56 protein-coding genes and 1 pseudogene (2 of these 57 running past the window's edge) are annotated in these 55,433 nt (G+C 75.1%); 19 read left to right on the forward strand and 38 right to left on the reverse strand.

The annotated features are described in order from the left end of the window. Positions 1 to 353, forward strand: the 3' portion of a protein-coding gene (locus ACWPWV_RS09085; protein WP_454042599.1) for a collagen-binding domain-containing protein. 1,333 nt of this gene lie to the left of the window's left edge; the window shows 353 of its 1,686 coding nt (coding positions 1,334-1,686); the start codon falls outside the window, past its left edge; the stop codon is at positions 351 to 353. A 224-nt stretch (positions 354 to 577) separates the two neighbouring features. Next, the gene (locus ACWPWV_RS09090; RefSeq protein ID WP_454042600.1) at positions 578 to 2,746 is read left to right on the forward strand and encodes a fibronectin type III domain-containing protein; all 2,169 of its coding nucleotides are present in this window, start codon (positions 578 to 580) and stop codon (positions 2,744 to 2,746) included. A gap of 87 nt (positions 2,747 to 2,833) precedes the next feature. Here the strand turns inward: ACWPWV_RS09090 and ACWPWV_RS09095 are convergent, their stop codons facing one another. Together ACWPWV_RS09095 and ACWPWV_RS09100 are read right to left on the reverse strand one after the other, a co-directional pair. Further along, a complete protein-coding gene (locus ACWPWV_RS09095; protein ID WP_454042601.1) occupies positions 2,834 to 3,064 on the reverse strand; it encodes a hypothetical protein in 231 nt (76 codons plus the stop codon). Positions 3,065 to 3,813: 749 nt separating this feature from the next. After that, positions 3,814 to 4,776, reverse strand: a complete 963-nt coding sequence (locus ACWPWV_RS09100; RefSeq protein WP_454042602.1) for a WXG100 family type VII secretion target — start codon at positions 4,774 to 4,776, stop codon at positions 3,814 to 3,816. 153 nt (positions 4,777 to 4,929) lie between these two features. Here ACWPWV_RS09100 and ACWPWV_RS09105 point away from each other — a divergent pair, with 153 nt between their 5' ends. Beyond that, complete coding sequence (locus ACWPWV_RS09105; protein ID WP_454042603.1) at positions 4,930 to 5,409, forward strand: heme-degrading domain-containing protein; 480 nt, start codon at positions 4,930 to 4,932, stop codon at positions 5,407 to 5,409. A gap of 134 nt (positions 5,410 to 5,543) precedes the next feature. On the opposite strand, the gene ACWPWV_RS09110 is transcribed toward ACWPWV_RS09105, so the two are convergent. Beyond that, complete coding sequence (locus ACWPWV_RS09110; protein WP_454042604.1) at positions 5,544 to 6,053, reverse strand: Hsp20/alpha crystallin family protein; 510 nt, start codon at positions 6,051 to 6,053, stop codon at positions 5,544 to 5,546. 206 nt (positions 6,054 to 6,259) lie between these two features. Between ACWPWV_RS09110 and ACWPWV_RS09115 the strand changes: the two genes are divergently transcribed. Further along, positions 6,260 to 6,583, forward strand: coding sequence for a hypothetical protein (locus ACWPWV_RS09115; protein WP_454042605.1), 324 nt, complete (start codon positions 6,260 to 6,262; stop codon positions 6,581 to 6,583). Positions 6,584 to 6,586: 3 nt separating this feature from the next. On the opposite strand, the gene ACWPWV_RS09120 is transcribed toward ACWPWV_RS09115, so the two are convergent. Both ACWPWV_RS09120 and ACWPWV_RS09125 read right to left on the reverse strand, forming a co-directional pair. Continuing rightward, complete coding sequence (locus ACWPWV_RS09120) at positions 6,587 to 7,555, reverse strand: hypothetical protein (protein WP_454042606.1); 969 nt, start codon at positions 7,553 to 7,555, stop codon at positions 6,587 to 6,589. 56 nt (positions 7,556 to 7,611) lie between these two features. Then, positions 7,612 to 8,919: an exonuclease domain-containing protein gene (locus ACWPWV_RS09125; RefSeq protein ID WP_454042607.1), complete on the reverse strand. Its 1,308-nt coding sequence runs from the start codon at positions 8,917 to 8,919 to the stop codon at positions 7,612 to 7,614. Between the two features lie 112 nt (positions 8,920 to 9,031). Between ACWPWV_RS09125 and ACWPWV_RS09130 the strand changes: the two genes are divergently transcribed. Both ACWPWV_RS09130 and ACWPWV_RS09135 read left to right on the forward strand, forming a co-directional pair. Then, positions 9,032 to 10,714: an acyltransferase gene (locus ACWPWV_RS09130; RefSeq protein WP_454042608.1), complete on the forward strand. Its 1,683-nt coding sequence runs from the start codon at positions 9,032 to 9,034 to the stop codon at positions 10,712 to 10,714. A 77-nt stretch (positions 10,715 to 10,791) separates the two neighbouring features. After that, positions 10,792 to 11,475 carry an SDR family oxidoreductase gene (locus ACWPWV_RS09135; RefSeq protein WP_454042609.1) on the forward strand — a complete coding sequence of 228 codons (684 nt, stop codon included), beginning with the start codon at positions 10,792 to 10,794 and terminating at the stop codon, positions 11,473 to 11,475. Between the two features lie 75 nt (positions 11,476 to 11,550). On the opposite strand, the gene ACWPWV_RS09140 is transcribed toward ACWPWV_RS09135, so the two are convergent. From ACWPWV_RS09140 to ACWPWV_RS09165, 6 genes are all read right to left on the reverse strand, one after another. Next, positions 11,551 to 13,314 (reverse strand): M20/M25/M40 family metallo-hydrolase, encoded by a 1,764-nt coding sequence (locus ACWPWV_RS09140; RefSeq protein WP_454042610.1) that lies wholly within the window; start codon positions 13,312 to 13,314, stop codon positions 11,551 to 11,553. A gap of 223 nt (positions 13,315 to 13,537) precedes the next feature. Then, positions 13,538 to 13,987: a hypothetical protein gene (locus ACWPWV_RS09145; RefSeq protein WP_454042611.1), complete on the reverse strand. Its 450-nt coding sequence runs from the start codon at positions 13,985 to 13,987 to the stop codon at positions 13,538 to 13,540. A 121-nt stretch (positions 13,988 to 14,108) separates the two neighbouring features. After that, a complete protein-coding gene (locus tag ACWPWV_RS09150) occupies positions 14,109 to 15,428 on the reverse strand; it encodes an NAD(P)/FAD-dependent oxidoreductase (RefSeq protein WP_454042612.1) in 1,320 nt (439 codons plus the stop codon). A gap of 127 nt (positions 15,429 to 15,555) precedes the next feature. Then, entirely contained in the window at positions 15,556 to 17,388 is a 1,833-nt protein-coding gene (locus ACWPWV_RS09155; RefSeq protein WP_454042842.1) for an AMP-binding protein, read from the reverse strand. A gap of 109 nt (positions 17,389 to 17,497) precedes the next feature. Further along, on the reverse strand, positions 17,498 to 17,785 hold the full coding sequence (locus ACWPWV_RS09160; protein ID WP_454042613.1) for a hypothetical protein: 288 nt from the start codon (positions 17,783 to 17,785) through the stop codon (positions 17,498 to 17,500). Between the two features lie 2 nt (positions 17,786 to 17,787). Further along, positions 17,788 to 18,420, reverse strand: coding sequence for a class I SAM-dependent methyltransferase (locus ACWPWV_RS09165; RefSeq protein WP_454042614.1), 633 nt, complete (start codon positions 18,418 to 18,420; stop codon positions 17,788 to 17,790). A 34-nt stretch (positions 18,421 to 18,454) separates the two neighbouring features. Between ACWPWV_RS09165 and ACWPWV_RS09170 the strand changes: the two genes are divergently transcribed. Continuing rightward, positions 18,455 to 19,180, forward strand: a complete 726-nt coding sequence (locus ACWPWV_RS09170) for an MOSC domain-containing protein (RefSeq protein WP_454042615.1) — start codon at positions 18,455 to 18,457, stop codon at positions 19,178 to 19,180. An 18-nt stretch (positions 19,181 to 19,198) separates the two neighbouring features. On the opposite strand, the gene ACWPWV_RS09175 is transcribed toward ACWPWV_RS09170, so the two are convergent. Continuing rightward, positions 19,199 to 19,768 carry a PH domain-containing protein gene (locus tag ACWPWV_RS09175; protein ID WP_454042616.1) on the reverse strand — a complete coding sequence of 190 codons (570 nt, stop codon included), beginning with the start codon at positions 19,766 to 19,768 and terminating at the stop codon, positions 19,199 to 19,201. A gap of 18 nt (positions 19,769 to 19,786) precedes the next feature. Next, on the reverse strand, positions 19,787 to 20,431 hold the full coding sequence (locus ACWPWV_RS09180) for a histidine phosphatase family protein (RefSeq protein ID WP_454042617.1): 645 nt from the start codon (positions 20,429 to 20,431) through the stop codon (positions 19,787 to 19,789). Between the two features lie 332 nt (positions 20,432 to 20,763). Here ACWPWV_RS09180 and ACWPWV_RS09185 point away from each other — a divergent pair, with 332 nt between their 5' ends. From ACWPWV_RS09185 to ACWPWV_RS09195, 3 genes are all read left to right on the forward strand, one after another. Beyond that, on the forward strand, positions 20,764 to 21,432 hold the full coding sequence (locus ACWPWV_RS09185; RefSeq protein ID WP_454042618.1) for a DinB family protein: 669 nt from the start codon (positions 20,764 to 20,766) through the stop codon (positions 21,430 to 21,432). A gap of 25 nt (positions 21,433 to 21,457) precedes the next feature. Continuing rightward, on the forward strand, positions 21,458 to 22,132 hold the full coding sequence (locus ACWPWV_RS09190) for a DsbA family oxidoreductase (RefSeq protein WP_454042619.1): 675 nt from the start codon (positions 21,458 to 21,460) through the stop codon (positions 22,130 to 22,132). A gap of 147 nt (positions 22,133 to 22,279) precedes the next feature. Continuing rightward, a complete protein-coding gene (locus ACWPWV_RS09195) occupies positions 22,280 to 22,453 on the forward strand; it encodes a hypothetical protein (RefSeq protein ID WP_454042620.1) in 174 nt (57 codons plus the stop codon). 78 nt (positions 22,454 to 22,531) lie between these two features. Here the strand turns inward: ACWPWV_RS09195 and ACWPWV_RS09200 are convergent, their stop codons facing one another. Beyond that, positions 22,532 to 23,554, reverse strand: a complete 1,023-nt coding sequence (locus ACWPWV_RS09200; protein ID WP_454042621.1) for a DNA-3-methyladenine glycosylase family protein — start codon at positions 23,552 to 23,554, stop codon at positions 22,532 to 22,534. 178 nt (positions 23,555 to 23,732) lie between these two features. Then, positions 23,733 to 24,308, reverse strand: a complete 576-nt coding sequence (locus ACWPWV_RS09205; RefSeq protein ID WP_454042622.1) for a ribonuclease H family protein — start codon at positions 24,306 to 24,308, stop codon at positions 23,733 to 23,735. Positions 24,309 to 24,520: 212 nt separating this feature from the next. Between ACWPWV_RS09205 and ACWPWV_RS09210 the strand changes: the two genes are divergently transcribed. After that, entirely contained in the window at positions 24,521 to 25,216 is a 696-nt protein-coding gene (locus tag ACWPWV_RS09210; protein ID WP_454042623.1) for a DedA family protein, read from the forward strand. A gap of 35 nt (positions 25,217 to 25,251) precedes the next feature. Here the strand turns inward: ACWPWV_RS09210 and ACWPWV_RS09215 are convergent, their stop codons facing one another. Next, positions 25,252 to 25,623 (reverse strand): FKBP-type peptidyl-prolyl cis-trans isomerase, encoded by a 372-nt coding sequence (locus ACWPWV_RS09215; RefSeq protein ID WP_251149833.1) that lies wholly within the window; start codon positions 25,621 to 25,623, stop codon positions 25,252 to 25,254. Between the two features lie 98 nt (positions 25,624 to 25,721). Between ACWPWV_RS09215 and ACWPWV_RS09220 the strand changes: the two genes are divergently transcribed. The 3 genes from ACWPWV_RS09220 to ACWPWV_RS09230 all read left to right on the forward strand — a co-directional run bounded on the left by ACWPWV_RS09220 (position 25,722) and on the right by ACWPWV_RS09230 (position 30,169). Then, complete coding sequence (locus ACWPWV_RS09220) at positions 25,722 to 26,840, forward strand: VIT1/CCC1 transporter family protein (protein ID WP_454042624.1); 1,119 nt, start codon at positions 25,722 to 25,724, stop codon at positions 26,838 to 26,840. 102 nt (positions 26,841 to 26,942) lie between these two features. Next, a complete protein-coding gene (locus ACWPWV_RS09225) occupies positions 26,943 to 28,169 on the forward strand; it encodes a hypothetical protein (protein ID WP_454042625.1) in 1,227 nt (408 codons plus the stop codon). Positions 28,170 to 28,249: 80 nt separating this feature from the next. Next, positions 28,250 to 30,169 (forward strand): hypothetical protein, encoded by a 1,920-nt coding sequence (locus ACWPWV_RS09230; protein WP_454042626.1) that lies wholly within the window; start codon positions 28,250 to 28,252, stop codon positions 30,167 to 30,169. Between the two features lie 123 nt (positions 30,170 to 30,292). Here the strand turns inward: ACWPWV_RS09230 and ACWPWV_RS09235 are convergent, their stop codons facing one another. From ACWPWV_RS09235 to ACWPWV_RS09255, 5 genes are all read right to left on the reverse strand, one after another. Further along, on the reverse strand, positions 30,293 to 30,973 hold the full coding sequence (locus ACWPWV_RS09235; protein WP_454042627.1) for a hypothetical protein: 681 nt from the start codon (positions 30,971 to 30,973) through the stop codon (positions 30,293 to 30,295). Further along, a complete protein-coding gene (locus ACWPWV_RS09240) occupies positions 30,973 to 31,803 on the reverse strand; it encodes an ATP-binding cassette domain-containing protein (RefSeq protein ID WP_454042628.1) in 831 nt (276 codons plus the stop codon). Before ACWPWV_RS09240 ends, ACWPWV_RS09235 begins: the two co-directional genes overlap by 1 nt. Next, a complete protein-coding gene (locus tag ACWPWV_RS09245) occupies positions 31,800 to 32,162 on the reverse strand; it encodes a PadR family transcriptional regulator (RefSeq protein ID WP_454042629.1) in 363 nt (120 codons plus the stop codon). The genes ACWPWV_RS09240 and ACWPWV_RS09245 overlap by 4 nt, the downstream gene beginning before the upstream one ends. A gap of 63 nt (positions 32,163 to 32,225) precedes the next feature. Then, entirely contained in the window at positions 32,226 to 33,608 is a 1,383-nt protein-coding gene (locus ACWPWV_RS09250; protein WP_454042630.1) for a GntP family permease, read from the reverse strand. Between the two features lie 119 nt (positions 33,609 to 33,727). Further along, positions 33,728 to 34,315, reverse strand: a complete 588-nt coding sequence (locus ACWPWV_RS09255; RefSeq protein WP_454042631.1) for a gluconokinase — start codon at positions 34,313 to 34,315, stop codon at positions 33,728 to 33,730. A gap of 151 nt (positions 34,316 to 34,466) precedes the next feature. Between ACWPWV_RS09255 and ACWPWV_RS09260 the strand changes: the two genes are divergently transcribed. After that, positions 34,467 to 35,174: a FadR/GntR family transcriptional regulator gene (locus ACWPWV_RS09260; RefSeq protein ID WP_454042632.1), complete on the forward strand. Its 708-nt coding sequence runs from the start codon at positions 34,467 to 34,469 to the stop codon at positions 35,172 to 35,174. A gap of 6 nt (positions 35,175 to 35,180) precedes the next feature. Here ACWPWV_RS09260 and ACWPWV_RS09265 read toward each other — a convergent pair whose 3' ends face one another. The 5 genes and pseudogenes from ACWPWV_RS09265 to ACWPWV_RS09285 all read right to left on the reverse strand — a co-directional run bounded on the left by ACWPWV_RS09265 (position 35,181) and on the right by ACWPWV_RS09285 (position 39,439). Beyond that, a complete protein-coding gene (locus tag ACWPWV_RS09265) occupies positions 35,181 to 36,557 on the reverse strand; it encodes a sulfate/molybdate ABC transporter ATP-binding protein (RefSeq protein ID WP_454042843.1) in 1,377 nt (458 codons plus the stop codon). A gap of 24 nt (positions 36,558 to 36,581) precedes the next feature. Continuing rightward, positions 36,582 to 37,370 (reverse strand): annotated as a pseudogene (locus tag ACWPWV_RS09270) (ABC transporter permease); the annotation flags it as partial. Between the two features lie 61 nt (positions 37,371 to 37,431). After that, positions 37,432 to 38,217, reverse strand: a complete 786-nt coding sequence (gene modA / locus ACWPWV_RS09275; RefSeq protein WP_454042633.1) for a molybdate ABC transporter substrate-binding protein — start codon at positions 38,215 to 38,217, stop codon at positions 37,432 to 37,434. Continuing rightward, positions 38,214 to 38,618, reverse strand: a complete 405-nt coding sequence (locus ACWPWV_RS09280; RefSeq protein ID WP_454042634.1) for a TOBE domain-containing protein — start codon at positions 38,616 to 38,618, stop codon at positions 38,214 to 38,216. Before ACWPWV_RS09280 ends, modA begins: the two co-directional genes overlap by 4 nt. Positions 38,619 to 38,866: 248 nt before the next feature. Then, positions 38,867 to 39,439, reverse strand: coding sequence for a TetR/AcrR family transcriptional regulator (locus ACWPWV_RS09285; RefSeq protein ID WP_454042635.1), 573 nt, complete (start codon positions 39,437 to 39,439; stop codon positions 38,867 to 38,869). Between the two features lie 72 nt (positions 39,440 to 39,511). On the opposite strand from ACWPWV_RS09285, the gene ACWPWV_RS09290 reads away from it, so the two are divergent. Further along, complete coding sequence (locus ACWPWV_RS09290) at positions 39,512 to 40,090, forward strand: dihydrofolate reductase family protein (protein WP_454042636.1); 579 nt, start codon at positions 39,512 to 39,514, stop codon at positions 40,088 to 40,090. A gap of 79 nt (positions 40,091 to 40,169) precedes the next feature. Beyond that, the gene (locus ACWPWV_RS09295) at positions 40,170 to 40,664 is read left to right on the forward strand and encodes a GNAT family N-acetyltransferase (RefSeq protein ID WP_454042637.1); all 495 of its coding nucleotides are present in this window, start codon (positions 40,170 to 40,172) and stop codon (positions 40,662 to 40,664) included. 148 nt (positions 40,665 to 40,812) lie between these two features. Here the strand turns inward: ACWPWV_RS09295 and ACWPWV_RS09300 are convergent, their stop codons facing one another. The 6 genes from ACWPWV_RS09300 to ACWPWV_RS09325 all read right to left on the reverse strand — a co-directional run bounded on the left by ACWPWV_RS09300 (position 40,813) and on the right by ACWPWV_RS09325 (position 50,166). Beyond that, positions 40,813 to 41,397 (reverse strand): DoxX family protein, encoded by a 585-nt coding sequence (locus ACWPWV_RS09300; protein ID WP_454042638.1) that lies wholly within the window; start codon positions 41,395 to 41,397, stop codon positions 40,813 to 40,815. Positions 41,398 to 41,515: 118 nt separating this feature from the next. Beyond that, positions 41,516 to 42,274, reverse strand: a complete 759-nt coding sequence (gene narI, locus ACWPWV_RS09305) for a respiratory nitrate reductase subunit gamma (RefSeq protein ID WP_454042639.1) — start codon at positions 42,272 to 42,274, stop codon at positions 41,516 to 41,518. After that, entirely contained in the window at positions 42,271 to 43,059 is a 789-nt protein-coding gene (gene narJ / locus ACWPWV_RS09310) for a nitrate reductase molybdenum cofactor assembly chaperone (protein WP_454042640.1), read from the reverse strand. Before narJ ends, narI begins: the two co-directional genes overlap by 4 nt. Continuing rightward, complete coding sequence (gene narH / locus ACWPWV_RS09315; protein WP_454042641.1) at positions 43,056 to 44,888, reverse strand: nitrate reductase subunit beta; 1,833 nt, start codon at positions 44,886 to 44,888, stop codon at positions 43,056 to 43,058. The genes narJ and narH overlap by 4 nt, the downstream gene beginning before the upstream one ends. 93 nt (positions 44,889 to 44,981) lie before the next feature. Next, positions 44,982 to 48,956 carry a nitrate reductase subunit alpha gene (locus ACWPWV_RS09320; RefSeq protein ID WP_454042642.1) on the reverse strand — a complete coding sequence of 1,325 codons (3,975 nt, stop codon included), beginning with the start codon at positions 48,954 to 48,956 and terminating at the stop codon, positions 44,982 to 44,984. 106 nt (positions 48,957 to 49,062) lie between these two features. Then, positions 49,063 to 50,166 carry a 3-keto-disaccharide hydrolase gene (locus tag ACWPWV_RS09325; RefSeq protein WP_454042643.1) on the reverse strand — a complete coding sequence of 368 codons (1,104 nt, stop codon included), beginning with the start codon at positions 50,164 to 50,166 and terminating at the stop codon, positions 49,063 to 49,065. A 125-nt stretch (positions 50,167 to 50,291) separates the two neighbouring features. Here ACWPWV_RS09325 and ACWPWV_RS09330 point away from each other — a divergent pair, with 125 nt between their 5' ends. Next, complete coding sequence (locus tag ACWPWV_RS09330; protein WP_454042644.1) at positions 50,292 to 50,804, forward strand: MogA/MoaB family molybdenum cofactor biosynthesis protein; 513 nt, start codon at positions 50,292 to 50,294, stop codon at positions 50,802 to 50,804. Between the two features lie 65 nt (positions 50,805 to 50,869). Here ACWPWV_RS09330 and ACWPWV_RS09335 read toward each other — a convergent pair whose 3' ends face one another. The 5 genes from ACWPWV_RS09335 to moaC are packed head-to-tail and all read right to left on the reverse strand — an operon-like array spanning position 50,870 to position 53,443. After that, the gene (locus ACWPWV_RS09335) at positions 50,870 to 51,577 is read right to left on the reverse strand and encodes a VOC family protein (RefSeq protein WP_454042645.1); all 708 of its coding nucleotides are present in this window, start codon (positions 51,575 to 51,577) and stop codon (positions 50,870 to 50,872) included. A 39-nt stretch (positions 51,578 to 51,616) separates the two neighbouring features. Continuing rightward, complete coding sequence (locus ACWPWV_RS09340; protein ID WP_454042646.1) at positions 51,617 to 51,853, reverse strand: MoaD/ThiS family protein; 237 nt, start codon at positions 51,851 to 51,853, stop codon at positions 51,617 to 51,619. A 2-nt stretch (positions 51,854 to 51,855) separates the two neighbouring features. Further along, positions 51,856 to 52,158 (reverse strand): DUF6457 domain-containing protein, encoded by a 303-nt coding sequence (locus tag ACWPWV_RS09345; RefSeq protein WP_454042647.1) that lies wholly within the window; start codon positions 52,156 to 52,158, stop codon positions 51,856 to 51,858. Further along, positions 52,155 to 52,976: a molybdenum cofactor guanylyltransferase gene (gene mobA / locus ACWPWV_RS09350; RefSeq protein WP_454042648.1), complete on the reverse strand. Its 822-nt coding sequence runs from the start codon at positions 52,974 to 52,976 to the stop codon at positions 52,155 to 52,157. Before mobA ends, ACWPWV_RS09345 begins: the two co-directional genes overlap by 4 nt. Next, positions 52,973 to 53,443 carry a cyclic pyranopterin monophosphate synthase MoaC gene (moaC, locus tag ACWPWV_RS09355; RefSeq protein WP_454042649.1) on the reverse strand — a complete coding sequence of 157 codons (471 nt, stop codon included), beginning with the start codon at positions 53,441 to 53,443 and terminating at the stop codon, positions 52,973 to 52,975. Before moaC ends, mobA begins: the two co-directional genes overlap by 4 nt. Before the next feature lie 111 nt (positions 53,444 to 53,554). On the opposite strand from moaC, the gene ACWPWV_RS09360 reads away from it, so the two are divergent. Next, positions 53,555 to 54,226, forward strand: coding sequence for an AIM24 family protein (locus tag ACWPWV_RS09360; RefSeq protein ID WP_454042650.1), 672 nt, complete (start codon positions 53,555 to 53,557; stop codon positions 54,224 to 54,226). A gap of 120 nt (positions 54,227 to 54,346) precedes the next feature. Here the strand turns inward: ACWPWV_RS09360 and ACWPWV_RS09365 are convergent, their stop codons facing one another. Next, positions 54,347 to 55,433, reverse strand: the 3' portion of a protein-coding gene (locus ACWPWV_RS09365) for a molybdopterin molybdotransferase MoeA (protein WP_454042651.1). Its footprint extends 257 nt past the window's final position; 1,087 of the gene's 1,344 nt are visible here — the last part of the coding sequence; the start codon falls outside the window, past its right edge; it ends in the stop codon at positions 54,347 to 54,349.

Raw genomic sequence — 55,433 nt, forward strand, 5'->3', positions numbered from 1 at the left:
AGGTTGACGGCGAGCTCGTCGAGCCCGGCGCGGACGGTGTGGTGAGCGTCGAGGTGAGCGGTACCGACGGCGTCGAGCTGGTCCTGACGAACACGGCGGGCAGCGAGCCCGCGCCGGACCCGACCCCGGACCCGACCACGGACCCCTCCCCGAGCCCGACGCCGGACCCGACACCGACCACCCCGAACGCGACCGTCACGCCGACGGAGACCCCGACGGAGACCCCGACGGACACGCCGACGGACGAGGGTCTCGCGACGACCGGTGCGCAGACCGTGGGGATCGCCGTGGCCGCCCTCGTGCTCGTCGCGCTCGGCGCGGTGCTCGTCGCGCGCCCTCGCCGGGGCGTCTGACCGGCGACCCGCAACCACCACGAGCCGACGCCGCGTCCCCGCCCGGGGCGCGGCGTCGCGCGTCTCCCGGGGCGGCTACCTGATCGCCGCACGGCGTTCACGGTGAGGACGACTTCGGGACACCGGCCCTTCGTACCGTGACAGCGCTTCCCTCCCCGGGTCCTGCGCTGCCACGGTGGTCCGACGGCCGTCGCTGCCGGGACCCCTGACCTGCGAAGGAACCCATGACCCTGCATGCCTCCCGGCAGCCCGGCGCGCTCACGCGCGCGGCCGCGGCGACGCTCGTCGCGTCGCTCGTCGGCGCCGCCCTCGTCACGAGCAGCATCGCGACGGCCTCGTCAGCGGTCGCGGACGACGAGTCGCTCCTCAGCACGAGCGGCACCACGTGGCGCTACCTCGACGACAACACGAACCCCGCGGGCACCGACGCGGACCAGCGCGTCTGGACGACGACCGCGTTCGACGACTCGGCCTGGACGTCCGGAACCGGCGCGTTCGGTGCCAAGCGCGGGCAGCCCACGGGCATCGGGGCGGCGTTCCCGATCGCGACCCTGCTGACCCAGTACGTCCCCGGCACGACGACGGACGTCCCGACGTTCTTCTTCCGCACCGACGTCGACCTCACCGCGGCCGACCTCGACGGCGTCCCGGCGTTCGAGGGCGAGATCGTCTACGACGACGCCGCGATCGTCTACGTCAACGGCGAGGAGGTCGCGCGCCTCGGCGACGACGCCCGCGAGATCACCGAGAACCTGCAGTACCACGGCAACGGCCGCACGGACCCGGTGACGAGCACGTTCGTCGTCCCGGCGGACGCGTTCGCGGTGGGGGAGAACACGATCTCCGTCGCGCTCTACCAGGACGCCCCGACGAGCTCGGACATCTACCTCGACGTCCGCTCGCTCGTGCCGACGCACGGCGAGGTCCGCGACGTCGCGCTCAACGTCGGCGCGGACGAGACGCAGGCGAACGTCGCGTGGTTCTCGACCCTGCCCGGCGCGGGCGAGGTCCAGTGGGCGCGCGCCGACGAGGCGACCGACGCCGCGGGCGACGTCTCGTGGGAGGGCGCCCGGACGTCGTCGTCCACGGGCGGTGCGTCCGCCGACGGCGCGACGTACCACCACGCCACGATGACCGGTCTGGCGGAGGACTCCTCCTACGTGTACCGCGTGGGCAGCGCGACCTCCGGATGGTCGGAGCCCAGCACGTTCGACACCGGGACCTTCGGGGACGAGTTCTCGTTCCTGTTCGTCGGGGACGCGCAGATCGGCGCGAGCGGCAGCGCGACGAACGACGCCGCGCGCTGGGCCGAGAACCTCGGCACGATGACCGCTCGTCACCCGGACGCGTCGTTCCTCGTCTCCGCGGGGGACCAGGTCGAGCACGCCGGCAGCGCGCAGCAGTACACCGGCTTCCTCGCCCCGCAGCAGATGCGCGAGCTGCGGTTCGCGACGCAGGACGGCAACCACGACACGGCGAGCGCGCTGTACGACCAGCACTTCGCGATGCCGAACCTCTCCGCCGAGCAGCGCCGCGACTACTGGTACGGCTACAACGACGTGCTCGTCGTCGGCATCGACTCGAACGACTGGAGCGACGGCGACCTCGCCGGGCACGAGGCCTTCCTGCGCGACGTGGTCGGCACGCACGGCGACTCCTACGACTGGGTCCTCGTGACGTTCCACCACTCGCTGTACAGCCAGGCGTTCCACTCGCGCGACCGCGACGTCGTCGCGATGCGCGACGCGCTGTCGCCCGTCTTCAGCGAGCTCGGCGTGGACCTGGTGCTCGCCGGTCACGACCACATCTACACCCGGAGCCACCTCATGGAGGGCACGACGCCGGTCGAGCCGGCGACCGGTCCTGCCGTCGGCGACGTGCTCGTCCCCGAGGACGACCAGGTCCTCTACGTGACCGGCAACTCCGCGAGCGGCTCGAAGTACTACGGCTTCGACGGCGAGAAGCCGTGGACCGCGCGCTGGGAGCAGGAGCGCACGCCGAGCTACTCCGACGTCGACGTCACGCCCGAGGCGCTGACGATCACGACGTACGAGACCGCGTCCGAGCGCGTCATGGACCAGGTCACGCTGCAGCGCGCCCCGCAGGGTCCCCGCCTCGTCGAGATCACCGCCCAGTCCCGCTGCCTCGCGGGCACGGCCTACGTCGCGGTCCGCGCGACGAACGGCGAGGACGTGCCGGTCGACGTCACGCTCGCGACGCCGTACGGCACCCGTTCCTCCGCGGGCGTCGCACCCGGCCGGGCGGCGTACCAGTCCTTCTCGACGCGCGCCACGTCGGTCGACGCGGGCACGGTCACGGTCACGGGGGCGCTGCCCGACGGCGGAGCCTCCCGCGCGTACGACGTCCCGGTCGACGCCCTGACCTGCTCCTGACAGCAGCGCCGAACCCGGGGTTGCCCGTCAGAGACCTGCTGACGGGCAACCCCGGGTTTGGCGTCTCCGCGCGCCGGCGCAGAACGGTCAGCGGCGGTCCGGCGGCGGGTACTCGCCGCTGCGGATCTTGCGCATCGCGAGGACGCGGACCCAGATCGCGAACACGCCCAGAGCCGTCGCGGTGACCGCGCCGAACCAGCGCGCGACGTTCTTGCTCTCCCCGACCCAGGCGCCGGTGAGCAGCCCGCCGAGGAGCGAGACCGCGACCAGCAGCGCGACGACCGCGATGACGGGCAGCCAGTAGCGCACGAACCGCACGGCGCCCTCCGGCGTGCGGCCCCCGCGACGGGGGGCCGGCGGAGGGGGCGGTCCGGGGGGACCGGCGGGAGGCTGCCAGGCCATCGCAGGGCAGCCCGGAGCGCGGCGAGCGCCGCGTCCGCGTCCGCGGGGGCGTCGTCCCGGATCGTCAGGGCGCCGTCGGCGTCCGTCGGCTCGGTCGCGACGCGCCACGTCCCCGCGTCGTCCCGGTGCACGGCCGCCGCGACCGAGCCGGCGGGTGTCGTGACCTTGACGCTCACGCTGACGGCCTGCTCCCCGGCGTCCTCGACGCCCTGGCGCGCGAGGTCGACGCCGGCGTCCACGAGGTCCGCACCCGGGCGGACCGGGAGGGCGTCCCACGTGTCGAGGCCGCGCGGGCTGACGAGCAGCCCGCTGCCGCCGACCCCGGCGAGCACGGCGGCGTCCGTCCGGTCGCGGCGGACGACACCGACCTCGACCCACCGGTCCGCCCGGGTGAGCACGCCGCTCACGCCGCCCGCGTTCCCGACGGGTGCGACCTGACCGTCGGTCGCGACGGCGAGACCGCGGACGAGGAGGGACGACAGGCCCGCCCGGCGGGCGTCGGCGGACGACTGCAGGTCGGCGAGCCGGAGGCTCTGCGCGGACTGCGTCGCCGCCGCGCCGGGCTGGAACGTCAGCAGGGCGACGAGCTCGAACGACGTGAAGGGCATCGCGGGGTTGCTCAAGGGGTTCTCCGGCTGGTGTCGGGTGCTCGGTCAGGCCGGTGCTCAGCCGAACCCGAACAGTGTACGGACGGGTGACGTCACGTCGTCGACGAAGTCGCTCGCCGCGTCGACCGCGTGCGACGCGCCCTCGGCGATGTTCGACCCGACGTCGCCCACGAACGACGAGGTGGCGTTCCAGGCGTCGCTCGCCATGCCGCCGAGCCACTCGGTGGTCTCCATGCCGTCGGGCGTGAGGAGGTTGAGTCCGCCCCAGACCAGACCGGCGACGCCGATCCCTGCCGCGACGCCCCACCCGACGGGGTTGGACGCGAGCGCCGCGATCGCGACCGCGGTCCCGGCGCCCCCGATGGCGGTGCTGATCACGCCGTCCGCGACCGACCAGCCGTCGCCGTCGACGATGCCGCCGATGCCTTCCGCGATGCCGTCGGCCATGGTGAGGAAGGAGAAGACCCCTCCGGCCGCGGTCAGGCCCGTGCCCAGGGCGCTGAGGCCCTTGCCCGCGTTGGTGAGGAAGCCGAACTCGTCGAGCGTCGAGAAGACGAGGTCGCCGGCGCCTGCGAGGACCCCGCCCCAGGTGACGGCGTCGGACGTCCACCCCGGGAGGCCGAACCACCACGTGTCCGGGTCGTCGGTGACGCCGCCCGACGTGCCGCCCCCGCCGCCACCGCCGGAGCTGCCGCCACCGCCGGAGCTGCCGCCACCGCCGGGGCCGCCCGGCCCACCCGGGCCGCCGCCGTCCGTGCTCGCCTGCTCCTGCTGGTCGGCGTCCGCCTGCAACGACTCCGCACGGTCGGCGAGCATGTCCGCCACGGACGTGAGCTGCGGCGCCAGCGCCGCGTCCCACGTGCCGATGAACTCCGAGCGGTCCGGCCCGGACCAGGGGCTCTGCACCACCTGCGGCCCGACGGTCGACGCCACCGAGCGCAGCGTGTCGCTCGCGGTCCCCATCTGCTGCGCGAGAGCGCGCAGGGCGGCGATGTCGGCGCCCCACATCCCTGAGCTCACGCGTCCCCCTCGTCGTCTCGTGGATGCTGCGCGGGCCGTGCCCGCGACGTGTCGTGCGCCGGTGCGTGCCGCGCTCCGAGGACCCTAGTCGACGACGGTGCGCGGCCCCCATGGGGAGAAGTACCCAGGCCCTGCTCGTGCCACGATGGCGCCATGACCACCACGACCGACGACCTCGCCGCGACCATCGCCTCCGTCGAGGCGCAGGAGCACGAGCTCGTGCTCGGCTCGTTCACCCACGACGACGCGTGGCGCCTCGGCTGCCTCCTCGTCGAGCTCGCCGCGGAGCGCGACCTCGCGGTGACGATCGATGTTCGCAAGGGGACGCAGCAGGTGTTCCACGCCGCGCGCGAGGGCACGACGCCCGACAACGACACGTGGGTCGAGCGCAAGGTGCGGGTCGTGCAGCGGTTCGGGGCGTCGTCGTACCTCGTGGGGCTGCGCGCCCGGGCCAAGGGCACGACGTTCACCGAGCAGCACCAGCTCCCGCTGCAGGAGTACGCGGCCCACGGCGGCGCGTTCCCGGTGCGCGTCGAGGGCGTCGGGCCCGTCGGGGTGGTCACGGTCTCGGGCCTCCCGCAGGCGGACGACCACGCGCTCGTCGTCGAGGCGCTGCGCGCCTTCCGCGGCTGACAGCCCGACGCCCGACCCGGGTTCGGCACCTCGCTCCGGTCGGACGACGACGGGCCGGTACCTCGGGAGGTACCGGCCCGTCGGGGTTCCGGCCGCGCCAGGGGCGGGGCACGGCCGGAGCAGGTGGCGCGGCGTCAGGCCGCGCGCGTGACCTCGATGCGCTGCGGCGCACGGCCGGCGAACACGCCGGCGACGGTCACGGTGAGCACGCCCGCGTCGTAGGACGCGCGGACGGCCTCGGCGTCCGCGGCCTTCGGCAGCGTGACGGTCCGGCGGAACTCGCCGAACCGCACCTCGCGGACGCGGCGGCCGGTCGGCTTCTCGGCCGTGGGCTCCGCGGGCGCCTCGGTCTCCGCGCCCTCGGCGGGCTCGTCGGTGGCCTCGGGCACCTCGACGACGCGCTGGTCGCGACGCTCGCCGCGCACGACGAGCCGGCGACCCTCGAGCTCGACGGTCACGTCGCGCTCCGGGTCGACGCCCGGCAGGTCGAAGCGGGCGACGAGGTCGTCGCCGTCACGGTAGACGTCGGCGGCCGGTGCGTAGCCGTCCCGCTGCGCGGGGGCGGCGGGACGGGCCCACAGGTCGCGGACGAGACGGTCCGCGGCGAGGGCGCCGAACGGGATCGGGGTGAGGGTGGTGGTCATGGTGACTCCTCCGGGTCTGGTGCCGCGGTGAGCCCGCGGCGTCTGACGGGATCAACCTTGAGCGGATCTCGCTCAATCCCGCGTTCGCGCACGACGAACGGCGACGGCACGGGTCGGCCCGTGCAAGGGCGCGCGGGGTCGGCACACGAACAGGGCGAGGGGAGGACGTGATGACCCGAGATCCGCGTACGCGAGGAGGCGCGGCGGTGCTGGTCGTCCTGACGGCGTGCCTCGCGGCGTGCGGGGCGGTGGCCCGCGGGCCGGGCGGTGGGGCGCCGGACGAGGCCTGGACGATCGGCGTCGCGCACGGCGAGGGGGAGTGGATGTCGTGCGTCGAGGAGTCGGGGCTGGCGGTCGCCGAGACCCTCTCCACGGCCGACATGCCGGCGTCGTCGGTCGGCGTGCGGTTCGACCCGGGGGTGTCCCGGTCGGACGCGGCCGACGTCGTGCGGTGCATCGAGGACCGGCTCACCGCAGGGGAGGTGTCGCTGGAGCTGTCTGGCCCGCTCGCGCGGCCCGGCGTGGGGTGAGGCTCAGCGGCCGCGGGCGGCGCGCCGAGCCTTGCGGGCCTCGGCGGCGCGCTCCTCCGCGGCCTCGAGGGCGTCGTCGGCGGACTCGAGCGCGGCCTGCGCCTCGTCCTGCGCGGCGCGCGCCGTCTCCAGCCGGGCGCGCGCCTCGTCGCGCTCGTCGGCGAGGCGGGCCAGCTCGTCCTCGATGCGACCGAGGTCGTCCTCGACCTGCGTGACGACGTCGCCCGCCTCCCGCGCGCGGCCGTCGGCCTCGTCGCGGGCCGCCTCCAGCCGGTCGACCTCGGCGGCGGTCTCCTCGACCGCGCGCTCGGCCTCCGCGAGAGGGTCCGGCTCCTCCGCGTCCGCCGGCTCGGCCTCGGCGCCCGGGCCGCCGGCCTTCCTGCCGGCCGCGCCGCGTCGACCCTTCCGCACCGGGGCGGGCTCGCCGTCGTCCCGCACCACGCGCAGCGTGACCACGTCCGCGGGCTCCCCGCCCTCGTCGACGACGCCGAAGCCCACGTGCTGCAACGCCTGGCTCAGCCGCCCGGCCTGCACGACGGCGCCCGCGTCGGGGTCCATGACGGCCGCCGTGAGCGTCTCGGCGAGGCGGTCGACGGCGCTCGCGGAGACCGCCCGCCCGGCCACCTCGCCGGCCTTCCGGACGGTCCCGACCAGCGCCTCGGCACGTTCGCGCCGCAGGCGGTCGAGCGCGGTGATCCGGGCGCGGTCGCGGTCCTCGGTCGCCGCCCGCAGCTCGTCGCCGAGCGTGACGAGAGCCGCGACCTCGTCGGGGTGCTCGCGCGCGACCTGGTTGACGACCCACGCCGCGACCGTCGGCTTGGGGAGCCGCCCGACGCGCTCGGCCCCGACGGCGTCGCCCGACGCCTTGATGCGCTTCGACGCCGCCGTGCGCGCGACGACGAACTGCTCGAGCGGCAGGGCGTACAGCTCGTCGAGCAGGGCGTCGACGTCGACGGGTGCGTCGGGGCTCATGGGGACAGCCTCCCCGCTGGCCGCGCCTCGCGCAGCGTCGAGCGGGAGCCGGGTGCTCACGCCGTGCGGGCGACCCCGGCCGTGGTCCGCCCGACCTCGTCGAGCATCCGGGTGAACGCGTCCTCGGTGACGATCGGGACGCCGTAGCGACGCGCCGTGCGCGCCTTCGTCGAGAGCGAGTCCGGGTCCGCCGCGACGACGAGCCGGGTCCGGCGCGTGACGTACGCCCACGGCGCGAGGCCCGCTCGCCGCACGGCGTCCTCCCACGCGGGGCGCGAGCGCCGCATCGACCCCGTGAGCACGACCTCGTCGCCGGGGGCGAGCGCGAAGCGTCCTCGCCGCGGGCCGCCGCCGGGCGCCTCGTCCACGAGGCGCGCGCCGACCGCGGCCTGGGCCGCGGCGAGGACGTCGTCCACGTCGAGCCCGAGCTGGCCGGCGACCTCGTGCAGCGTCGGGTCCGCCGCCAGGGCGTCGAGCACCCCCGCCTCGTCGACGCGCTCGCCGAGCGCCGACGACCCGGCGGCGTCGAGGACGTCGCCCGCGAGCTGGGCGAGGTGGTCGCGGTGCAGCCGCTCGACGTCCTGCCGGTCGAGCCCGGCGCGTCGCGCGGCGTCGAGCAGGGCGCCACGCTCCGTGTGCGACACGTACCGGTCGAGCAGCGCGAGGTCGAGCAGGGCGAGGTACTCGCCGGTCGGGTCCCCCGTGACCGCCGCGGGCCGGGACGGCCCGTCGAGGGCCGCGAGCCAGTGGCCGTGGAGCCGGCTCGCGCCGCGCGGCACCGGCTCGACGTCGAGCGCGGGCGGCAGGGTCCAGCGCACGCCGTCCGCCGCGGCGCGCGCGACGCCCCAGCACTCGTCGTCGCGCGCGACGTCGAGGTAGTGCGCGAGCAGCCCCGCCGTGGCGCGGGCGTCCCCGAGGGCCGAGTGGACGCCGTCGTGCCGCACGCCCACGGTCGCGCAGCACGCGGCGAGGCTGCGCGAGCCGGTGAGCCAGCGGCCCGCGAGCTGTTGCGTGCACAGGCACGCGAGCGGGTCGATCGCCGCGGCGACGCCCGCGCGGCCGAGCTCCGCGCGCAGGAAGCGCGTGTCGAACGACGCGTTGTGCGCGACGAGGACCCGGCCGTCGAGGAGCCGCAGGAGCGACGGGGCGACGCGGTCGAACGTCGGCGCGAGCGCGACGTCGGCGGCCGTGATGCCGTGCACGTGCTGCGGCCCGAGGTCGCGACCGGGGTTGACGAGGGTGCACCACTCGTCCTCGACCCGGCCCGCGTCGTCGACCAGGACGACGGCGACCTCGGCGACCCGGTCGCCGAGGCGGGGGGAGAACCCGGTGGTCTCGAGGTCGACGACGGCGAATCCGGGCACGGGCACAGTCTGCCCCACGCCGCCGACGCCACGGCCGGCCACGCGTGACCGTTTCCGTTCGCTTGCGCCACGGCCGAGGACGGTCCGGTCCGCCTGTGCGAGCCTGGTGCGCGTGCCCGGCCCGCTGACCCCCGACTTCGCCCCCTGGACCTTCGGCACCACCGCCTCGCCGGAGCAGCGCGCGGCCAACAGCGACCGCGTCGAGGCGCTGCGCGCCGCCGGCCACCCGATCGGCGCGGGCTGCGTCGTCTCCGGCCTCGCCGACGTCGACGCGGACACCTTCTCCCTCGGCGACCGCAGCTACGTCGCGGCGCACGCCCACGTCACGGGCGACGTCGCGATCGGCGCGGACTGCTCCGTCAACGTCTCCGCCGCGATCCGCGGCCGCGTGACCGTCGGCGACGCCGTGCGCATCGGCAGCCACACGAGCATCCTCGGGTTCGACCACGCGTTCGACCGCCTCGACGTCCCCGTGTTCCGGCAGGGCCTCACGTCGCGCGGCATCACGATCGGCGACGACGTGTGGATCGGCGCGCACGTCGTGGTCCTCGACGGGGTCACCGTCGGCGACCGAGCCGTGATCGGTGCCGGGGCCGTCGTCACGCGCGACGTGCCGGCCGACGCCGTGGCCGTCGGGAACCCGGCGCGCGTCGTGCGGGACCGCCGCACGGGCGAGCGCCCCACGTCGGCCCGGCGACCGGACCGCGACGACGAGCGGTCGCGCCGGCTCGAGCGGTTCGGGGCAGAGGTCGTCGCCACGCTGCCCGCGCTCGTCGCGCGCGCCGTCGACGGCGAGCACCTCCGCGACGCTCCCGGCGCCCCGCCGACCGTGCGCGCCCGCTGCGACGCCGTCGAGCTCGCGGCGCTCGCGGGCGGCGTCCCCCCGGGCCTGTCGCGCGACGAGCACGCGCGGCGCCTCACGGACCTCGTCGGTCCGGACGGTGCCATCCCGGAGCTGGGGGAGGAGCCCGGACCCGTGCCCGACGCCGCGTCGCCGGTCGGCGCACGGCCCCGCGGCCCCGGCGCGTACCACGTCCTGTGCGTCGGCTACGCGCTCGACCTGCTCGGGAGCCGGCTGCCCGCCGTCCCGTACGCGTCCGCGACCGCCGAGGAGGTGGTGCGAGGTCTCGAGGCGCTGCCGTGGGCGACGAACGCGTGGGGCGCGGGCTCGGCCGTCGACACCGTCGGCACCGCGCTGACGTGGGCGTGCGAGGCCGGCGCCGACGTGCCCGCCGGGGCGCGCGAGACGCTCGTCGGCTGGCTGGTCGAGCACCGCGACCCCGTGACCGGGCTGTGGGGGGCGCCGCGCGCGGCCGACGGGTGGCGCGAGCCGGTCAACGGGACGTACCGGCTCGTGCGCGGCACGTTCGCGCAGTGGGGGACACCGCTCGGGCTCGGGCGCGAGCTCACGGACTCGGTGCTGCGGCACGCGTCCTCCGGGGTGCTCGACGCGCCGCGTGTCACGGCGTGCGACGCGCTCGACGTCGTGCACCTGCTGTGGTGGGCGCGCCGCTGCGGCGCCGACGGCTACCGCTCGGGCGAGACGGACGACGTCGCGCGCCACGTCCTCGACGGCGTCGTGGGGCGCTGGGCGCCGGACGGCCTGGCCTTCGCCCCGGAGGGGTCCCGGACGGCGCCGGGCGGTACGGCGTCCGGGGTCCCGGAAGGGCTGCCGAGCCTGCAGGGCACCGAGATGTGGCTCGCGACCGCGTGGTACGCGGCCGACCTCGTGGGCCGCTCGGGCGTGCTCGGCTGGGTCCCCCGCGGGATCCACGCACCCGCGCCGCGCGCGTGACCCACGGCCCGGGTGGCGGCGGGACCGCGCGCGGGCCACGGTGGACACTGGCCCACCCCCCACGGAAGGACGCCCCCATGAAGGTCGCCGTCATCGGTGCCCACGGCAAGGTCGGTCGCCTGCTCCTGCCGATCCTCGCGGACCGCGGCGAGCACGCCGCAGGAGTCGTGCGGCGCGAGGAGCAGGTGCCGCTCGTCCGCTCCCTCGGCGCGGAGCCCGTCCTGCTCGACGTCGAGCACGCGTCGACCGAGGAGATCGCCGCGGCGCTCGACGGGTTCGACGCCGTCGTGTGGAGCGCCGGGGCCGGTGGCGGCTCCCCGGAGCGCACCTATGCCGTCGACCGGGACGCCGCGGTCCGCTCGATGGACGCCGCCGCGTCGGCCGGTGTCCGTCGCTACGTCATGGTGTCGTGGATCGGCTCCGTCCCCGAGCACGGCGTCCCGCAGGACAACGGCTTCTACGCTTACGCGGACGCGAAGCTCGCCGCGGACGACCACCTGCGGGCCAGCGGCCTGGACTGGACGATCCTCGGGCCGGGCACGCTCACCGACGACGACCCGACGGGCGCGATCACCGTCCTCGGCGACGAGGCCGAGACACCGGAGGGCGCGGCGTCCCAGGTTCCCCGGGCGGACGTCGCGATGGTCGTCACCCAGGTGCTGCGCTCGCCCGCGACCGTCGGCCGGTTCGTGCGCTTCACGTCGGGTGACGCGCCCGTCCTCGAGGTGTTCGCGGAGCAGTCGGGCACGCCGCAGCCCTGAGGCTCTGCGCACGTCGCACGAGGACGGCGACCGGGTCCGCGTGGACCCGGTCGCCGTCCCTGTGCTCGCCAGGCGTCAGCCGCAGCTGATCGCGTCGTAGGGCACGTCGTAGTACTGGTGCCGCGGGTCGCCGTCGTTCCACCGGTACGCGCTGACCGTGGCGCTGCCCGCCTCGACCGACGCCGAGCGGGTGGTGAACGACTGGTACGCGTTCGAGCCGGACCCGACCTTCGTGAACTTCTTCTGGCCGAAGTCCGTCGCGATCCGGACGTCCGCCCACCCGGTCTCGTCGTTCGTCGCGCGTACCGCGACGTACGCCGTGCCGTTGACGCAGCGGGTCTCCGCCGCGAGCGCGGTGAGCTCGGGGTTGCCCGCGCCGTTGACCGCGAACGTGTCGTCGGCGAGGGACGCGACCGCGTGGCCGATCGCGCGCGACATGATGTCGAGCGCCGTCGGGTCCACGTTGTCGATCGTGTCCTCGGGCGAGTGGTAGTTCGGGTCGTAGTAGATGCCCTCGGTGCCGCCGAACAGGGCGACCTCCTCGGCGGTCTTCGACCCGTCGGCACCCGTGAACAGGCCCGACGACGGGACGCCGTTGTTGATGAAGGCCTGGTAGTCGGAGCGGCCCGAGAACTCGGTGTCGACCCACGGCTGCCCGATCTGGTCGAAGTAGTCCGTGAAGACGTCCTCGGTCTCCGGCGAGCCCGCCGGCACCTCGACGGGCGCCTCGTACGTCGACTCGTCCGCGTCGTACACGCCGATGATGTAGTTCGGGGACCCGACCATGTCGAAGTTCAGGTACGTGGCGATGTCGTCGAGCGCCTCGGGGTCGTTCTCGACGAGGTCGTCGACGTAGTGCGTCGAGCCGACGAGCCCGACCTCCTCCGCGCCCCACCACGCGAACCGGACCGCGTTGTCCGGCCAGCCGTCGGTCTCCGCGGCCGCGGCGAGCTGCACCGCGACCTCGAGGATCGCCATCGAGCCGGTGCCGTTGTCGTTGATGCCCGGGCCCTCCTCGACGCCGTCGAGGTGCGCGCCGGCCATGACGACGTTGTTCGTCCGGCCTCCCGGCGTCTGGGCGATGACGTTGAAGGTCTCGAACTCGTCGACGTGGTACTGGTAGTCGTAGGTCGCCTCGGCGGCGGCGCCCCCCTCGAGCGCGGCGAGGATCGCCTGGCCGTCCGACAGCGAGAGACCGACGGTCGGGACCCACGCGCCCGCGGCGCCGAGCGTCGGGTTCAGCGGCTCGTCGACGTTGTTGTAGAGGATCACCGCGACGGCTCCGTCGGCCATGGCGTTGGTGACCTTGATCGAGAAGGCGCACGAACCGCGGCTGACGAGCGCGACGGCGCCCGTCGCGTCGACGCCGTCCCAGTCCGCGGCGGTGCAGCCCTGGCGCAGGTCGTCGACGGGCTGGACGATCGGCGCCGTGACGCCGTCGTCCGGGGTGGCGGGGGAGAACTCCGCGGCGTAGAGGTCGTCGGCCGGCTCGACGCCCGCCGCCGTGAGCGACAGGTCGTCCACGACGAAGTCCTCGAACGTGAAGTACTGGCGCTCGGGCGTGTAGCCGGCGGCCGTCAGGGCCTCCTCGACGTACACGGCGCTGGCCTCGTAGCCCGGCGTCTCGAGCGCGCGGCTGTTGCCGTTCGCGTCGGCGATGCCCTGCAGGTCCTCCAGGCGGTCCATGACCGCGTCGCCGGTGACGAGGTCCTCGAGCGGGAGCGGGTCGGCGGCGGCGCGCAGGGCGCCGGCGGGCGCAGCGCCCACCGGCGCAGCGGACAGGACCGCGAGCACGAGGCTCGCGGCGGCTGCGGACGGGACGAACGTTCGTGGTCTCACGCATCCTCCTCGGCAGTGGGCCCCCGCCGGCCGTCCCCGGTCGTGCCGAGGGATCAGCCGAGTCGCACACGAGACGCGACGGTGCGAGGACTCGTGTGAACGTGAGCGTAGGCGCTGCCGGGAACGCCGTCGAGAGGCCGGGTGCCCGGCGAGCGTCCCCGGGGACGGTCACGGAGCGCTCAGGCGGGGCCCACCGCCGGATCGCGGGTGGCTCGCGGGCGGCTCACGCGCACTGCCGCGCGGTCGGCGCGGCGACGAGCACGACCGCGGCGGACTCGTACGTGAAGGTCCCCGCGGCGGGCTCGTGCCCGCACACGGTCCACCCGTTCGACCGCCCGGCGACGGCGTCCCCGCGGCGGGCGTCGACGACCTGCACGGTCGTCGCGTCCTCGCGGTCGAGCGTGCGGCGGGCCTGCTGGAGCGACGTCCCCACGAGGTCCGGCATGCTGTAGCCCGGCTCGATCGCGACGCGGACCTCGACGCCCTCGCTGCCGCCGGGCAGCGTGGGGTCGGTCGGGTCCGTCGTCGGAGGAGGGTCCGTCGGGGTGGTGGGCTCGGTCGTCGGGCTGGGGGTCGGGCTGCTCGTGGGCGGCGGGCTCGGCGACGGCTGCCCGGGAGACCCGGGCGCCTTGCACGCCCCGAGGAGAGCGACGGCCACCACCGTCGTCGCCACCACACCGTACCGACGCACGACACCACGCACTGCTGACCCCCATGCTCCGGTCTCCGCCCCCTGCGGATCCCGCACCGAGCGTACGTGACGATCCGCGCGGGCGAGCGAGCGGCGGGGTGGTTCAGGCGGACCTGTCCGCGATGTCCGGACGGTCCTGCCCGGCGGGCCGCTTCGGGGGACGGATCGTCGGCACGTCCCCGACGATCGGGATGGGGCGGCGGTGGAACGGGAACCCGTACCGGGTGACCAGGCCCGCGAGCGTCGTCAGGCGGTTGCGCGGTCCGATGAGCCCCATGATGTGCACGAACAGCCACGCGAGCCACGCGACCCCGCGCGTGAGACGCAGCCTGCCCACGACCTCGGCGATCGCGGCGCGCCGCCCGATGACGGCCATGGTGCCCTTGTCGAAGTAGTGCAGCGGCGTCGTCGGACGCCCCCCGACGAGCGCCTGGATGTTGCGCGCGACCTGCGTGCCGGACTGGATCGCGGGCTGCGCGAGCTGCGGCAGGCCGGCGGGCGAGATCGCGATGTCGCCCGCGGCGAACACGCCGGGCAGGCCCTCGACCTGGAGGTCGTCGCCGACGACGACACGCCCTCCCTCGCCACGCGGCAGCCCCCAGTCGTCGACCTCCTCGTGCGGGCTGACGCCCGCCGACCAGACGGTGAGGTCGGAGTGGATGCGCGTGCCGTCGGTGAGGACGACGGCGTCCGGCAGGACCTCCGCGACGCCGGCACCGAGGTGCAGGCTCACGTCGCGCCGGCGCAGCTCGTCGGCGGCATAGCTGCGCAGCCTCGGGTGGAAGGACTTGAGCAGCTCCTTGCCGCGCTGGACGATCTTCACCTCGAACGCGTCGCCGTGGATCTCGGGGTAGGCGGGCCGGAGACCGGCGGTGCGCAGCTCGGCGAGCGCGCCCGCGACCTCGACGCCCGTCGCGCCGCCGCCGACCACGACGACCCGCAGGCCGTCGTCCATGGCGCGCGTCGCGGCCGCCTTCTCGAGCCGGATGAAGAGCGCGTCGCGGATCTTCATCGCCTGCGAGCGCGAGTACATGGGGAACGCGTTCTCCTTGGCACCGGGCGTGCCGAAGAAGTTCGTCGTCACGCCGTTGGCGAGGACGAGGTAGTCGTAGTCGAGCCACTCGTCGTTGAGCAGACGGATCCTGCGCGCCTCGTGGTCGACCGCGACGAGGTGCTCGTGCACGACCCGCACGTTCTTCTGCTTGAGCCGCAGGCCGCGCAGGAAGTAGGTGACGTCCCCGGGGTTCAGCCCGCCCGTCGCGACCTGGTAGAGCAGCGGCTGGAACGTGTTGTACACGCGACGGTCGACGAGGGTGACCCGTACCGGCGCCTTGGCGAGGGCCTTGACCGTCGCCAGGCCCGCGAACCCGGCTCCCACCACCACGACGTGCGGCACGGCGGTGGGCGCTGCGGACTGGGGCACGGGTCCTCCTCGGGACGACGGACGGTGGGCCCGACGGCGCCCGCCAGCAGGACCGCGGACGTCGCCGACGACGTCAGCCAGGGTACGGCGACGCCGGTGCGCAGGCGATCCGGCACCGGTGCGGCGGTCAGCCGCGGTGGCGCTCGACGTCGTCGCGGCCGAGGAGGTCCTCGCGCACGACGCGGCGCAGGACCTTGCCGATCTGCGAGCGCGGCAGCTCCGGCACGACGGCGATCGTCCGCGGCAGCGCGTACCGGGCGAGGCGCTTCTCGCCCCACTCCCGGACCGCGGTGAGGTCGACGCGCGGGGCGGTGCCGTCGTCCGGGCCGTCGGCCGTGTCGAGGACGAGGACCGCCGCGACCTGCTCGTCCGAGCCCGTCCCGGGGAGCCCCACGACCGCGACGTCGCGCACGCCGGGCATCTGCCGCAGGTGCTCCTCGACCTGTGACGGGTACACCTTGAAACCGCCGGTGACGATCATCTCCTTGATGCGGTCCACCAGGGTGACCGTGCCGGCGTCGGGACCGTCGAGCGGCACCTCGACGACGTCGCCGGTGCGCAGCCAGCCGTCGTCGAGGAGCTGGTCGGCGGTCTCGTCCGGGCGCTGCCAGTAGCCCTGGAACACCTGCGGGCCGCGGACGAGCAGCTCGCCCCGGACCGTCGGGACGCCGCCGTCCGGCGTGGCGGGCTCCGCGTCGCGCAGGTCGCCCGCGTCGAGCGCCTCGGCGTCGACGACGCGGATGTCGGTGCTCGGGAACGGCAGGCCGAGGGTCCCGGGGCGGCGGTCGTCGGAGCACGGGTTGCCGAGCGCGACCGGTGCCGTCTCCGTCATGCCGTAGCCCTCGATGAGCAGGCCGCCCGTGGCGTCCTCCCAGCGGCTCGCGGTCTCGGCCGTGATCGGCATCGCGCCGGCGAAGGCGAGCCGGATCGACGACAGGTCCGTCCGGGGCTTCGCCCCGCGGCCCGTCGTGCCGTCGTCGGACGGCGTCCCGGAGGCGGCCGCGACGATCCGGTCGAACATCGGGGCGACACCGGGGAGGAAGGTGGCGGGCCGGCGCGACTGCGCGGCGACGAACGCCTGCGGGTCGAACTTCGGGAACGCGACGAGGGTCGCGCCGATACGTGCCGGCAGCGTGAGGCAGAACGTCAGGCCGAACGCGTGGAAGAACGGGAGGACGCCGTAGACGACCTCCGCGCCCTCCGTGAACCCGGCCCACGCCTGGCCCTGCACGACGTTCGCGACGAGGTTGCGGTGCGTGAGGACCGCGCCCTTCGGCGTGCCCGTGGTGCCGCCCGTGTACTGGATGAGCGCGACGTCGTCGGCGGTGGGGTGGGGGAGCGCCGGGGGCAGGCGACGGGCGCGCCGGACGAGGTCGTGCCAGTCCGGTACGCCGGCGGGGACGGGGCCGCGCAGGGCGTCGCGCTGGGCGCGGGCACGCGCCACGGGCAGGCGCAGGGCGAGCCGCGACGCGGTGGGCAGGTCGCGCGCGAGGTCCACCGCGACGACGGTGCGGAGGCCGGGTGCGGCGTGCTCCGAGCCGTCGCGGGCGGCGAGGACCGCGGGCACGGCCTTGGTCCACACGAGGGCGACGCTCGCGCCGGAGTCGGCGAGCTGGTGCGCGAGCTCGTCCGCGGTGTAGGTCGGGTTGTGCTCGACGACGACCGCCCCGAGGCGCAGGACCGCGTAGAACGCGACGACGTGGGCGGTGGTGTTCGGCAGGACGAGCGCGACACGGTCGCCGCGCCGTACGCCGAGGTCGTGCAGGGCGCCGGCCGCGCGCTCCACCTCGGCGGCGAGGTGCGCGTAGGTGGTCGTCGCGCCGAAGAAGTCGACCGCGACGCGGGCGGGCCAGCGGCCCGCCGCCTCGGTGAGGGCAGCGGTGACCGGCTCGTCGGGGATCTTCACGTCGGCCGGGACGCCGGGTGCGTAGCGGGACGTCCAGGGCTTCGTCGCCAGCATGTTCACTACGCCACCGTAACCTACGGTTGCGTAGGTTGTGTGAGGTCCTTGGTCACCCTGAGCGGAGTCGCCCGTCAGCGCGTCCGACCGGTGACCGGATCGCGAGGAGTCAGGCGGGGTACCAGCGCGCGCCCCACCGGCGGGTCAGGCGGCGGTCCGACGCCGCCGCGAGGGTCCGCACGCCGGCCTCCACCGCGCGGGCCACCGTGTGCGCCGCCTCGTCGCCGTCGGCGAGGAAGCGCACGGTGATGCGTGCCTCCCCGCGCACGACGCCGACGTCGTACGCCTCGACGGTCGTGCGCTCGCGGCCGGCGGCGACGGCCGCGGGCAGGACGGACTCCGGGTCGGCACCGGGCCGCAGCAGGCCGACGGCGAGCGTGACGCGGTACGACGGCACGCTCAGCGGCCCGGAGCGGTCGGCCGCCCGCCGTCCGAGAGGACCGCGACGAGGAAGTCGGCGTCGGGGGACCACGGGCGCAGGTCCCACGTCGCGAGGGCGAGGTCCACGCGGAGACCTGCCGTCGCGGCGTCGGCGAGGAACGCCTCGTGCGCGTACCCGCGCCCGGCCCCGAACCCGACGACCGCCCGACCGCCCGGCGCGAGGTGCGCGCGGAAGCGGCGCAGGACCTCGGCCTCGGTGCCCGGCGCGAGGAACGTCATGACGTTGCCCGCGCACACGATCGCGTCGAACGGCTCGACGCCCTCGGCGACGAGGTCCAGCTCCGCGAGGTCTGCGACGCGCCAGTCCGGGCCCGGGTGGTCCGCGCGCGCGGCGTCGACCAGCACCGGGTCGACGTCCACGCCGACGACCGCGTGCCCGCGCGCCGCGAGCTCCGCGCCCACCCGGCCCGGGCCGCAGCCGGCGTCGAGGACGCGCGAGCCGCGCGGCAGCATCGCGTCGACGAGCCGGGCCTCGCCGGCGAGGTCGGCGCCGTCGGCGGCCATGCGCCGGAACCGCTCGACGTACCAGGTGGAGTGCGACGGGTCGGCGGCGACCTTCTGCTCCCAGCGGGAGGGACGGGCGGTGCTCATTCCCCGACCGTACCCGGGCTGCGACAATCCGAGGATGAGCACCGCGACCACCGCCCCTGTGACCGATCTCGCGTCGTCCGCACCGACGGGCGCGCTGCTCGCGGTGTGCCGCGTGCACGCGCTCCTGCCCGACGCCGGGCCCGTCGGCGTCACGGCCATCGACAAGCGCCCCGTCGACGGCCCGGTCAAGGTGCGCCGCCTCGGCCTCTACGCGGACCTGCAGGCGGACCGCGCGAACCACGGCGGGGAGGACCAGGCCGTGTACGCGTACGGGCAGGACGACGCCGCGTGGTGGGCCGGCGAGCTCGGGCGCGAGGTGACGCCCGGGCTGTTCGGCGAGAACCTGCGCGTGGACGGCATCCCCGTGAGCTCAGCCGTCGTGGGCGAGCGGTGGTCGGTGGGCACGGCGCTGCTCGAGGTGACCCAGCCGCGGACGCCCTGCGCGACGTTCGCGCGGCACCTCGGCGAGGAGCGGTGGGTCAAGAGGTTCGCGGCGGCCAACCGCACCGGCGCGTACCTGCGGGTCGTGCGGTCGGGCGAGCTCCGCGCGGGCGACGCGGTGACCGTCTGCTACCGGCCCGAGCACGGCGTCACGCTCACCGACTGGTTCGGCGCGTGGACCGGCCGGGGCGCGGACCCCGAGCGCGCGGCCGACGTCGCGCGGCGCCTGCTCGCCGCGCACCTCGGCGGCGACACGACCCTCACGGACGAGATGCGCGAGCGCGCCGAGATCGCCGCGGGGCACGGCGTCGAGGACTGACCGGGACCGCTCCGCCGGTCAGCCGTGCTCGGCGCGGGGGATGCGGGGAGCGCGCGGCCCGCGCGGGCCGCGCGGCGGCTCGTTCGGCGGCCACTCGCCGTCGTCCGAGCCGTCGTCGGCGCTGAAGAGGAGGTCGTGCAGGCGGACCTGGACGTTCTCGACGTCGGGGACGTCGTGCAGCTCGAGCCCCGGCTTGTCGGTGGCGTCGGAGATGACGAGCGTCCCGCACCCGAAGAGCCGGTCGATCGGCCCCTTCTCGTAGTTGACGTCGTTGATGCGGTAGAGCGGGATGTCCCGGCCGGTGCGCGTGACGATCCCGCTGCGCAGCGAGATGCGCTTGTTGGTCACGGTGTACTCGGTGGTGCGCCAGCGCAGCCACGGCACGAAGACCCAGATGACGGCCGCGACGAGCGCGACCCCGACGACCACCCACCGCACGACCGCGTCCGGGACGAGGACGACCGCGACGACGACCGCCGCGACGAGGAGAGCCAGCAGGACGAGCGGCCAGAACAGCGCCTTCGCGTGCTCCTTGAGCTCCATGACGACGTGCTCGCCCTCGGTGAGATGCTTCTCGCTCAGTCCCATGGGGAGCATCGTGCCACCTCAGGTCGCGGGCAGGTTCCAGCCCTCGATCGTGCGCAGCCCGTGCCCGTACCCGAGCAGGCAGATCGTCGCCGTGCCGAGCTCGAGCCGGGCGCCGAGAGCGGGGTCGACGCCGAGCCACACCGTGGCCAGCACGCGCAGGACGTGCCCGTGCGCGAAGAGGACGACGTCGCCGCCGTCGCGCAGGGTCGGCTCGACCCGGGCGAGGACCCGGGCGCAGCGGGCGGCCACGTCGTCGAGCGCCTCGCCCCGGTGCCGGTCGGGCGACGACAGCACGTTGACCCCGTCGCGGAAGACGAGCCAGTCGCGCCCCAGCTCGGCGGAGATCTCGCGCGTCGTGCGGCCCTCCACCGGCCCGTAGTCCCACTCGACGAGGTCGTCGTCCGTCGGCACGTCGGCGAACCCCGCGAGGTCCGCCGTGCGGCGCGCGCGCTGGCGCGGGCTGGCGAGCACGACGGCGGGGCGTCGCCCGCGCTCGTCGGCCCACCTCTGCAGCCACACGCCGGCCGCGACGGCCTGCTGCTCGCCCGCGACCGTGAGCGGGATGTCGCTGCGTCCGGTGTGCTTGCCGGTCGCGCTCCACTCGGTCTCCCCGTGCCGGACGAGCACGAGCTGCGGGTCGGGTGCGGTGTCGTTCGCGGTCACGGGACGCCTTCCTGCTCGCGGTCCGAGGGCCTCGGGCCTCCCAGCAGGATCCCTCGCCGGCACCGACGGCGCGCGGCGGGCGGCGGCGCGTCGGCCCGGTCCCGGTCGCCGTCAGCCGGCGACGCCGTCGACCCCGTTGACCGCGAGGAAGCCGACGAGCGCGACGAGGAGCACGACGGCGACCCCGGTGGCGACGAGCAGGACGGTGCGGGGGCGCAGGCGCACGGTGGTTCTCCGGTCGGTTCGGTGGCGTGCCGGCTGGGCGGCGTACCGGTGTGGGCAGGTCGTCCTAGTGTCACCCGGGACAGACGGTCCACGGCGAGGAGGCGGCGATGGCGCACGCGGACGAGGACGGGCCCGGCCACAGCGCCGGAAGTGCGGAGGAGCAGGTCTACGGCAGCCCCGAGTTCGACTGGTCGGTGCTCTCCGTGCCGACGGCGTCCGCGGTCGTCACGGGCCAGCTCGGCTTCTCGTGGCTCGTGCTCGCGGACCGGCTGGCGACGGTGACGCAGGCCGAGCTCGAGTGGGAGCCAGGCCCGGACGCGCTGCGGGTGGTGCGGCGCGGCGAGGAGCGCACGCCCCGCACGCTCGGGCCGGGGGAGTGGGTCATGGAGTGGCCGGCCGGTCCGGAGTCGCCGCAGCCCCGCACGATCGCGTGGCTCGTCGCGCACCTGACCGAGGGGTTCCTCGAGCGCTGGGAGTGGACGTTCGGCGGCCACGAGCGACGGCGCGACACGGTGCCGTTCTCGGGCGAGGTCGGGCCCGCCGTCGACGGACTGCGCGGCGTGGTCGAGCGCTGGCGTGCCGACGTGGAGGCGCTGCCCGACGACGAGGTGTTCACCGTGGGGCTCAGCCAGGCGACGGAGATCGACGCGCAGTCCCCGTTCGCCCACCTCGTCGCGCACATGAACCGCGAGCTGATCCACCACGGCGCGGAGATCATGGTGCTGCAGGACCTGTACCGGGCGTCGCACGTCACAGCGGACCCGGGGAATCGGTGAGCCCGGCACACGGTTGAACCGTCACATGACGCAGAACCCCTCGACGGTGAAGATCGACATCTGGTCCGACGTGGCATGCCCGTGGTGCTACGTGGGCAAGCGGCGCCTCGAGACGGCGCTGGGTCGCCTCGAGGAGAGCGGCTTCGCATCGCGCGTCGAGATCGAGTACCACTCATTCGAGCTCGCCCCGGACACCCCCGTCGACTTCGACGGCACGGAGGTCGACTTCCTCTCCGGGCACAAGGGCATGCCGCGCGAGCAGGTCGAGCAGATGCTCGGTCAGATGACCCAGCTCGCCGCGGCGGAGGGGCTCGCGTACGACTTCGACGCCCTCCAGCACACGAAGACGCTCACCGCCCACGAGCTGCTGCACCACGCGAAGGCGCACGGCAGGCAGGTCGAGATGAAGGAGCGCCTGCTCAAGGCCTACTTCGAGGAGGGGCGGCACGTCGGCCGCGTCGAGGTCCTGGCCGACCTCGCCGCCGAGATCGGCCTCGACCGCGACGAGACCGTGGCCGCGCTCGAGGACGGCCGCTACGCGGACGACGTGCAGGCCGACATCGAGCAGGCCCGCGCCTACGGCATCAACGGCGTCCCGTTCTTCGTCGTCAACGGACGGTACGGAGTCTCAGGTGCCCAGGACCCGGCCGTCTTCGTCCAGGTGCTCGAGCAGGCGGCCGCCGAGGGTGCCGCAGCCTGACGCGCCTGCGACGGAGCGACGCACGTCACAGCCGGTGCGGTGGAGCCGAGACGCGGTATCACCGACACTGGGACGAAGCCAGCACCGCTGCCGGCACCGACTACCGCGTGCACCGGAGCCCGTGAATCCCACGAGGAGGATCTCCCGATGACCGACACCACGCTCTTCCACTCCCTCGCCAACCCGCGCCGCACGACGCTCGTGTCCGTCTCCGCGGCCGAGGCGGCGGCGCCCCAGCACGAGGCCGCGCCGTCGTTCACGATGGTGGGCTCCGACGACGCCGGCGCGTGCGTCGACGGGGTGTGCGCCCTCCCCGAGTGACCGTGAGTGCATGAAATAGTCGCCGGATCGACTGATTCCGGCGACTATTTCATGCACTCAGCGGCTCGGGTGGGTCGGTCAGTTCCGCCGGTGGTCCTGGATCGAGAGCTTCGGTCCACGGCGTGGCGGACGTGCCCTGCCCGAGATCTCGAGCAGCCGCACGACGCGGTAGCGGTGCGGCGCGTAGGGCGCCAGGAGCTCGAGCATGCGCTCGTCGTCCACGCGCTCGCCGACCAGTGCCCACCCCACCGCCTTCGACAGGTGGTAGTCGCCGACGGACACCGCGTCGGCGTCCCCGAGCGCGCGCTGGGCGACCTCGGCCGCGGTCCACACGCCGACGCCCGGGACGAGCCGGAGGCGAGCGTGGGCGGCGGGCGCTCCCTGCGCGTCGAGCACGTCCGCGCACTCCTCGAGCCGTCGCGCGAGGCGTGCCGCCGCCCGGACGGTGCGCGCGCGCCCCGGGTCCACCCCGGCCAGGTGCCAGTCCCAGCTGGGGATGCCCGCCCAGGTCGCGGCGTCGGGCACGACGAGCATCCCCACGCCGCCGGCCGGTCCCGGGGCCGGCTCGCCGTAGCGGCGCACGAGCGAGATCCAGGAACGCCACGCGGCGACGGTCTGCACGCGCTGCTCGAGGATCGCGGGGACGAGCGCCTCGAGCACCCGGCCGGTCCGGGGCACGCGCAGCCCGGCCGCCCGGCGGTGGACGTCCCCGAGCGAGGGCGGCGGGACGAACCCGGTGGCGTCGTCGTGCTCGCCGAGCAGGTGCGGGAGGCCGTCGAGCGCCTCCTCGGCCCCGGGGCCCCACGCGTGGCAGGCGACGGCGGTGGGGCCGGCCTGCGCGAGGCGGCACGTGACCGGGCCGGACGCGAGGCGGCTCGTCCGCCAGACCTCGCCGGACGCCGACACGCGGAAGGTCGGGTCGTACGGACCGCGCACGAGCCGGGCGAGCGTGAGCCGGAGGTCGAGCGGCCGGTCGGACGTGAGGCGCCGGGCGCGCGGCTCGTCCGCGGCGAGCACGGGGTCGGCCACCGGATCCGGGCGAGCACGGTCGACGGGCCCGTGCTCGGCGGGCTCCAGGCCCGTGCTCGGCGCGACGGTCACCGTCCCATGGTCGCACCCGCCCCCGACGCCCGACGCCGCCCCCGACGCCCGACGCCGACCACGACGTCGCCCGCCGCCGAGCACGACCTGGAGGTCGTCTCCGCCGGTTCGGCGACCGTGAGGTCGTTCTCGGCCGGTCCGCCGGTCAGTCGCCGGTCAGTCGCCGGTCAGTCGCCGGTCAGTCGAAGAGCGTGTCCATGCCCCAGTCGGGCGGCGTGGCGCCGGCCTTCGTCGCGGCCGGCACGGCCGAGGGAGCCGGGCGCACGGGCGACCCGGTGGGGTCGCCGAGCTCGGGCACGAGCGTGCCGTCCAGGTCGCCGCGACCGGCGGCCCAGTCCTGGGCGGCGAGGCCGGCGAGCTGGTCCGCCCGCTCGTTGAACGGGTCGCCCACGTGGCCGCGGACCCAGCGGAACCGCACGGGTCCGGCGCGCTCGGTGATCGCCCGGTCGATGGCCTGGACGAGCTCGAGGTTCTTCACGGGCTGGCCGCCCGCGGTCCGCCAGCCCTTGCGCTTCCACGCGACGACCCACTCCGACGCGCACTTGATCGCGTACTGGGAGTCGGACTCGATGAGCAGCGGCTCCGCGCCCGGGTGCGACCGGACGGCCTGGAGCAGGGCCGTGAGCTCCGCGACCTGGTTGGTCCCGCTCACGGCACCGCCGGAGTCGAACGACCCGTCGTGGTTGATCCACGCCCACCCGATCGCCCCGCCGGGGTTGACCAGGCACGAGCCGTCGGTGCTGACAGTGATCACTGCGCTCCTCGATCCACTGTGCTCCTCGATCACGGACGTCCCCGGCCGCAGGCCGCGGTGCGGGGAGGCGAATGCGTCGGGGCACATTGTCTCCCGTCCCCGGGCGTCGTCGTGCACGTGTCCGTCCTGCCGGCGGCTCGGGGTCGCCTCAGGGGAGAACCGGGGGGATACCCCATGGTGGTGCGGTGGTCGCGTCGCCGAGGCTGGGTGACATGGTCACGTGGGTGGGGGAGCTGTGGGGACAGGTCGAGTCGTGGTTGCTCGCGCTCGTCGACTCCGTCTGGGCGCTGCCGACGCTCTTCGCGACGACCGCCGCCGACGGGTTCTTCCCGCCGGTGCCGGGCGAGACCGTCATCGTCATGCTCGCGGTCGGGGCCCAGTCCGGCGGCGGCGTCGCCTGGGGTCTCGTCCTGCTGGTCGCGGCGCTCGGCGCGTGGTGCGGCGACCAGCTCGCGTTCGCGCTCGGCCGCGCGCTGGGGACCCGTGCCCTGCCGGTCCTGCGCGGGGGTCGCGGGCAGCGCGCCGTGGGCTGGGCGACGCGGGCGCTCGACCGCCGCGGGGCGTCGGTCGTGCTCGCCGCGCGGTTCGTGCCCGTCGGGCGGACGGCCGTCAACGTCACCGCCGGTGCCGTGGGGTTCTCCCGACGGCGCTTCATGCTGCTCTCGGCGGTGGCGTCCGGCCTGTGGGCCGCGTACTCCGTCGCGATCGGCACGCTCGCGGCCGCGTGGCTGGGCGACAGCCCGCTCCTCGCCGTGGTCGTCGGCGTCGCCGGTGGGGTGCTCCTCGGCGTCGTCGTCGACGCGGTGGTCCGGCTGGTCGCGGCCGGCCGCGCGCCGGCACCCGCGGCGGCGGTGCGGCCGGCGGACGCCGACGCCGCGCTCGTCCCGTGCGGGAGGGCCGCGGGGTAGGGCCCCGGTCGCGACCGGGGCCCCACCCCGGTGGGTCAGGAGACGCCGAGCAGGTCGATGACGAAGATCAGCGTCTTGCCGGACAGGCGGTGGCCGCCGCCGGCCGGGCCGTAGGCGAGCTCCGGCGGCACGACGAGCTTGCGGCGCCCGCCGACCTTCATGCCGGGGATGCCCTGCTGCCAGCCCGCGATGAGGCTGCGCAGCGGGAAGTTGATCGACTGCCCGCGGTTCCACGACGCGTCGAACTCGTCGCCGGTCTCGTACTCGACGCCGAGGTAGTGGACGTCGACGGTCGAGCCGGGGGTGGCCTCGGGTCCGTCGCCGACGACGACGTCCTCGACGACGAGCTCGGTGGGTGCGGGCCCTTCGGGCGCGTCGATCTCGGGGCGTTCAGGCTGTGTGGTCATGTCGTCGATCCAACCACGGACGACGCCCGCCGGGCGCCCCCGTCCTCGCGTTCGGGGAGGCGAAACACCGCGGCGGGCAGAATCGCCATCATGGAGGCATGGCCTCCACCCCCGAACCTCCCTCCGGCGCGCCCGCGAGCCCGGTCGCGGACCGCGGCCGGAGCGCGCGCGACGTGCGCCGCTGGCGCCGGTATCTCGCCGACGAGCGCGCGGAGGCGGCGTCGTACCGCGACCTCGCGAGCCGGCGCAGCGGCGAGGAGCGCGAGATCCTCCTCGCCCTGGCCGACGCCGAGGGCCGCCACGAGCAGCACTGGCTCGACCTCCTCGGCACGGACGTCGGGCGGCCGCTGCGCGGCGACTGGCGCAGCCGGAGCCTGGGCTGGCTCGCACGGCGCTTCGGTGGCGTGTTCGTCCTCGCGCTCGCGCAGCGGGCCGAGGCGCGCTCGGCGTACGAGACCGACGCGGACGCGACGGCGAGGATGGCCGCGGACGAGCGCATCCACGAGGAGGTCGTGCGCGGACTCGCGACCCGGGGGCGGAACCGCATGTCGGGGACGTTCCGCGCCGCCGTGTTCGGGGCCAACGACGGGCTCGTGTCCAACCTCGCCCTGATCCTCGGCATCGGGGCGTCGGGCGCATCGAACCAGACGGTCCTGCTCTCCGGGCTCGCCGGGCTCCTCGCCGGAGCGCTGTCGATGGGTGCGGGCGAGTACGTGTCGGTGCGCTCGCAGCGCGAGCTCCTCGACGCGTCGACGCCGAGCCCGCACGCGTCTGCCGCGCTGCCCGACCTCGACGTCGACGCGAACGAGCTCGCGCTGGTCTACCGGGCGCGCGGCATGACGGCGGGCGAGGCCGAGGCGCACGCGTCCGAGGTGCTCTCGACCTACACGGCGCAGACGGAGATCGCGCCCGCTCCGGCGGTCGACGAGCACGAGACGCACGGCACGGCGATCGGTGCGGCGGTGTCGTCGTTCCTCTTCTTCGCGTCGGGCGCGCTCATCCCGGTCCTGCCGTACCTGCTGGGCCTGACCGGCGCGGCAGCGATCGCCGTCGCGGCCGGGCTCGTCGGGATCGCCCTCCTGGCCACCGGCGCCACGGTGGGCCTCCTGTCCGGCACGTCTCCCGTGACCCGGGCGCTGCGGCAGGTCGCCATCGGGTTCGGCGCGGCGCTCGCCACCTACCTCCTCGGACGGGTGTTCGGGGCAACGGTCGGGTGAAATCCGGTGCGTCGGGTGGTGGGACACGCGTCCCTCTGCCTACCGTGGCCCGGACCGGTCCTGCGACGGGCCGGTCGTGTGGCATCGACTCAGGGGACGGTCGTGGACGAGACGCAGGTTCAGCAGCGCAGACGCTCCGGCGTCCGCCGCTGGGCGCTGCGCGGCCTGCTGGCCCTCGGCGGCGTGGGCGTCGGCCTCGGCCTGACCGTCGCGACCGCCGGAGGTGCTGCCGCGTCCGACCGTGACCCGCTGGGCCTCGGCGGGGTCCTCGACCCCGTGACCTCGACGGTGCAGGCCGTCGTCGAGCCGGTGGTCGAGCACGTCGTGGACCCGGTCGCCGCACCGGTCGTGCAGCACGTCGTCGAGCCCGTGGTGCACGACGTCGTGGCGCCCGTCGCCGCGCCCGTCACCCCCGTGGTCGAGGCGGTCGCCGAGCCCGTGGCTCCCGTGGTGGAGCAGGTGGTGGAGCCCGTCGCCCCCGTCGTCGACGCCGTGGCCCAGCCGGTCGCTCCCGTGGTGGAGCAGGTGGTGGAGCCCGTCGCCCCGGTCGTCGGGGCGGTGACGGAGCCCGTCGCTCCCGTCGTCCGCCCGGTCGTCGGCGCGGTCGAGCCCGTCACCACGCCGGCCCTCGACACCGTGACCGACGTCGTCACCCCCGTGGTCGACGCTCTCGCGCCGGTCCTCGACCCGGTCCTGGCGGCGACCGCCCCGCTGGCGCCCGTGACCACGCCGGTCCTCGACCTGCTCGCGCCGGTGACCGACGAGCTGGCTCCGATCACCGACCCGGTCCTCGGCCCGATCACCGGGCCCCTCGCACCGGTCGACCCCCTCGCGCCGCTGCTGCCGCAGGCACCGGGGCCCGGTGGCGCCGGCCCGGGGACCCCCGGCGTGCCGGCGCCCCCGGCAGGCTCGACCTCCCCGCCGTCGGGCGCCTCCGTCGCCCCTGCGGCAGCGACGGCTGCCGCCGTGCCCGTGAGCGTGGCGGCGGCGTCGCCCGCGCGCGGGGACGGTGCCCCTGGTGCGTTCGCCGCGCCGGGTTCGCCCGTGACGCCCGACGTCGCCCGCCAGGGCCTCCCGGAGGCCGCGGTCGCGACGCCGACCGGCGCGTCCGGGACCGACGGCGGGCACCACGGTCCCGCGGACGGGACCCTCGGCACCGCGCCCGCGCCGTCGGGCAGCGCGACTCCGCGCACGGCCGGCGGCGGCGCCGACGCGGCGCTCGGCGCCCACGCGGCCCTGGCGGCCCCCGACTCCTGGACCGTCGTCGTCGACGACGCGCGGTCCGCCCACCCGTCGACCTTCTTCGAGGTCCCGGTCTCTCCTGCCTGAGGCGGTCGCGCCGTGCCCCGAGCACGGCACGCGACCCGGCGCACCGAGCGCCACCACCTCAGACCAGGAAAGAGCACACCATGCACATCTTCGTCCGGCGTGCGCTGCGCACAGCGCTCGTCACAGGCGGCCTGCTGGCCGTCGGGGCCGGAGCGGCCCACGCTGCCGAGGGCGACCTCCTCGGCGATCTCGGGATCGACGTCTCGGTCGACGCTCCGTCGAGCGACGTCGCGGACGTCCTGCCCGACGTCTCGGTCGACGTCCCCGTGGACGTGCCGATCTCCGTGTCCGACGTCGCGGTGGGGGTCGTCGGCGACGCGAGCGTCGCCCCGACCGTGGTCCCCGCCCCGGCACCCGAGGCGGCCCCCGCACCGGCAGCGGAGGCGCCACCCGCACCCGCGGCAGAGCCCGCGGGCATCGACGTGGACGTGCCGGTGACCGTCCCGGTGGACGTCTCCGGCGTCGCCGTGGGCGTCCTCGGCGACGCCGCGGTGGAGTCCGCACCGGAGCCCGCGGCTCCGGCTCCCGCCCCGTCGCAGGACGCACCGGCGGAACCCGCCGCAGCAGCTCCCGGCGTGGACGTCGACGTCCCGGTGACCGTCCCGGTCGACGTGTCCGGTGTCGCGGTCGGCGTCCTCGGTGACGCGACGGCGACCTCGTCGGCGGACCCCGCCGTCGCGGTCCCGGCCCCTGCGCCGCAGGGCTCGGACCCGGGCGAGCAGCCGGCCGGACCCGCCGACGTGGACGTCGACGCGCCGGTCACGATCCCCGTGGACCTGTCCGGCGTCGCGGTCGGCGTCCTCGGCGACGCGAGCGTGACGCAGCCCGCGACGGGCGGAGGAGCGGGCGCGCCCGCGTCGCCGCCCGCGCAGGGTGACGCGGGGGCCGTCGACGTCGACGCGCCGGTGACCGTGCCGGTGGACGTGTCGGGCGTCGCGGTCGGCGTCCTGGGCGACGCGGTGGTGACCTCCCCGGCGGAGGGCGCCGCGGGCGAGACCCCGGCACCGGGCGGCACGACCACCGACGACACCTCGTCCGACGTGGACGTCGACGCACCGGTCACGATCCCGGTGGACGTGTCCGACGTGGCGATCGGCGTGGTCGGCGACGCGGCCGTCGGTTCGGGCTCCGGCTCCGGCTCCGGCTCGGGTTCGGGTCCGGGGACGGGCGGTGACGGTGCCATGGGCGACGACGACGGCCTGCTCGACGACCTCCTCGGCGCGGGCGGCCTCGTGGACGACCTCCTCGGGAACGGTGACGGTACCGACGGTGTCCTCGACGGCGTCCTCGGTGACGGCGGTCTGGTCGACGACCTGCTGGGCGACGGCCTGGTCGGCGGTGGGGACACCGGCGGTCTGCTGGACGGGGTGGTCGGTGACGGCGGCCTGCTGGACGGCGTCGTCGGCGACGGCGGTCTGGTCGACGCGCTGCCCGACCTCGACGTCGACGTGCCGGTGACGGTCCCGGTCGACGTCTCCTGCATCGGCGTGGGGCTCCTGGGCGACGCGACCGCCGCCTGCCCGGCCGCCGTCGTCCCGACGGACCCGGTCGACCCGACCGACCCGACCGACCCGACGGACCCCACCGACCCGACGGACCCGACGGACCCGACGGACCCGGTCGACCCGACGGACCCGACGGACCCGACGGACCCGACGGACCCGGTCGACCCGACGGACCCGACGGACCCGACGGACCCGACGGACCCGACCGACCCCACAGGCACGGGCGGCTCGGACGGCACGGTGATCCGGGTGCAGTACCCGACCGGCTCGGGGAGCGGTGCCGTGACGACCGGTGGGGTCGGCGCGGCGGGTCCGGTGGTCGCCGCGTCGGGGCCGACGGCTCTCGCGACGACGGGCGCCGGCGGTGACGACCTCGGTCTGCTGCTCATGGCCGGCGGGCTCACGCTCGTCGGGCTGGTGATGCGACGCCTGCGCCGCAAGCCGTGGCTCGCCGACCCGGACGCGTACGTCCCGGTGTTCACCGAGCGGGGCTGACCTCACCGGGTGACGGGACCGCCCGGGCCTCGCGCCCGGGCGGTCTCCGCGGTGCGGTCGTGCAGGATACGGCCGGGGGCGGACGACGTGACCGTCCGGGTGCGACCTCGGCCCGGCCCGCCCTCACGAGGGAGGGCGGATCTCGGCGGGGCGGAGCCGCACGATGCTCACGACCCACGCGACGAGGACGCAGAGCGTGGCGGCGAGGGCGAAGTGGACCAGACCCGCGGCGAGGGTGTCGGTGCCGGTGCTGCCGTCGATGGCATAGCCGGACAGCTCCCGGGTGGACCACAGCGGCAGGAGCCTGGCGAGCGACCCCGCAGGGTCGACCAGGAGCTGGAGCGACATGATCGACAGCAGCGCGAGCGCCCCCTCGAGCTCGCGCGTGATGACCAGGCTGACGAGCGCGCCCAGGGGCACGGCGACGCACACCGTGGTGGCCAGGAGCAGCGCGACGCCGCCCAGACGTGGCAGGTCGCCCTGGGTGAGCGTGACGAGACCGAAGTAGACACCCGCCATGACGAGCCCGACGGCGAGCAGCGCGAGCTGCCGGCCGAAGAAGAGGGCGGTGGGACGTGCGCCGACGACGCTGAGACGCCGGTCGAGGTGGCGTGAGCCGACGTGGCTGAACAGCGACAGCGTCGCGACCGCCCAGCCGATCCCGATGGCGAGGAACCGGATCGCCTGCCAGTGCACGTCGAGGCGGACCAGGTAGAAGACCAGCGGGAGCAGGAGGACGAGCAGCAGCGCGACGCGGCGCCTGCTCATCTCGCGCAGGCTGGTCGTCGCGACGGTCAGGAGCATCACGTCTCCTCCACCGGGGCCAGCTCGAGCACGTGGTCGACCCGGTCCAGGTCGTGCAGCAGGTGCGTCACGACGAGGACCCCCGCACCGGCGTCCCGCCAGCGGAACAGCTGGTCCCAGAGGTCGAGGTACGAGTCCTGGTCGAAGCCCTGGTAGGGCTCGTCCAGCAGGATCAGGTCGGGACGCCCGAGCTCGCCGAGGACGACGTTGAGCTTCTGCTGCGTCCCACCCGACAGCTGCGCGACGACGCCGTCCTTGCGCGCCCGCCACCCCAGCCGGGCGGCGAGGTGCTCACCGAGCGCCACCGACCTCCGGGCGTCCATCCGGTGCGCTGCTCCGAAGAGCCGGAAGTGCTCCGAGGGTGTCAGCAGAGGGGCGACGCCGTTCTGCTGCGGCGCGTACCCGATCCGCCCGGTGCGCTCGACCGTCCCGGACGAGGGCCTCGTCGACCCGGCGCAGATGTTGAGCAGCGTCGACTTCCCGGAGCCGTTGGCGCCCACGACCGCGGCCACCTCGCCTGCCCGGAGGGTGAGGTCGACGTCGCGCAGGACGTGTCGCCGCCGGTAGCGCTTGGACACGCCCAGCAGCCGCAGGACGACGGGGCCGAGCACGCGCGGCAGCGGCGCCGCGGCGGCGGAGCCGGACCGTGCGGCCTGTGCCAGCGTCCCGGCGTAGGCGACGGCGGGCCCGTACATCGAGGCCGGCTCGACGTCGGCGGCCCGGGACTCGGACAGGGCGTCCTCGGCGAGCTCGTCGGCCTGGCGGACGCCGATCCCCAGGTCGGTCAGGCGGCCACGCAGCTGCCTCGCCCACTCCTCGGCCGTCGTCATGGCGTCGCGCCGTCCCGGGTCGCCGCGGCCTCCGAGGGCGTCACGACGGCGTCCACCGCGGTGCGGAACTGACGCCACGCCACGCGGCGTTCCCGGACGGCCGCGCGGCCGTCGTCGGTCAGCTCGTAGTACTTGCGCGGTGGACCGGAGGTGGACGGCTCCTTCTCGGTGCGCACGAGGCCCTGCGTCTCCAGGCGCAGGAGCGCCGGGTACAGCGTCCCGCCCGGGACCTCGTCGAACCCGGCCCGCACGAGCCTCTCGACGAGGCCTCGTCCGTAGTCCCTGCTCTCGTCGAGCAGGGACAGGAGGCACGCGTCGAGAAGCCCGTGGAGCCACTGCTGCCGCACGGTACGGGTCACGTAGGTAGGCTATCTTGCTACCGGTAGTCAGTCCACCTACCCACCGCCGGGGATCCGGTCCCGTCAGGCGACGACGAACACCAGTCCGGCGATGGCGAAGCCCATCACGCCGATGGCCGTCTCCATGACGGTCCAGGTCTTCAGCGTCGTCTTGACGTCCATGTCGAAGAACCGGCCGACGAGCCAGAACCCGGAGTCGTTGACGTGGCTGAGGACCACGGACCCGGCGGCGACCGAGAGCACGATGGCCGCGAGCTCCACCGGGTTGAAGGACCCCGCCTCGACCGCGGGCGCGATGAGCCCCGCCGCCGTGGTGAGGGCCACGGTCGCGGAGCCCTGTGCCACGCGCAGGATCGTCGCGATGAGGAACCCGGCGACGATCACGGGGAGGCCGAGGTCGCCGAGCACGTCGGCGAGCGCGTCCCCGATCCCGGTCGCGCGGAGCACCCCGCCGAACATGCCGCCCGCGCCCGTGATGAGGATGACGGAGCAGACCGGGCCGAGCGCGGAGTCGAGGGTCTTCTCGAGCGCCGTCCCGCTCACCCCGCGGCGCTTGCCGAGCACCCAGGCGGCCACGAGCACGGTGATGAGCAGCGCGACGGGCGTCGCGCCGATGGCCCGCAGGGCGAGCACGCCCGGGTTCTCGCGGTCGACGGCGCCCGCGGCACCCAGGGCGTCGAGGCCCGTGTTCGCGAAGATCAGGACGAGCGGCAGCAGGAGGATCGTGATGACCGTGGCGAACTTCGGCGGGTTCTCGAGCTGGTCCTCGTCGGCCTTGCCCAGGATCGCCGGGATCGGCAGGTCGATGCGCTTGCCGACGTACCGGCCGAACAGGTAGCTGGTGACGTACCAGGTGGGGATGGCGACGACGAGGCCGAGGAGGATGACGATGCCGATGTTCGCGCCCAGGAACTCCGTCGCGGCGACCGGCCCGGGGTGCGGCGGCACGTAGATGTGCATGACCGAGAAGGCGCCCGCGACCGGCAGCCCGTAGAGCAGGAGCGACCCGCCGAGCTTGCGGCCGACCGAGAAGACGATCGGCAGCATCACGACGAGGCCGGCGTCGAAGAAGATCGGGAACCCGAAGATGAGGGACGCGAGGCCGAGCGCGAACGGTGCGCGCTTCTCGCCGAACTTGTCGATGAGGAAGTCGGCCATGACCTGGGCGCCGCCGCTCGTCTCGACGAGCCGGCCGAGCATCGCACCGAGCCCGACGAGCAGGGCGACCGTCGCGAGGGTCGTGCCGAACCCCGCCGTGAGCACCTCGATGACCGAGCCCGTCGGGATCCCCGCGACGAGCGCGGTCAGCAGGCTGACGACGATCAGCGCCAGGAAGGCGTGGAGCTTGAGCTTGATGATGAGGAAGAGCAGGAGCGCGATGGCGCCCGCGGCGATCGCGAGCAGCGGGCCCGCGGTCAGGGTCTGGGTCCAGTCCTCGGGGGGCATGGGTGTCTCCGTCGACGGTCGGGTGGTGGGCGCTGGGCCCCGGGCGTGGTCTCGGTACGGGTCCTACTGGTCCTGCGGGTCTGCCGGTCGTGCGGGTCCGCCGGGTGGCGGACGACGCGTCAGCGGGCCTCGGCGGTGCCGCGCAGGTGCGCGCGCGCCAGGATCTCCTCCACGAGCTGCTCGGGCGGAGCGGCGATGTCGAGCCGGAAGCCCCGCTCGTCGTCGGTCAGGGGCTCGAGCGTCGCGAGCTGTGACGGCAGGAGCGACGTCGGCATGAAGTGCCCGCTGCGGTGCTGCATGCGCTCGGCCAGGAGCTCGGGGGACCCGTCGAGGTGCACGAAGCACACCTGGCCGCGCGCGGTGCGCAGCAGGTCGCGGTACGAGCGCCGGAGCGCGGAGCACGTCACGACGCCGGAGCGGCCGGCGTCGGCCTCGCTGCTCAGCCAGTCGCGGATCGCCTCGAGCCACGGCCAGCGGTCCTCGTCGGTGAGCGGGGTGCCCGCGCTCATCTTGTCGATGTTGGCCTGCGGGTGGAACTGGTCGGCCTCGGCGTAGGTGAGGCCGAGGTGGTCGCCGAGGAGCGTCGCGACCGTGGTCTTGCCCGAGCCGGCCACGCCCATGACGACGAGGTGCTCGGGTGCTGCTGCGGTGGAGCCGGGCGCCTGCGTCGGCGTGCCGGGTGCGTCTTCGCGGTCCGTGCTGTCCATGCGGGGTCCTGTCCGGTCCTTTCGGACCGACGTCGACCGTCGACGTCGGTGTCGCGGCGCGGCCGTCGCGCCGTGCGTTCGAGGATGCCTCATTGATCACACCATTGGCAAGCGATTGATCACACCAATGGTCGCCACTAGGCTCGACGTCATGGCGACGACGGTCCTGCACACCACCGTGCTCGACTCTCTCGGTCGCCGCATCACCAGCGGCGACGTCGCCGCGGGCACGCCGCTCACGCTCGACGCGATCGGGACGGAGTTCGGGGTCTCCCGCACGGTCGCCCGGGAGGTCATGCGCCTCCTCGAAGGGCTCGGCCTCGTCCGCTCCGGGCGGCGCGTCGGGATCGTGGTGCTCGGCATGGACGCCTGGAACGTGCTCGACCCGCGCGTCATCCGCTGGCGCCTCGAGGGTCCCGGGCGCGACGCCCAGCTCCGCACGCTCACCGAGCTGCGCCACGCCGTCGAGCCGCTCGCCGCGGCGGGCGCGGCACGGAACGCCACGCAGGAGGTCCGCGACGAGCTCGTCGGGACGGCCGCGCGCATGCGGCTGCTCGGCGAGGCCGGAGACCTCGAGGAGTTCCTCGCGCTCGACGTGCGCATGCACGAGCTCCTGCTCCGGTCGAGCGGCAACGAGATGTTCGGGGCGCTCGCGGACGTCGTCGCCGCGGTCCTCTCGGGGCGGACGCACCTCGGGCTCATGCCCGCGTCGCCGGTGCCCGAGGCGCTCGACCAGCACGAGGCCGTCGCGCACGCCGTCGCCGAGGGGGACGCGGAGCGCGCCGAGGCGGCGATGGCCGCGCTCGTCGGCGAGGTCCGCAGCGCCCTCGGCGGTGTCGACCGTCCCGACCGACCCTGACGGCCGTCACCGTCCGTGGAGGCGGACCTCCGCAGCCTTCACGACGAACCAGGCGCGCTCGCCGGGGGCGAGGCGCAGCTCGGCCAGCGCGCGCGGCGTGAGGTCCGCCGCGAGCCGCGGGGCGTCGTCGGGCACGACGTCGCGTGCGGCGGTGCCCGTCTCGATCCTGGCCCACACCCGCAGGAGCGGGCCGTGCGGCTCGACGCTCGTCACGACCACGTGCCAGGCGTTGCGCGGGCTGCCCTCGGGCGTCGCGCGGTGGACCGCGACCGCGCGCGGCTCGAAGACGGCGACGGCCGCGGAGCCGACGGCGAGCGGTTCGCCCGCCGTGCCCAGCACGCCGGTCCCCGCGCCGCCCACGGACAGCGCCGCCTCGTGCTCGACGGCGTCGCCGCCCGGCTCGGCGGTCGCTGCGACGGACCGCACCGGGACGGGCACGGGCTCGGTGACGTGCGAGACCACGCCCGCGAGCAGGTTGACGCCTGCGAGGCGGGCCGCGAACCGGGACCGCGGGCGCGTGAGGACCTCGGCCGCCGGTCCGTCCTCGACGACGCGACCGTCCTCCAGCACGACGGCGCGGTCCGCCAGGAGGAGGACGTCGAGCAGGTCGTGGGTCACGAGCAGGGTCGTGCGCGGCCGGCTGCGCTGCGCGTCGTGCAGCACGGTGCGCACGTGCTGGGCGACGCCCACGTCGAGCGACGCGAGCGGCTCGTCGAGCAGGAGGACGCGCGGGTCGGTCGCGAGGGCGCGCGCGATCGAGACGCGCTGCGCCTGCCCCCCGGAGAGGTCGGTCGCTCGGCGCGCTGCGAGGTCGTCGACGCCGACGTGCGCGAGGACGCCGAGCGCGGTGGCGTTGGCCGCCCCGCGCCCGTCACCCCGGGCGCGCGGTCCGAACGCGACGTTGCCGACGACGGACAGGTGCTCGAACAGCAACGGTCGCTGGCTGAGCCACGCGACGCGTCGGCCGCGCGGCGGCTCACGCGTGACGTCGGCGCCGTCGATCATGACGCGGGACGACCGGACCACACCGGGAGGCAGAAGACCGGCGACCACCTGGAGCAGCGTCGACTTCCCCGACCCGTTCTCGCCGAGCACGGCGACGACCTCGCCGGGCGTGAGCGTGAGGTCCACCTCGAGCCCGCGGCCGGGCACGACGGCCCGGACGGCGAGCGAGGCGGCTGGCCCGTCCGCTCCGGGGACGCCCGCGGGTGTCGGAGCGGTGGGGGCGCTGCCGGCGCTCGGGCTGGCCGCGCCGTCGCCTCGGTCGTCCGGCGGTCCGTGGCCGCGCGCGGCTCCTACGCCCTTCGCATCCGGCACCGCCGCCACCGCTGGTTCCCCGGCTCGCCCCCGGCCCGGCCCCGGACCTGAGCGGCGCGGCCTCACCGGACGGCCGGGACCCCCGCCGTCGAGCAGGCGGGGACCGTGGACCGCGGCGGTGACGACCACCGCCACGACGACGAGCACGAACGACAGCGCGACCGCGGCGTCGGGGTCCGCGCTGCGCTGGAGGTAGATCTCGAGGGGCAGGGTCTGGGTCACGCCCTGCAGCGCGCCCGCGAACGTGATGGTCGCGCCGAACTCGCCGAGCGCCCGCGCGAACGCGAGCACGGACCCCGACAGCAGCGCGGGCAGCACGCGGGGGAGCGTGACGCGGCGCAGCACGGTCGTCGGGCGCGCGCCGAGCGTCGCGGCGACGTCCTCGGTCCTCGTGTCCTGGGTGCGCAGCGCCCCCTCGAGGCTCAGCACGAGGAACGGGAGCGCGACGAAGGTCTGCGCGAGCACCACGGCCGTCGTCGTGAACGCGATCTCGATCCCCAGCACCTCGAGGTGCTGCCCGATCAGGCCGCGCCGCCCGAACGTGTACAGCAGCGCGATGCCGCCGACCACGGGCGGCAGCACGAGCGGGAGCAGCACCAGGGCCCGCGCGACCCGCTGGCCGGGGAACGAGGTGCGGGCGAGGACGAGCGCCATCGGGACGCCGACGACCACGCAGCACGCCGTGGCGGCGAGCGACGTCCGCAGCGAGAGCCACAGCGCGTCGAGCGCCGACGGGGACGTGACGAGCGACCAGAGGCCGCCCGAGCCGTCGGGACCCGGTGCGACGTCGACGCGCGCGACCATCGCCCCGAGCGGCACGACGACGAACAGCGTGCCGAGCACCGCCGGGACGAGCAGCCAGCGCGGGAGCGACCGCATCAGCGGCCACCCGGCGTCGGTCTGGTCGCGGCGCTGGTCGCGGCGCTGGTCACGGCGACGGTCACGGCGCGCCGAAGCCCGCGTCGGCGAGCGCCGCCTGCCCGGCCCGGCCGGTCACGAGGTCGACCCACGCCTGGGCGAGCCGCTCCTGCTCCGGCCCGGTGTCCGCGGCGGCCGCGACGACGGCGATCGGGTACGTGTTGACGGCGGCGTGCGTCTCGGGCACGTCGACGACCTCGACGTCGTCGCCCGCCAGGGTCGCGTCCGTGACGTAGACGAGGCCGGCGTCGGCCTCGCCCGCGACGACCTTGCCGAGCACGTCGGTGACGCTGCCCTCCTCGCTCGCACGGTGGACCGTCACGCCCGCGGCGTCGGCGACCGTGTCCGTCGCGCGGCCGCACGGGACCTCGGGTGCGCACACCACCACCGTGACGTCGTCGCGCGCGAGGTCGGCGAACGACTCGACGCCCGCGGGGTTGCCGGGCGGCGTGATGATCGTCAGCGTGTTCGTGGCGAACGCCACGGGGTCGCTCGCGTCCCCGGCCTCGACGACGCGGTCCATGGTCTGCTCGTCGGCGGACGCGAAGACGTCCGCGGGTGCTCCCGCCAGGACCTGGTCGCCCAGGTCCGCCGACCCCGCGAACGACAGCGCCACCGTCACGCCGTCGTGCTCGGCCTCGAAGTCCGCCGCGAGGTCGGTGAACACGTCGCGCAGCGACGCCGCCGCGAGCACGGTGAGCGTGCGCTCCTCCGGTGCCCCCGGCTCCCCGTCCGCGCCGCACGCCGTGAGGCCGACCGCGAGCGCCAACGACCCCAGCACGGCCGTGCCGCGCGCGACGGAGCTCACCCGGCGCCGCCGGGGGTCTCGACGATGACGGTCGTCGCCTTGACCACCGCGACGGCGAGGCTCCCGGGCTCGAGCCGCAGCTCGCGCACGGCCTCCGTGCTCATGAGCGACACGACGCGCTGCCCGCCGCACAGCATCTCGACCTGCGACATGACCTGGTCGCTGACGACGCCCGTGACGATGCCCACGAACCGGTTGCGCGCCGACCGCGCGACCCCCGACGGGTCGGGCGTCGGGTGCGACTGGGCGACGGCGAACCGCGCGAGCTCCGCACCGTCGACCACCTTGCGCCCGGCGTCGTCGGCGCTCGCGGCGAGGTCCCCGGCGTCGACCCACCGGCGGACGGTGTCGTCGCTGACGCCCAGCAGCGCGGCGGCGTCACGGATCCGAAAGTGCGGCATAGATCCCATCGTAGGCACGCAGATGCGGAGACGTGCTGTCGTGGGGTTCGCAGGCGGTGCGGTGCGGCGTCGGTGCTCGGGCTGGCCGCGCCGTCGCCTCGTGCGGTCGGCCGTCCGCCTGGGGAGCGCGGCCTCTACGCCCTTCGCATCCGACGCCGCACCGCCCGCTCGACCTTCACCTCTCCCGGGTCTCGGTCGTGCGCACGACGCCCGCCGCGTCTCTCTGCACGGCTGGGAGCCCGGTGACCTCAGCGTGCAGGGAGCAGGCCTGCCACGAGCGCGTCGATGACGTCGTCGACCGGGATCTCGGGGTCGACCGGCGTCGTCAGCCGGTCGAAGAGCAGCCCGTCGATCGCGTAGTGGAACAGGGCGATCTCCCGGCGCCCGCCGGGCAGGCCCGCCGACCGGTTGAACTCGACGTCGGCCTCGAACCCCGCGCGCAGCCACGGCTCGAGCACGGCGGCGAGCTCGGGCCGGCGCCCGGAGGCGAGGCGCAGCTCGAACAGGGCTCGCGTGACGTCAGGTTCGGCGGACAGCCGCCGCACGATGTCGCGCAGGTAGTCGGCGAACAGCGCGCGACTGGGCCGCTGTGCTGCTCGTCCGGCCAGGTCCTCCGGCGTGGGCGCGAGGCGAGCACCGATGCGCTCGAACAACCCGGCGACGAGCGCGTCACGGCTCCTGAAGTAGTTCGACGTCGTCCCGGTCGGAACCCCGGCCTCGTCGTCGATCGCGCGATGCGTCAGGCCGCGCGACCCCTCGCGCGCGAGCACGGCGATCCCCGCGTCCGCCAGCGCACTGCGTCGGGCCGTGTTCTTCGCCATGCGCCGACGATAGCCCAACCACTTCACCTGTTGTAGTCTCCAACCACTGCACCTGTAGTCATTGGAGACGTGATGCGAGAAGTGACCTACTACGCCGCCGTCAGCCTGGACGGATACATCGCCGGTCCGGGCGGTGAGTTCGACGCCTTCCTCTCCGAGGGCGACCACATGGGGCCGATCTGGGAGCGGTTCCGCGGCACCGCACCGACGCGGCTGGCCGAGGCGGCCGGCCTCTCGGTCGTCGACAGCCCGTTCGACACCGTGCTCATGGGGTGGAACACCTACGCCGTCGGCCTCCCCGACCACCACCTGCCGAACCCGTACGAGCACCTGCGGCAGATCGTCTTCTCCCGGGCGCACGAGGCGCCTGCCGGGAGCGAGCGGGTGCACTTCACGGACTCCGACCCGGTGGAGACGGTCCGCGCGCTGAAGCAGGAGGACGGCAAGGGGATCTGGCTGTGCGGCGGGGGCGTGCTCGCCGCGGTGCTCGCCGACGAGATCGACCGGCTCGCGCTGAAGATCAACCCCGTGGTGCTCGGAGCGGGGATACCGCTGTTCGACGCGCGCGGCTACGCGCCCGAGCGGTGGGAGAACACCGGCACGCAGACCTTCGCGTCCGGCGTGACGCTCGCGGAGTACGCCCGGTCGTGAGGTCCGGGGCCGTCGTGGGGAGGAGCGTGCGGCCCGAGGGCGCGTCTTCCCGCACGGACGTGTGTGGCACCCTCGTCCCGTGAGCGAGACGACCACCCGCGGCGACGTGCGCGTCGCCGTCGAGGACCCGTCGGCACCCGACGTCCTCGCGCTGCTGCAGGAGCACCTCGACGACATGTTCGCGACGTCGCCGCCGGAGAGCGTGCACGCGCTCGACGTCGAACGGCTGCGCGTCCCGGAGATCACGTTCGTCACGGCGCGCTCGGCGGACGGTCTGCTGCTGGGGTGCGGTGCGCTCAAGGAGCACGCGGGCGGTCTCGGCGAGCTCAAGTCGATGCGCACGACGGCGGCGGCGCGGGGACGAGGGGTCGCGGCGACGGTGCTGGCGTTCCTGCTCGACGAGGCACGACGCCGCGGGATGGACCGGGTGAGCCTGGAGACCGGCGCCGAGGACTACTTCGCTCCGGCGCGTCGTCTGTACGCGCGGCACGGGTTCGTCGGGTGCCCGCCGTTCGCCGACTACACCGACGACCCGAACAGCGTGTTCATGACCCTCGATCTCCGGGCCGGTTGACCCGGCACACCTCCCGCGACCGCCGGGAAGTGAGCTTCCGCACCGGGATCAGCACGATCTGGGGCGGGAGCTCACTTCTCGGCGGCCGGCTCGAGCGGCTGGCTCGCGGGGCTCGCTCGGTCGCTGGCTCGGCGTCGGGGTGCTGCGGTCATGCCTCGAGCTTCAGGCGCGCGCCCAGCGCGACGGCCGCGACGACGGCCGCGCCGGCGACGAGGACAGCGTCCTTGAGGACGTACTGGCCCATGAGGGTCATGCCGTCGCCGAAGAGCTCGCCGAAGAACAGGACGAGCGGGGACAGGATCCCGGCGAACGCCACGGCGAGCGCCAGCAGACCGATCTTCAGGAAGCGGCCGGTGATCAGGCAGAGGCCGATGAAGGTCTCGAGGACCGCCGTGAGGAGGACGGCCGTGGTGCCGCCGACGACGCCGAACGTGAGCGTCTCGACCGTGCGTGCGGCGATGGTCTCGGCGGGGCTGCCGCCCGGCACGAACTTCAGGACGCCGAAGCCGAGGAAGATCAGGCCGATCGCGACGCGCAGGGCCGGCACCGACCACCGCGTGAGGAACCGGGCGGTCGCGGCGACGGCGGTGTCGACGTGCCCGGTGACGGTCGCGACGAGCTGACGCGTCGCCGGGGCGGGGGCCGAAGACTCGGCCGGAGCAGCGGGACCGGCGGTGACGGACGGACGGGGGGCGGCGGCCGAGGTGGCGGGCGTCGCGGCTGCGTGGAACATGGTGGAGCCTCCTCCAGGTGGTGGGAGCAGCCGGTGTGGCCGCCTCTGGAAGGAGGGGTCCGCAGGACGCCTCGGGGCGTCCCCGCGCGGTTTTCACCCAGGCCTGGACGGGGCGCCGTCAGCGCCGTCTCGGCGGGGAGGACGGGTCCCAGCCAGGTCGCGGCTCGCGCGACGCGGTCGTGGCGTCGCGCGACCGGTAGACCACGTAGGGCCTGAACAGGTACGGGACGGGCGCCGAGAACGCGTGGACGAGGCGCGTGAACGGCCACACCGCGAAGAGGAGCATCGCGGCGACGACGTGCACCTGGAACGCGGCGGGGACGCCGGCCATGAGCTCGGGCTGCGGCTGGAGGTACCAGAGCGACCGGAACCACGGCGAGATCGTCTCCCGGTAGTTGTAGCCGTGACCGCCGGCGAGGATCTGCGTCTCCACCGTCGCCCACGCGCCCGACAGGATCGAGGCGGCGAGGAAGACGTACATGCCCTTGTCGACGCGCGTGGTCGCGAGGAACACGGGGCCGGTCGTGCGGCGCCGGTAGACGAGGATGAGGAGCCCGGCGACGGCGACGACCGCCGCGACGGACCCCATCGACGTCGCGATGAAGTGGTAGAACCCCTCGCTGATGCCGACGGCCTCGGTCCACGTCATCGGGACGACGAGCCCCAGGACGTGCCCGAGCACGACGAACAGCAGGCCGAAGTGGAACAGCGGCGAGCCGAGGCGCAGGAGCCTCTTCTCGTAGAGCTCGCTCGAGCGGGTGGTCCAGCCGAACTTGTCGTACCGGTACCGCCAGATCGAGCCGACGACCAGCACCGCGAACGTCACGTTGGGCAGCACGACCCACAGCAGGATCTCGCCGGCGCTCAGGTCGCTCATCGCCGACCACCCCTCTCGTCCGTGGCCGTCGGGCCGAACGGCGCCAGACCCTCGAGCCCGACCATCTCGCTCGGCGGGCCGGCGGTGACGAGCGCCTCGTACCGGCGCTCGGTCGCCTCGTCGAGCGGCGGCAGCGTGAGGCACACGGCCTCGACCACGACCGCCCAGGGCGACCCGGTGTCGGCGAGCGCGGCGCGCAGCACCTCGATGCCGTCGCGGTGCGCCCCGAGGAGCCCTGCGGCGATCGTGGCGTCGTCGCCGGTCGTGCGGGCCGAGAACTCGAGGACGGTCGGCAGGTAGTCGGGCAGCTCCGGCCCGCCCGCGGCGGTCCGGGCGGCCAGCTCCCAGCCTGCCGCCCGGTACGCCTCGACGAACCGGACGAGCGCGATCCCGCGCCGCCTCGTGTCCCCGGCGGCGTAGTACGACAGGTACATCGAGCACTTGCGCTTGAGGTCGAACGTCGCGACGTACCGCGCCTGGAGCTCTCGCAGACCGTCGGGTCCGTCCGCGCCCGACGCCGCCCGGTCCAGCACGTCGCAGAACGCGCCCAGCCGTTCGGCCACCGGGACGGGGAGCCCGGGCAGCGCCGGCCGGACCGCGACGGCGGCTGCCAGCACGTCGTCGTCGGGGTAGGCGAGCAGGAGCGAGGCCGCCATGTGCGCGGTCCGGCGCTGCGCCGCCGTGGTGGGGACCGGCGCGACCGCCCGCGCCACCTCGTCGCCCGACCCGGCGCCGCGGCGTCGGGCACCGGGCCGCAGGCGGGGCAGCGGCAGCAGCGAGGTCACGGTGCACCGCCCGTCGTGCCCGGAGCGTCGGGTCTCGGCGGCTCGCCCGCCGACTCCACGCCGTCGACGGCGTCGAAGCGCGCGTCCTGCCGCCCGCCGGGCAGGGTGCCGAGCGCGCCGGGCGGCGTGCCGCCGCCCTGCCCGACGTCGGCCGCGTGGCCCGACTCCATCTCGGGCGGGAAGAGCCCCGCGGGCCGGCCCCTCCCGTCCCAGTTGAGGAGGTTCACGCGGCCGGTGGTCGAGGGGTCGTGGGGCGTGTCGCCCGTCTGCCGGGCCTGCAGCACGTGGAAGTTCTCGACGGCGACGGGCATCGGCTGCCCGGAGGACGCCCCGACCGGCCCCCCCCCCCCCATGGTCGTCCCGCCGTACCCGCCCATGCCCGGGCCGCCGTCCACGTCGAGCGAGCACGCCATCTCGTCGAGCTCGCGCGCGATCTCGGTGTGCGCGGTGGGGATGACGTACCGCTCCTCGTACTTGGCGATCGCGAGGAGCCGGTACATCTCCTGGACCGCGGCCCCCGTCATGCCGACGGCGCTCGCGTGCTCCTCGGGGAACGGGTTGCCGAGGTTGACCTCGCGCATCGACGAGCGCATCGCGGCGAGGCGCCGCAGCACGCGCTCCACCGGTGCGGTGTCGCCCGCGGTGAACAGCCCGGCGAGGTACTCGAGCGGGATGCGCAGCTGCGAGATCGCCGCGAAGAGCGTGCGCCCGTCCTCGCCGTCGTTGCCGGACGCCGTGACGGTGTCGACGACGGGGGACAGCGGCGGGATGTACCAGACCATCGGGAGCGTCCGGTACTCGGGGTGCAGGGGGAGCGCGACCTCGTACTCGGAGATGAGCTTCCAGATCGGGGACGCCTGCGCCGCGGTGATCCAGTCGTCGGGGATGCCCTCGCGGCGGGCCGCGGCGACGACCTCGGGGTCGTGCGGGTCGAGGAGGACCGAGCGCTGCGCGGCGAGCAGGTCGTGCTCGTCCTCGGCGGCCGCGGCGGTCGAGACGCGGTCGGCGTCGTAGAGCACGAGGCCGAGGTAGCGCAGGCGGCCGACGCACGTCTCGGAGCACACCGTCGGCAGCCCGACCTCGAGGCGCGGGTAGCACAGCGTGCACTTCTCGGCCTTGCCCGTCTTGTGGTTGAAGTAGACCTTCTTGTACGGGCACCCGGTCACGCACATGCGCCAGCCGCGGCACTGGTCCTGGTCGACGAGCACGATGCCGTCCTCGGCCCGCTTGTACATCGCCCCGGACGGGCACGACGCGACGCACGCCGGGTTGAGGCAGTGCTCGCAGATGCGCGGCAGGTAGAACATGAACGTCTTCTCGAGCTCTTCGGCGACGTGCTCGCTCATGTGCTGGAGCACCGGGTCCTGCTGCATCGTCGCCGTGGAGCCGCCGAGGTCGTCGTCCCAGTTGGCGGACCACGCGATCTGCATGTCCTCGCCGGTGAGGAGCGACTTCGGGCGCGCGACCGGCGTGTGCTTGCCCTGCGGCGCGGAGAGGAGCATGTCGTACTCGTAGGTCCACGGCTCGTAGTAGTCGTGGATCGACGGCAGCTTCGGGTTGGAGAAGATGGTCGCGAGCTTCTTGAGGCGCCCGCCCGCGCGGAGCTTGAGCTTGCCGCTCTTCGTGCGGACCCAGCCGCCCTCCCACGTCGACTGGTCCTGGTACGTCCGGGGATAGCCCAGCCCCGGGCGCGTCTCGACGTTGTTGAACCACACGTACTCCACGCCCGTGCGGTTCGTCCACGCCTGCTTGCACGTCACCGAGCACGTGTGGCACCCGATGCACTTGTCGAGGTTCATCACCATCGACATCTGCGCCATGACCCTCATCGGTCACGCTCCGCTCCGGACTCGTTCCTCGCCCTGCACGTCGCCGTTCCACGGACCCTCATGCCGTCACCCCCTCGTGCCGCAACGACCGCCTCATTGGTACCGGACCTCCTGCGAGCGTCGCCGGATCACCGTCATCTCGTCCCGCTGGTTGCCCGTCGGCCCGAGGTAGTTGAACGCGTACGACAGCTGCGCGTACCCGCCCGCGAGGTGCGTCGGCTTGAGGAGGATCCGCGTCAGCGAGTTGTGGATCCCGCCGCGCAGCCCCGACGTCTCGGCGAGCGGCACGTCGATCGTCCGGTCGGTCGCGTGGTGCATGTAGACGGTCCCCTCCGGCATGCGGTGGCTCACCACTGCACGCGCGACGACGACGCCGTTCCGGTTGTACGCCTCGATCCACTCGTTGTCCGCGACGCCGATCTTCGCCGCGTCCGCGGGGCTCATCCACACGTTCGGCCCGCCGCGCGAGAGGGACAGCATGAAGAGGTTGTCCTGGTACTCCGAGTGGATCGACCACTTGTTGTGCGGCGTGAGGTACCGCACCGCGACCTCCGCGTGCCCCGCCGACCCCGGGTAGCCCGACGGCGACGTGTCGCCCACCACGGGGGAGTCGCCGAACAGGCGGTGCATGTCGAGGGGCGGGCGGAAGACCGGCAGGTGCTCGCCCAGCTCGATCATCCAGTCGTGGTCGAGGTAGAAGTGCTGCCGCCCGGTGAGCGTGTGCCACGGCTTGAGCCGCTCGACGTTGACGACGAACGCCGAGTACCGGCGCCCGCCGTGCTCCGAGCCGGACCACTCGGGGGACGTGACGACCGGCGTCGGGCGCGACTGCACGTCCGGGAACGTGATCCGCACGCCCTCCTCCTCGCGCGCCAGGTCCGCGAGCGGCGTCCCCGTGCGCTTCTCGAGGTGCTCGAAGCCCTGCACCGCGAGCCGGCCGTTGGTGGTCCCGGACAGGGCGAGGATCATCTCGCACGCGTGCGTGTCCTTGTCGAGGCGCGGACGCCCGGCGGTCGGTCCGTCCTGGACGACGCCGTTGCGCTGCCCCAGGCGGCGCACCTCCTCGTCCGGCATGAACGCTACGCCCTTCGTCGCCATCCCGGCGGTGTCGGTGAGGGGACCGAGCGCCGCCATGCGTGCCGCGAACGCGGGGTAGTCGCGCTCCACGACCACGAGCTTCGGCATCGTGCGGCCCGGCACGAGCTCGCGCTCCGTCATCGGGGCGCCGGAGTCGGAGAGCGCGCCGTGCGGCACCGCCATCTCGTCGGGGGTGTCGTGCTGCAGCGGCGCTGCGACGAGGTCCTCGCGCACCCCGAGGTGCGTCACCGCCATCTCCGAGACCTTGGCCGCGATCGTGTGGAACGTCGCGAAGTCGGTCCGCGTCTGCCACGGCGGGTCGACCGCCGGGTTGAACGAGTGCACGAAGGGGTGCATGTCCGTCGACGACAGGTCGTGCTTCTCGTACCAGGTCGCGGCCGGGAGCACGACGTCGCTGAACAGCGTCGTCGACGTCATGCGGAAGTCGAGCGTGACGAGCAGGTCGAGCTTGCCCTGCGGCGCCTCGTCCCGCCACGTCATGCTCTGCGGCCGCCGGTCGGGCCCGGACTCCGCCGCGTTCACGGCCGCGTCGGTCCCCAGCAGGTGCTTGAGGAAGTACTCGTTGCCCTTGCCCGACGACCCGAGGATGTTCGCCCGCCACACCGTGACGACGCGCGGGAAGTTCTCCGGCGCGTCCGGGTCCTCGCACGCGAACCGCAGGTTCCCCGACCGCAGCTCGTCGACGACGTGCTGCGCGGGCTCCTTCCCCGCGGCGCGCGCCTCGTCGACCAGGTCGAGCGGGTTGCGGTCGAACGTCGGGTAGCTCGGCATCCAGCCGCGCTGCGCCGACTCGACGAGCGTGTCGGCCGTCGTGCGGCCCGCGAACTGGCCCTGTGCGAGCGGCGACGCGAGCGCGTCCGCCGGCAGCCCGTCGTAGCGCCACTGGTCCGTCGCGAGGTACCAGAACGCCGTCCCGATCATCTGCCGCGGCGGGCGCACCCAGTCCAGCCCGCCCGCGTACTGCGCCCACCCCGTGATCGGGCGGCACTTCTCCTGCCCCACGTAGTGGGCCCAGCCGCCGCCGTTCACGCCCTGGCACCCCGTGAGCGTCGTCAGCGCCAGCATCGCGCGGTAGATCGTGTCCGAGTGGAACCAGTGGTTCGCGCCCGCGCCCATGATGATCATCGAGCGCCCGCCCGAGTCGAGCGCGTTCTGCGCGAACTCGCGGCCGATCCGCTCGACGGCCGGCGCGGGCACCCCCGTGAACTGCTCCTGCCACGCCGGCGTGCCCGGCGTCGACGGGTCGTCGTAGCCCGTCGGCCACTCGCCCGGGAGGCCGAGCTCCGGCCGGTCGACGCCGTACTGCGCGAGCATGAGGTCGAGGACCGTGGTCACCACGTGGTCCCCGACGCGCCGCACCGGGACGCCGCGCACCACGACGCCGGAGCCGCCCGTGTGGGCGGACGCGTCGTCGCCGGGCGTCGGGTCGAGGTCGAACCGGGGGAGCGCGACCTCGACGGTCTCGTACGTCTCGTGCGCTCTCGGGTCGGGTCCGGTGGTGGGGGCGGCCGCCTCTGCGGCCGTCGCGCCCTCGCGTGCTGCCGAGGTGGTACCGCCGTCGGTCGAGCCGCGGGTCGGGGCGGCGCCCGGGGCGCCGAAGAAGGCGCCGTGCGGGTCGGCGACGGAGAGCAACGGGTCGATGTCGCCCAGGTCGAGGTTCCAGCGGCCCGCGTCGGCGTCGCCGTAGCGGTGGCCGAGGGACCCGTTGGGGATCCGGGGCGTGCCGTCGGCGTCGAGGACGACCGTCTTGAACGCCGCGTTCGCGGGCGCGGAACCGTCGGCTGCGGGCGTCGCCGCGGCGGCGGCGAGCACGCTGTCGGGCAGGTCCGCTGCGGTGAGGAACTTGGCGGGGAGGTACGTGCCGTCGTCGCGCTGCTCGAGGCGCACGAGGTGCGGCAGGTCCGTGAAGCGGGCGCCGTACTGCGCGAACGGGGGCGTGCGGCGTCGGGCGTAGTGCTCGGTGAGGATCACGTGGCCCATGGCCTGGGCGAGGGCGCCGTCCGTGCCGGGCTGGGGGGCGAGCCACTCGTCGGCGAACTTCGTGTTGTCCGCGTAGTCGGGCGAGACGACGACGACCTTCTGGCCGCGGTAGCGGGCCTCGGTCATGAAGTGGGCGTCGGGCGTGCGGGTCACGGGGACGTTGGAGCCCCACATGATGCAGTAGGTCGAGTTCCACCAGTCGGCCGACTCGGGGACGTCGGTCTGGTCGCCGAAGACCTGCGGCGAGGCGACCGGGAGGTCCGCGTACCAGTCGTAGAACGAGAGCATCGTGCCGCCGAGCATCTGCACGAACCGGGCGCCGACGCCGTGCGACACCATCGACATCGCCGGGATCGGGGAGAACCCGGCGACGCGGTCGGGTCCCCACCGTTTGATCGTGTGCACGTGCGCCGCGGCGACGATCTCCGCCGCCTCGTCCCACGACGCGCGCACGAGCCCGCCCTTGCCGCGCGCCGACTTGTACGCGCGCGCCGCGTCCGGGTCGGACGTGAGCAGCTCCCACGCGAGCACGGGGTCGCCGCCGACCGTCGCCTTCGCGCGGCGGTACAGGTCGAGCAGGACGCCGCGCACGTAGGGGTAGCGGACGCGCGTCGGCGAGTAGGTGTACCAGGAGAAGGCCGCGCCGCGCGGGCAGCCGCGCGGCTCGTACTCGGGGGAGTCGGGGCCCACCGACGGGTAGTCGGTCTGCTGCGTCTCCCACGTGATGATGCCGTCCTTGACGTACACCTTCCACGAGCACGAGCCGGTGCAGTTCACGCCGTGGGTCGAGCGCACGACCTTGTCGTGCGACCACCGGTCCCGGTAGAAGACGTCGCCCTCCCGGCCTCCGCGCAGGAACACCTGGCGCAGGTCGGCGGAGACCTCCCCGGGCCGCAGGTGCTTGCCGAGCCGGAGCAGGGCGTCCTCGACGGGCCCCGCGGGCACGGCCCCGGACGGTGCGCCGCGGGGCGGCACGGTGGACTGCGACATGCTGCCTCCTGGGCGAGCAGGGTCGGCGTGGTCCCTGCCCACTATGCCCAGGCCGGTCGGGGACCGCGCGGCGAGCGGCAGGGTCGTCCGTACCGGACGAGGGGGATCAGCCGCAGTCGGCGGCCGCGTACGGGGTCTCGACCGTGACGTGCCCGCCGTCGTCCCCGGCGACCGTGAGGGTCACGGAGCCCGCCGCGACCGACGCCGCCCGGGTGCTGAACGACTGGTAGGCGCTGCGCTGCGGCGCGACGTCCGTGAACGTGCGCTCCCCGGTGGGGGTCGTGAGCGTCACGTCGACGGGCGTGTCCCCGACGTTCTCGGCGCGGACCGCGACGTACGCCGTCCCCGCGAGGCAGCGGACGTCGGCCTGCGTCGTCACGGGCGGCAGCTCGCGGACCCGGATGTCGCGGTACGACACCACGTCCGGCGCCGAACCGTGCGCCTGCACGCCCACGTACCCGACGAGGCCGCGGCTGCTCGAGTCGGGGTCGAGCGGGCGGCCCGGGAAGGGCACGCCGGGAAGGTTCTCGTACTCGTTGATCACGACGCCGTTCCGGATCACCGTGTAGTGCTGGCCGACGACGCGGACCTCCAGCTCGTTCCACGTGCCCTTGGGCGTCGGCATGGCCCGGTCGAGCCCGATGTCGGCGAAGCCGTAGACCGACCCCGTCTTGCGCGGGTCGTTCGAGCCGCCCTCCGGCGAGTCGTTCACCTGGATCTCGTGGCCGCAGTTCACGGCGATCCACGACAGGTTGCCCGTCTCGTTCCCGTTGAAGGTCGTCGGGCACCCCTCGACCGGGCCGGACAGCGCGGGGAAGCGGACCTGGACGCCGCTGTTGCCGCGCAGGTCGCCCGGGGCGTCGTCGCGGAACTCGAGCGTGAGGGAGAAGTCGCCGTACTGCCGGACGGGGTACCAGAGCGTGCCGAAGCCGCCGTCCTCGCCGACCCGGCTGCGGATCGTGCCGTCGTCGAGCAGGTCGAACCCGCCGTCGCCCGCGTACTCCCACGCGTCGAACGACTCCTGCGTGCCGTCGAAGATCACCTCGTTCCCGTCGCCCTCGGGCGCGGCACCCGGAGCGACGCCCGGTGCGGCGGAGGCGGGCGTCGCGAGGGCGAGCGCCACGACGACGGCGGTGCTGCCGGCGAGCCGGGCCGCGTGCCGGGCTCGTCGGGGCGTGCGGCGGGAGGTCACGGTCCGTGCGGTGCTCATGGGAACTCCTTCGTCCTGCGGGCCACGAGGGGGCGGCTCCGTCGCCGTCGCCCTCCGCCCACCCTAGGCACGTGCCCCGTGGCTCCGCGACGGCTGCGGGCGCCTGACCTCGGTACCGTGCCCCCATGGACGAGCACTCCCGGCAGGCCCCCGGCGGCCCCCGCGTCGCCGTCGTCACGGTGTCCGACCGCTGCTCGCGCGGCGAGGCCGAGGACCGGTCCGGTCCGCTCCTCGCCGGGCTCCTGAGGGACGCGGGGCACGACGTCGTCACCGACCTCGTGCCCGACGGCGCGGCGTCGGTCCGCGACGCCGTCGCCCGGGCGGTGGCCTCCGGGGCGCGCGTGGTCCTCACGACGGGCGGGACCGGCGTCGGGCCGCGCGACCTGACGCCCGAGGGGACGCGGCAGGTCGTGGACCAGGAGCTGCCGGGCATCGCGGAGGAGCTGCGCCGCAGGGGTGCGGCCCACGTGCCGACGGCGGTCCTCTCGCGCGGGCTCGCCGGGACGGCCCCGGGCCCGGACGGTCGTGCGCTCGTGGTCAACCTGCCCGGGTCGACCGGCGGGGTGCGCGACGGGTGGGCGGTGCTCGAGCCGCTCGTGCCGCACGTGCTGTCACAGCTCGGCGGCGGCGACCACTGACCGACGGCGACCACCGACCGACGGCGACCACCGTCCGACGGCGACACCGACCGAGGACCGGCGGCTCAGTCCTTCGGCGCCGGGGACGCGTCGACGCAGACGACGCCCTCGTTGCCGTCCTGGTCGGCGACCACGGTGAGCGCGGGCGCGCCGCCGTCGTCGACGACGGTCCCGCCCGCGGCGAGCGCGGCGGCGATCCGCCGGGGGGCCTCCTCGGGCGCCACGTAGACCTCGACGTGGAACCGCTGCCGCGGGGCCCCCTGCTCGTCGGCGCCGCCGAACCACAGGTTCGGCACCCGTCCCGTGGCGTCGCGGACCTCGTCGCCGGGAGACCCGTGGCCCTGGGCCGCGGCGTTCCCGGTGAGCAGGGCCGCCCACACCGGCGCGACGGTCGCGGAGCGCGCCGTGTCGAGGCCCAGCTCCACCATGCTCACCGAGGCCGGGTCGGCGACGGCCCCGTGGTCGGCGGCGATCTCGCTGATCCGTCGCGCGAGGTCGAGGTCCTGCCGGGTCACCCACTGGACGAGGTGCTCGGTGCCCTCGCCGTCGCGGTAGACGGCGTCGTCGCTCACCAGCCGGAGGTCGACGTACCCCTTGCCGATCGCCACGCCCGGGTGGTGCCCGACCGCGTCGCCGGCCTCGCCCACCGCGGCGACGAGGCGGGCGGCGGCGCCGAAGTCGTCGACCAGGTAGCGGGCGTGCAGGCCCTGGGCGAGCTTGCGCCAGTCCGTCAGGCGCGCCGCGGCGATCTGCTCGCCGTCCAGCATGTCCATGGGACGGAGGCTATCCCCGATCGCGCGGTCAAGGGCGGGTCAGCCGCCCGCGAACGGCGGCAGGACGTCGACGAGCTCGTCCACCCCCACGGGTGCGGCGTCGTCGGACGCGCGGACCCCGCCCACCAGCAGCGAGCAGCGCGGCAGCACCTCGGTGAGGGCGGGGTGCCGGGCGACGAGCGCCGCGTGCAGCGCACCGACCGTCGTCGCGGCGACGGTCTCCGACTCGACCCCGGCCGCCTCGCGGGCGCCGGCGAAGTAGCGGACGGTCGCCACGGTCAGGCCTCCGGCGTCTCGGTGGGAGGTGCGTCCGCCGTCACGGGCAGCTCGGGCGCCGCCGTCCAGGCGAGCGCGAGCTCGGTGGCGCGCGCGAGCACGTCCTCGATCGGGTGGTCGGCGCCCTCGCCCGCGGCCATCCCGGCGACGTACCCCGCGATGAACGTCGTGAGCGGGGCCGCGGGGCGCTCGACGCCGTGCGCCGCGTCGCGCGCGAGGTCGAGGACGGCACGCATGTCGACGACGTCGGGGTCGAGGTCGAACTCGTCGACGAGGGCGTCCACCCAGCGCTCGAGGTTGGTCATCGCGGCCTCCTGCCGGTGGGTGTGCCGTGCGGCGTGCGGTCGTCCGCCGTGCGGCCGGTCCCGGCCCGACGGTCGTGCTCGTGGGCATCCTGCCACGTGTCCACGTCGTCCGTGAGGCCCGCCGTGTCGTCGACGGTCCGGGCCGGGAGGGCGCCGAGCAGGCGGTGGGCGGGCGCGCCGTCGACGCCCCCCGTCGCCCGCAGCCGGGCGATCGCGGCGTCGAGCGCGGCACGGCGGTAGAGCCCCACGAGCCACTGGTCCCGCCCGTCCCGGACGGCGCGGACGGCGTCGACGGCGCCGACGGCCGCGCCGGTGTCCGCGGCCGCCGCGAGCAGGAGCGGGACGGCGTCCACGGCGCGCGGGACGTCGCACGCGAGGACGAGCACCCAGGGCGCGGGGGCGTCGTCGGGCACCGCGGTCCCGGCAGGACCGTCGGGTCCACCCGTCGCGGCGGTCCGCTCCGCAGCGGGCAGCGCGGCGAGGCCCGCGGCGATCCCGGCGACCGGCCCGCCGAACGGCGGGTCCTCGCGCGTCAGCAGGTAGCGTCCCGGCCCGTCGGTGGCGTCGGCGAGCTCGTCCGGCCCGACCACGACCGTCACCCGTGCGCCCGACGTCGCGGCGAGCGCGTGCTCGAGCAGGGGCCGGCCGGCGACGACGAGGCCCGGCTTCGGCGTCCCGAGCCGCTTCGCGCGCCCTCCCGCGAGGACGAGGGCGTCGTACGACGGGATGCCGGACGGTCCGGCGCCCGCTGCGGGGACCGGCGGCTCCGGCTGCCGGCCTCGAGCACCGGCTGCCGGACCGTCGTCGGGCCGGGTCACGGCTCGCGGTGCCAGTCGCCGGACTTGCCGCCGGTCTTCGCGACGAGGCGGACGTCCGTGAGCTCGACCGACTTGTCGAGGCCCTTGACCATGTCGACGACGGCGAGCCCCGCGACGGCGACCGCGGTGAGCGCCTCCATCTCGACGCCGGTCCGGTCGGCCGTGCGCACGGTCGCCGTGACGTCGACCCCGTGGTCGCCGACGGTCAGGTCGACCGCCGCGCCGTGCACGCCGATGACGTGCGCGAGCGGCAGGAGCTCCGCGGTGCGCTTGGCGCCGGCGATCCCGGCGACGCGCGCGACGGCGAGCACGTCGCCCTTCGGGACGGCGCCGTCGCGCAGCGCCGCCACGACGTGCGGCGGGCACCGCACGACGCCCGTGGCCGTCGCGGACCGGACCGTCGGCTGCTTCTCGGTGACGTCCACCATGCGTGCGTGGCCGCGCTCGTCGAGGTGCGTGAAGCTCATGCGCCCACTCTTCCACGGTCGTCCGTGGTTCCACGGCCGGGCGCGGTCCCGGCCGCGTCCCCCGGCGCGGGGCCGTTGCCAGGGAGGTCGGCGTGCCGCAGGATCGAGGCCATGCGCAGCTCACTCCTCGACCACGCCGAGCGCTCCGTCGAGCCCGGCAGCTTCCAGCTCCAGAACGACCGCATGCTCAAGGTGGACCTGTCCGGCACGGGCGGGTTCTTCTTCGCCAAGCAGGGCTCGATGGTCGCCTACCAGGGCGACGTCGACTTCGCGTACGAGGGGTCGGGCGGCCTCGGGAAGATGTTCAAGAAGGCGTTCACCGGTGAGGGCATGGCCCTCATGAAGGTCTCCGGGAGCGGCGACGTGTTCCTCGCCCAGGACGCGGACCAGGTGTTCGTGCTCCACCTCGAGGACGAGGGCGTCACGGTCAACGGCGCCAACGTGCTCGCCTTCGAGAGCTCGCTGACGTGGGACATCAACCGCGTCGAGGGCGCGTCCATGATCAGCGGGGGGCTGTTCAACACGACGTTCCGCGGCACGGGCTCGATCGCCGTCACGGCGTACGGCACGCCGGTCGTGCTGAGCGTCGACGTGCCGACGTTCGTCGACATGCAGGCCGCCGTGCTGTGGTCGACGTCGCTGCAGTCGTCGGTCCGCAAGACGGCGAAGCTCGGCGCGGCCATCGGGCGCGGCTCGGGCGAGGCCTACCAGCTCGCGCTCGCCGGCCAGGGGATCGTCGTCGTGCAGGCCTCCGAGGGGCACCCGGCCCCGGCCGCGAAGTAGCACCCGGGCGCCCACCGCCGTCCGGCCGGTGCCGAGAACGACGTCGGCCGCTGCGGACAACGCCCTGAGGGTCGTCAAAGGCTCGTCGACGACCCTCAGGGCGTGCTCGGCGCACGCCCGTCAGTCCAGCAGGAGCACCCGCACGTCGTCGCCCGTCGCGACGGCCGTGACGCCCGCCGGCACGACGGCCACCGCGTCGGCGAGCGCCAGCGCCGAGAGCCGGTGCGACCCCGAGCCCCGACCGTGCTGCGGCCGCGCGAGGACGACGCGCGGGTCGTCGGGTCCGGCGTGCCGCACGAGGACGAGCTGCTCCCGGCCCGGGGGCGACGCCCAGCCCTCGCCCGCGACCCGGGTGACGAGCGTGCGCCGCGGCTCGCGACGGCCCCGCAGCCGGTCGAGGACCGGCCGGACGAAGAGCTCGAACGACACGAACGCGCTCACCGGGTTCCCCGGCAGGGCGAGCCACGGGACGCCCCGCCAGCGCGCGAGGCCCTGGGGCTTGCCGGGCTGCATGCCGACGGCGACGACCTGCGCCTCGGTCACGGCATCCGCCCAGGGCGTTCCCGCCCGGGTGACGGGGTCGAGCAGCCCGCGGACGACGTCGAACGCCCCGGCGCTCACGCCGCCGGTGGTGACGACGAGGTCGGGCGGCCCGGTGGTGCCGTCGGGCCACGTGCCGGAGGTCGCGGCGTCGAGCGCCGCGCCGAGGTCCTCCACGGCGTCGCCGACCGCACCGCGCCGCACGACGTGCGCGCCCAGGGACCGGGCCGCGGCGGCGACGAGCACGGAGTTCGAGTCGGGGAGCGTGCCGTGGCGCGGCACGCTCCCCGCGGGCACGAGCTCGTCGCCCGTGGAGACGACGACGACGCGCGGCTCGCGGTGCACCGGCAGCGTCGCGTGACCGGCGGACGCGGCCACGGAGACGTGGCGTGCGGCGAGCACGGTCCCCGCGGTGACCACGACGTCGCCGCGCCGCACGTCCTCGCCCCGACGACGGACGTGGGTGCGTCGCGCGCCGCGCGGGGCGCCGACGGGCAGCGTCACGGTGCCGGTCCACCCGCCCGGGAGGAACCGGCCCGTCGACGTCTCCTCCACGGGCACGACGACCTGGGCACCGACCGGGACCGGTGCGCCCGTCATGATGCGCGCGGCCTCGCCGGGACCGACGCGCGGCCCCTCGACGCCCGGCGCGCCGCCCGAAGGACCC

Source organism: Cellulosimicrobium sp. Marseille-Q8652 (assembly GCF_965112045.1).

Coding starts and splice junctions, on each gene's coding strand:
- ACWPWV_RS09090 (WP_454042600.1), top strand. CDS start 578: ATGACCCTGCATGCCTCCCGGCAGCCCGGCGCGCTCACGCGCGCGGCC.
- ACWPWV_RS09105 (WP_454042603.1), top strand. CDS start 4,930: ATGACCACCACGACCGACGACCTCGCCGCGACCATCGCCTCCGTCGAG.
- ACWPWV_RS09110 (WP_454042604.1), bottom strand. CDS start 6,053: ATGACCACCACCCTCACCCCGATCCCGTTCGGCGCCCTCGCCGCGGAC.
- ACWPWV_RS09120 (WP_454042606.1), bottom strand. CDS start 7,555: ATGAGCCCCGACGCACCCGTCGACGTCGACGCCCTGCTCGACGAGCTG.
- ACWPWV_RS09135 (WP_454042609.1), top strand. CDS start 10,792: ATGAAGGTCGCCGTCATCGGTGCCCACGGCAAGGTCGGTCGCCTGCTC.
- ACWPWV_RS09155 (WP_454042842.1), bottom strand. CDS start 17,388: ATGCTGGCGACGAAGCCCTGGACGTCCCGCTACGCACCCGGCGTCCCG.
- ACWPWV_RS09165 (WP_454042614.1), bottom strand. CDS start 18,420: ATGAGCACCGCCCGTCCCTCCCGCTGGGAGCAGAAGGTCGCCGCCGAC.
- ACWPWV_RS09170 (WP_454042615.1), top strand. CDS start 18,455: ATGAGCACCGCGACCACCGCCCCTGTGACCGATCTCGCGTCGTCCGCA.
- ACWPWV_RS09175 (WP_454042616.1), bottom strand. CDS start 19,768: ATGGGACTGAGCGAGAAGCATCTCACCGAGGGCGAGCACGTCGTCATG.
- ACWPWV_RS09185 (WP_454042618.1), top strand. CDS start 20,764: ATGGCGCACGCGGACGAGGACGGGCCCGGCCACAGCGCCGGAAGTGCG.
- ACWPWV_RS09190 (WP_454042619.1), top strand. CDS start 21,458: ATGACGCAGAACCCCTCGACGGTGAAGATCGACATCTGGTCCGACGTG.
- ACWPWV_RS09195 (WP_454042620.1), top strand. CDS start 22,280: ATGACCGACACCACGCTCTTCCACTCCCTCGCCAACCCGCGCCGCACG.
- ACWPWV_RS09210 (WP_454042623.1), top strand. CDS start 24,521: ATGGTCACGTGGGTGGGGGAGCTGTGGGGACAGGTCGAGTCGTGGTTG.
- ACWPWV_RS09215 (WP_251149833.1), bottom strand. CDS start 25,623: ATGACCACACAGCCTGAACGCCCCGAGATCGACGCGCCCGAAGGGCCC.
- ACWPWV_RS09220 (WP_454042624.1), top strand. CDS start 25,722: ATGGCCTCCACCCCCGAACCTCCCTCCGGCGCGCCCGCGAGCCCGGTC.
- ACWPWV_RS09230 (WP_454042626.1), top strand. CDS start 28,250: ATGCACATCTTCGTCCGGCGTGCGCTGCGCACAGCGCTCGTCACAGGC.
- ACWPWV_RS09235 (WP_454042627.1), bottom strand. CDS start 30,973: ATGCTCCTGACCGTCGCGACGACCAGCCTGCGCGAGATGAGCAGGCGC.
- ACWPWV_RS09240 (WP_454042628.1), bottom strand. CDS start 31,803: ATGACGACGGCCGAGGAGTGGGCGAGGCAGCTGCGTGGCCGCCTGACC.
- ACWPWV_RS09250 (WP_454042630.1), bottom strand. CDS start 33,608: ATGCCCCCCGAGGACTGGACCCAGACCCTGACCGCGGGCCCGCTGCTC.
- ACWPWV_RS09255 (WP_454042631.1), bottom strand. CDS start 34,315: ATGGACAGCACGGACCGCGAAGACGCACCCGGCACGCCGACGCAGGCG.
- ACWPWV_RS09260 (WP_454042632.1), top strand. CDS start 34,467: ATGGCGACGACGGTCCTGCACACCACCGTGCTCGACTCTCTCGGTCGC.
- ACWPWV_RS09280 (WP_454042634.1), bottom strand. CDS start 38,618: ATGCCGCACTTTCGGATCCGTGACGCCGCCGCGCTGCTGGGCGTCAGC.
- ACWPWV_RS09285 (WP_454042635.1), bottom strand. CDS start 39,439: ATGGCGAAGAACACGGCCCGACGCAGTGCGCTGGCGGACGCGGGGATC.
- ACWPWV_RS09290 (WP_454042636.1), top strand. CDS start 39,512: ATGCGAGAAGTGACCTACTACGCCGCCGTCAGCCTGGACGGATACATC.
- ACWPWV_RS09300 (WP_454042638.1), bottom strand. CDS start 41,397: ATGTTCCACGCAGCCGCGACGCCCGCCACCTCGGCCGCCGCCCCCCGT.
- narI (WP_454042639.1), bottom strand. CDS start 42,274: ATGAGCGACCTGAGCGCCGGCGAGATCCTGCTGTGGGTCGTGCTGCCC.
- narH (WP_454042641.1), bottom strand. CDS start 44,888: ATGAGGGTCATGGCGCAGATGTCGATGGTGATGAACCTCGACAAGTGC.
- ACWPWV_RS09320 (WP_454042642.1), bottom strand. CDS start 48,956: ATGTCGCAGTCCACCGTGCCGCCCCGCGGCGCACCGTCCGGGGCCGTG.
- ACWPWV_RS09325 (WP_454042643.1), bottom strand. CDS start 50,166: ATGAGCACCGCACGGACCGTGACCTCCCGCCGCACGCCCCGACGAGCC.
- ACWPWV_RS09330 (WP_454042644.1), top strand. CDS start 50,292: ATGGACGAGCACTCCCGGCAGGCCCCCGGCGGCCCCCGCGTCGCCGTC.
- ACWPWV_RS09335 (WP_454042645.1), bottom strand. CDS start 51,577: ATGGACATGCTGGACGGCGAGCAGATCGCCGCGGCGCGCCTGACGGAC.
- ACWPWV_RS09345 (WP_454042647.1), bottom strand. CDS start 52,158: ATGACCAACCTCGAGCGCTGGGTGGACGCCCTCGTCGACGAGTTCGAC.
- moaC (WP_454042649.1), bottom strand. CDS start 53,443: ATGAGCTTCACGCACCTCGACGAGCGCGGCCACGCACGCATGGTGGAC.
- ACWPWV_RS09360 (WP_454042650.1), top strand. CDS start 53,555: ATGCGCAGCTCACTCCTCGACCACGCCGAGCGCTCCGTCGAGCCCGGC.